Source organism: Fodinibius salicampi, from assembly GCF_039545095.1.
Lineage (GTDB): Bacteria > Bacteroidota > Rhodothermia > Balneolales > Balneolaceae > Fodinibius > Fodinibius salicampi.
On record NZ_BAABRS010000001.1, the window covers coordinates 1,730,146 to 1,787,816 of the forward strand.

At 45.6% G+C, this 57,671-nt stretch carries 42 protein-coding genes (2 of these 42 only partly in view); 10 read left to right on the forward strand and 32 right to left on the reverse strand.

The genetic code is table 11. The features are described 5' to 3' along the window. From ABEB05_RS07425 to ABEB05_RS07540, 24 genes are all read right to left on the reverse strand, one after another. On the reverse strand, positions 1 to 503 hold the beginning of the coding sequence (locus ABEB05_RS07425) for a sulfatase family protein (protein ID WP_265788896.1). It extends 871 nt beyond the left edge of the window; only the first 503 of its 1,374 coding nucleotides appear in the window; it begins with the start codon at positions 501 to 503; its stop codon lies beyond the left edge, outside the window. Between the two features lie 21 nt (positions 504 to 524). Further along, the gene (locus ABEB05_RS07430; protein ID WP_265788898.1) at positions 525 to 2,381 is read right to left on the reverse strand and encodes a sulfatase-like hydrolase/transferase; all 1,857 of its coding nucleotides are present in this window, start codon (positions 2,379 to 2,381) and stop codon (positions 525 to 527) included. A 244-nt stretch (positions 2,382 to 2,625) separates the two neighbouring features. Further along, complete coding sequence (locus ABEB05_RS07435; RefSeq protein ID WP_265788900.1) at positions 2,626 to 4,194, reverse strand: sulfatase family protein; 1,569 nt, start codon at positions 4,192 to 4,194, stop codon at positions 2,626 to 2,628. A gap of 80 nt (positions 4,195 to 4,274) precedes the next feature. Further along, positions 4,275 to 5,618, reverse strand: a complete 1,344-nt coding sequence (locus ABEB05_RS07440) for a sulfatase family protein (protein WP_265788902.1) — start codon at positions 5,616 to 5,618, stop codon at positions 4,275 to 4,277. A 21-nt stretch (positions 5,619 to 5,639) separates the two neighbouring features. Further along, positions 5,640 to 7,082 (reverse strand): arylsulfatase, encoded by a 1,443-nt coding sequence (locus ABEB05_RS07445; protein ID WP_265788904.1) that lies wholly within the window; start codon positions 7,080 to 7,082, stop codon positions 5,640 to 5,642. A gap of 262 nt (positions 7,083 to 7,344) precedes the next feature. Then, a complete protein-coding gene (locus ABEB05_RS07450; protein WP_265788906.1) occupies positions 7,345 to 9,978 on the reverse strand; it encodes an alkaline phosphatase D family protein in 2,634 nt (877 codons plus the stop codon). 14 nt (positions 9,979 to 9,992) lie between these two features. Continuing rightward, on the reverse strand, positions 9,993 to 11,990 hold the full coding sequence (locus tag ABEB05_RS07455; protein ID WP_265788908.1) for a sulfatase-like hydrolase/transferase: 1,998 nt from the start codon (positions 11,988 to 11,990) through the stop codon (positions 9,993 to 9,995). Positions 11,991 to 12,251: 261 nt separating this feature from the next. Next, positions 12,252 to 15,269, reverse strand: coding sequence for a PVC-type heme-binding CxxCH protein (locus ABEB05_RS07460; RefSeq protein ID WP_265788910.1), 3,018 nt, complete (start codon positions 15,267 to 15,269; stop codon positions 12,252 to 12,254). Positions 15,270 to 15,536: 267 nt separating this feature from the next. Beyond that, positions 15,537 to 16,577 carry a ThuA domain-containing protein gene (locus ABEB05_RS07465; RefSeq protein ID WP_265788912.1) on the reverse strand — a complete coding sequence of 347 codons (1,041 nt, stop codon included), beginning with the start codon at positions 16,575 to 16,577 and terminating at the stop codon, positions 15,537 to 15,539. An 81-nt stretch (positions 16,578 to 16,658) separates the two neighbouring features. Next, entirely contained in the window at positions 16,659 to 17,615 is a 957-nt protein-coding gene (locus tag ABEB05_RS07470; protein ID WP_265788914.1) for an NAD(P)-dependent oxidoreductase, read from the reverse strand. A 104-nt stretch (positions 17,616 to 17,719) separates the two neighbouring features. Next, on the reverse strand, positions 17,720 to 18,223 hold the full coding sequence (locus ABEB05_RS07475; RefSeq protein ID WP_265788915.1) for a VOC family protein: 504 nt from the start codon (positions 18,221 to 18,223) through the stop codon (positions 17,720 to 17,722). 128 nt (positions 18,224 to 18,351) lie between these two features. After that, positions 18,352 to 19,518, reverse strand: coding sequence for a mandelate racemase/muconate lactonizing enzyme family protein (locus ABEB05_RS07480; protein ID WP_265788916.1), 1,167 nt, complete (start codon positions 19,516 to 19,518; stop codon positions 18,352 to 18,354). A 236-nt stretch (positions 19,519 to 19,754) separates the two neighbouring features. Next, entirely contained in the window at positions 19,755 to 20,645 is an 891-nt protein-coding gene (locus ABEB05_RS07485; protein WP_265788918.1) for a sugar phosphate isomerase/epimerase family protein, read from the reverse strand. Positions 20,646 to 20,905: 260 nt separating this feature from the next. Then, a complete protein-coding gene (locus tag ABEB05_RS07490; RefSeq protein ID WP_265788920.1) occupies positions 20,906 to 22,234 on the reverse strand; it encodes a Gfo/Idh/MocA family protein in 1,329 nt (442 codons plus the stop codon). 405 nt (positions 22,235 to 22,639) lie between these two features. Next, complete coding sequence (locus ABEB05_RS07495; RefSeq protein WP_265788922.1) at positions 22,640 to 24,163, reverse strand: hypothetical protein; 1,524 nt, start codon at positions 24,161 to 24,163, stop codon at positions 22,640 to 22,642. After that, complete coding sequence (locus ABEB05_RS07500) at positions 24,156 to 25,034, reverse strand: hydroxypyruvate isomerase family protein (RefSeq protein ID WP_265788924.1); 879 nt, start codon at positions 25,032 to 25,034, stop codon at positions 24,156 to 24,158. The genes ABEB05_RS07495 and ABEB05_RS07500 overlap by 8 nt, the downstream gene beginning before the upstream one ends. Positions 25,035 to 25,062: 28 nt before the next feature. Continuing rightward, entirely contained in the window at positions 25,063 to 28,101 is a 3,039-nt protein-coding gene (locus ABEB05_RS07505) for a PVC-type heme-binding CxxCH protein (protein WP_265788926.1), read from the reverse strand. Positions 28,102 to 28,208: 107 nt separating this feature from the next. Further along, the gene (locus tag ABEB05_RS07510) at positions 28,209 to 28,697 is read right to left on the reverse strand and encodes a VOC family protein (protein WP_265788928.1); all 489 of its coding nucleotides are present in this window, start codon (positions 28,695 to 28,697) and stop codon (positions 28,209 to 28,211) included. A gap of 225 nt (positions 28,698 to 28,922) precedes the next feature. Then, positions 28,923 to 31,415 (reverse strand): acyl-CoA dehydrogenase, encoded by a 2,493-nt coding sequence (locus ABEB05_RS07515; RefSeq protein ID WP_265788930.1) that lies wholly within the window; start codon positions 31,413 to 31,415, stop codon positions 28,923 to 28,925. A gap of 15 nt (positions 31,416 to 31,430) precedes the next feature. Further along, on the reverse strand, positions 31,431 to 32,066 hold the full coding sequence (locus ABEB05_RS07520) for a TetR/AcrR family transcriptional regulator (protein WP_265788931.1): 636 nt from the start codon (positions 32,064 to 32,066) through the stop codon (positions 31,431 to 31,433). 162 nt (positions 32,067 to 32,228) lie between these two features. Beyond that, a complete protein-coding gene (trmB, locus tag ABEB05_RS07525; protein ID WP_265788933.1) occupies positions 32,229 to 32,906 on the reverse strand; it encodes a tRNA (guanosine(46)-N7)-methyltransferase TrmB in 678 nt (225 codons plus the stop codon). Positions 32,907 to 32,925: 19 nt separating this feature from the next. After that, the gene (pdxH, locus tag ABEB05_RS07530) at positions 32,926 to 33,585 is read right to left on the reverse strand and encodes a pyridoxamine 5'-phosphate oxidase (protein WP_265788935.1); all 660 of its coding nucleotides are present in this window, start codon (positions 33,583 to 33,585) and stop codon (positions 32,926 to 32,928) included. Then, positions 33,575 to 34,156, reverse strand: coding sequence for a thioredoxin family protein (locus ABEB05_RS07535; protein ID WP_265788937.1), 582 nt, complete (start codon positions 34,154 to 34,156; stop codon positions 33,575 to 33,577). Before ABEB05_RS07535 ends, pdxH begins: the two co-directional genes overlap by 11 nt. Positions 34,157 to 34,359: 203 nt before the next feature. Continuing rightward, positions 34,360 to 35,277: a 3-methyladenine DNA glycosylase gene (locus ABEB05_RS07540; RefSeq protein ID WP_265788939.1), complete on the reverse strand. Its 918-nt coding sequence runs from the start codon at positions 35,275 to 35,277 to the stop codon at positions 34,360 to 34,362. 83 nt (positions 35,278 to 35,360) lie between these two features. Here ABEB05_RS07540 and ABEB05_RS07545 point away from each other — a divergent pair, with 83 nt between their 5' ends. Together ABEB05_RS07545 and ABEB05_RS07550 are read left to right on the forward strand one after the other, a co-directional pair. Beyond that, on the forward strand, positions 35,361 to 36,302 hold the full coding sequence (locus tag ABEB05_RS07545; protein ID WP_265788941.1) for a UbiA family prenyltransferase: 942 nt from the start codon (positions 35,361 to 35,363) through the stop codon (positions 36,300 to 36,302). 56 nt (positions 36,303 to 36,358) lie between these two features. After that, a complete protein-coding gene (locus tag ABEB05_RS07550; RefSeq protein ID WP_265788943.1) occupies positions 36,359 to 36,976 on the forward strand; it encodes a thioredoxin family protein in 618 nt (205 codons plus the stop codon). 119 nt (positions 36,977 to 37,095) lie between these two features. Here ABEB05_RS07550 and ABEB05_RS07555 read toward each other — a convergent pair whose 3' ends face one another. From ABEB05_RS07555 to ABEB05_RS07565, 3 genes are all read right to left on the reverse strand, one after another. Beyond that, a complete protein-coding gene (locus ABEB05_RS07555; RefSeq protein WP_265788945.1) occupies positions 37,096 to 40,251 on the reverse strand; it encodes a T9SS type A sorting domain-containing protein in 3,156 nt (1,051 codons plus the stop codon). Between the two features lie 14 nt (positions 40,252 to 40,265). Beyond that, complete coding sequence (locus tag ABEB05_RS07560; protein ID WP_265788947.1) at positions 40,266 to 40,718, reverse strand: hypothetical protein; 453 nt, start codon at positions 40,716 to 40,718, stop codon at positions 40,266 to 40,268. A gap of 74 nt (positions 40,719 to 40,792) precedes the next feature. Continuing rightward, complete coding sequence (locus ABEB05_RS07565; RefSeq protein ID WP_265788949.1) at positions 40,793 to 41,593, reverse strand: 3-keto-disaccharide hydrolase; 801 nt, start codon at positions 41,591 to 41,593, stop codon at positions 40,793 to 40,795. 117 nt (positions 41,594 to 41,710) lie between these two features. On the opposite strand from ABEB05_RS07565, the gene ABEB05_RS07570 reads away from it, so the two are divergent. Then, positions 41,711 to 42,904 (forward strand): aspartate aminotransferase family protein, encoded by a 1,194-nt coding sequence (locus ABEB05_RS07570; RefSeq protein ID WP_265788951.1) that lies wholly within the window; start codon positions 41,711 to 41,713, stop codon positions 42,902 to 42,904. A gap of 67 nt (positions 42,905 to 42,971) precedes the next feature. Beyond that, positions 42,972 to 43,775 (forward strand): hypothetical protein, encoded by an 804-nt coding sequence (locus ABEB05_RS07575; protein WP_265788953.1) that lies wholly within the window; start codon positions 42,972 to 42,974, stop codon positions 43,773 to 43,775. A gap of 293 nt (positions 43,776 to 44,068) precedes the next feature. On the opposite strand, the gene ABEB05_RS07580 is transcribed toward ABEB05_RS07575, so the two are convergent. Continuing rightward, a complete protein-coding gene (locus ABEB05_RS07580) occupies positions 44,069 to 45,505 on the reverse strand; it encodes an MATE family efflux transporter (RefSeq protein ID WP_265788954.1) in 1,437 nt (478 codons plus the stop codon). 528 nt (positions 45,506 to 46,033) lie between these two features. Between ABEB05_RS07580 and ABEB05_RS07585 the strand changes: the two genes are divergently transcribed. The 4 genes from ABEB05_RS07585 to ABEB05_RS07600 all read left to right on the forward strand — a co-directional run bounded on the left by ABEB05_RS07585 (position 46,034) and on the right by ABEB05_RS07600 (position 50,875). After that, entirely contained in the window at positions 46,034 to 47,149 is a 1,116-nt protein-coding gene (locus ABEB05_RS07585; RefSeq protein ID WP_265788955.1) for a PQQ-dependent sugar dehydrogenase, read from the forward strand. Positions 47,150 to 47,301: 152 nt separating this feature from the next. Next, positions 47,302 to 48,663, forward strand: coding sequence for an NAD-dependent succinate-semialdehyde dehydrogenase (locus tag ABEB05_RS07590; protein ID WP_265788956.1), 1,362 nt, complete (start codon positions 47,302 to 47,304; stop codon positions 48,661 to 48,663). A gap of 132 nt (positions 48,664 to 48,795) precedes the next feature. After that, positions 48,796 to 49,611, forward strand: coding sequence for a hypothetical protein (locus tag ABEB05_RS07595; RefSeq protein WP_265788957.1), 816 nt, complete (start codon positions 48,796 to 48,798; stop codon positions 49,609 to 49,611). A 202-nt stretch (positions 49,612 to 49,813) separates the two neighbouring features. Next, positions 49,814 to 50,875, forward strand: a complete 1,062-nt coding sequence (locus tag ABEB05_RS07600; protein ID WP_265788958.1) for a PA0069 family radical SAM protein — start codon at positions 49,814 to 49,816, stop codon at positions 50,873 to 50,875. A gap of 7 nt (positions 50,876 to 50,882) precedes the next feature. Here ABEB05_RS07600 and ABEB05_RS07605 read toward each other — a convergent pair whose 3' ends face one another. Then, the gene (locus tag ABEB05_RS07605; RefSeq protein WP_265788959.1) at positions 50,883 to 52,088 is read right to left on the reverse strand and encodes an anhydro-N-acetylmuramic acid kinase; all 1,206 of its coding nucleotides are present in this window, start codon (positions 52,086 to 52,088) and stop codon (positions 50,883 to 50,885) included. Positions 52,089 to 52,184: 96 nt separating this feature from the next. Between ABEB05_RS07605 and ABEB05_RS07610 the strand changes: the two genes are divergently transcribed. Continuing rightward, positions 52,185 to 52,436: a hypothetical protein gene (locus ABEB05_RS07610; protein WP_265788960.1), complete on the forward strand. Its 252-nt coding sequence runs from the start codon at positions 52,185 to 52,187 to the stop codon at positions 52,434 to 52,436. An 84-nt stretch (positions 52,437 to 52,520) separates the two neighbouring features. Next, a complete protein-coding gene (gene thrC / locus ABEB05_RS07615; protein ID WP_265788961.1) occupies positions 52,521 to 54,215 on the forward strand; it encodes a threonine synthase in 1,695 nt (564 codons plus the stop codon). 14 nt (positions 54,216 to 54,229) lie between these two features. On the opposite strand, the gene thrC (ABEB05_RS07620) is transcribed toward thrC (ABEB05_RS07615), so the two are convergent. The 3 genes in view from thrC (ABEB05_RS07620) to thrA are tightly spaced (at most 2 nt apart) and all read right to left on the reverse strand, a layout consistent with a single transcriptional unit that may run on beyond the window. Then, positions 54,230 to 55,543, reverse strand: coding sequence for a threonine synthase (gene thrC / locus ABEB05_RS07620; protein ID WP_265788962.1), 1,314 nt, complete (start codon positions 55,541 to 55,543; stop codon positions 54,230 to 54,232). Then, positions 55,530 to 56,486, reverse strand: coding sequence for a homoserine kinase (locus ABEB05_RS07625; protein ID WP_265788963.1), 957 nt, complete (start codon positions 56,484 to 56,486; stop codon positions 55,530 to 55,532). The genes thrC (ABEB05_RS07620) and ABEB05_RS07625 overlap by 14 nt, the downstream gene beginning before the upstream one ends. Positions 56,487 to 56,488: 2 nt before the next feature. Then, a protein-coding gene (gene thrA, locus ABEB05_RS07630) for a bifunctional aspartate kinase/homoserine dehydrogenase I (RefSeq protein WP_265788964.1) crosses the window boundary here: on the reverse strand, positions 56,489 to 57,671 show its end. Its footprint extends 1,289 nt past the window's final position; only the last 1,183 of its 2,472 coding nucleotides appear in the window; its start codon lies off the right edge, out of view; it ends in the stop codon at positions 56,489 to 56,491.

A 57,671-nucleotide genomic window follows, 5' to 3' on the forward strand; every position in this document is an offset into this window, starting at 1 on the left:
TCGTTGGAATAAGGCAGCCCAAACCAAGAACCAAATCCTTGGTTAGTTGGCAAAAAATCCTCTTTCATATAGCCTAAATGCCATTTCCCCGCCATACCCGTTGCATATCCAGCCTGCTGAAGACCCTCAGCCAGAGTCAGTTCTTCATCCGGCAGCCCTCCTTCTCCATCCGAACCAGTTCTACCTCCAAGATCCACCCGGGGCATATGACGTCCTGTTAATAATTCTGTACGTGAAGGAACACACCAAGAGGCCGTCACAAAAGAAGTAAAGCGTACGCCCTGTTCACCTAATCTATCGATGTTAGGCGTTTTGATAGTGGGGTTTCCATAGCTGCGCAGATCTCCATATCCCATATCATCGGGAAAGAGGATTACTATATTCGGAGGCTGTACCTCCTCCCTTTGTTCGCCACAACTGCTAAAAAGTAATGCCCCGAGAACCAGCAGAATTATACAGCAAAGTTGAGAACTTAGAAATCTTATTAAACACGCGGGATACATTCGCTTGATTTTTTTGTTAATCTAATTTTCCAATAACTTTTCTGATGCTCTGAATATATAATTACCGGTCCCCTGAGTACCTTCATACTCGTCAAAAAGCGACCGAACTCGACTTGACAATTTAGCCGGCATAGAATCCAGTTCGATTGCTTCCAACAAGTTCAATGCTCGCAGCTTTACGTGCTCATCAGGATCCCGCAAAGATTCTTCAATAATTTTAAATGCTTCGGGTTGCTGATCAAGTGAATTCAGCGCTTCGGCAACAGCTACACGAACGACACCAGAAGGATCGTCGGTCCGTTGCAATAATTGATCCACATAACCTGAAGCATGAGCATTGCTAATAGCCAGTCCCATGGCCGCCCAGAATCTTATCGAGGGGTCGTCGTGATCCAGCCGTTCCGCCAATACTTCTACATTCTCCCGCTCATTCAGAGAAGCCATTTCGGCGGTTTCTATAATTTCTTCAAGAGGGACGTTATCCTCACGGACTGCTTCATATAAGGTACCTTCTCCACGAAGACTGTCAATAATTCCCTCCGGTATAAAGCCCAAATCTCTTTGATCTCGAATCCATCTTTTATTAACATGCCGCAAGCGTTTCAATTCATCCTGATACTCTGGTTCATCCGCCAGGTTATGGACTGTATGAGGATCATCTGCTAAATTGTAGAGTTCTTCGGCCGGTTTAGATTCAAAAAAAACCCGCTGAGTTTCATTAAGATTGCCCTCTTGATATTCCTCTTCCCAGCTCTGCATGGTAGGAGCCATCCATAAATACCACAGATATTGACCATAAATACGCTGAGGCATGTAATTGCGGACATACAACCATTCTTTGTCATGAACAGCCCGTACCAGGTCGTACCGCTCGTCCATGCGTCCCCGGTATGTATGCACATATTCCCGAGCCTCAGCTTCATACTTTCCCAAAAACGGTTTGCCGTCCATAAATTCCGGCGGCTCAATACCTGCCAGACTCAAAACTGTGGCGGAAAAGTCTACAAAGGAAACCAGTCGGTCGGTACGTTCCTTGTCAGGTGCCAAATGTTCGTATTTAGGAGGTACATAAACAATCAGTGGAATCTGTAGTCCCCGCTGATTCATAAACCGTTTAGAACCGGGCAAAGCTCCCCCATGATCGCCATAGTAGAATATGATGGTATTTTCGGCCTCACCCGATTCTTCCAGATCTCTAAGTATTTCTCCAACCTGCTCATCCATCCGGCTAACTTCATCATAATAATGAGCCCAGTCCCTTTTAATCGTTTCTGTTTGCGGATGATAGGGCGGAACCGGTGCCTCTTCGGGATCATGGATTAGCGTATCAATCGGATCGTGCAGGCTACTCTCGTGGCTAATGGTTATATTTCGAACGTGGAAAAAGGGTTGTCCCTCTTCTCGGTCACGATAATGAGCCTCACCACTGGATTCATCCCAAACTTCCGGCTGATCAACTGTATTATAATCTTTCTTTCGATTGTTAGTGGTATAGTAACCAGCCTCCTGCAGGTACTTTGGGAAAAATTGAGTTTCTTCCGGTATTGGATAGATACTCCGCATATTTTCAGTACCCATCCGGTTCGCATAGGTACCGGTAATCAATGTAAACCGGGAAGGCGCACACACAGGCGTGGTGGCGTATGCATTCTCATAGATGGTTCCCTGATCTGCTAATTGATCAATATTGGGTGTATCCGCATAATCATCCCCATAAGCCCCAATAAAAGGGCTATTGTCCTCGCTGGTTATCCACAGAATATTGGGCAGAGGAGGATCTTCAGATGTTTCTGCACAGCCACAAAGTGTAGCAACCAGCAGCATAATTAATCCTGATTTAGTAACACACCCCCAAATCCCCTTTTCAGTCCAATCCATTTTTTAAAAATATTATTAACACTTTTAGGATTAGGATGTAGCCAGTGAGTCAAACTCCCATTCCACCCTTTATAATACAAGTAAATGAATTCTTGTATCTATTTTCTCACTACTTGTAAGTTCAAAGTCGCTTTTCTCCGGGAACATCAGCTAATAAAACCCCTTTATCCCTTAAACACATTTTGTTAGTACTCATATCTTCCCCCTAACTAATTAAAGAAATCTAACTCGAAAATAACAATCCTTAATCTTCGCTCAACGGCAGTGCCCACTCGGGAGGTGGAAAATCCCTCATTGGTCCCCTGAGACGCGGATAGTTTTCCCACACATCGCCGTCACCAACCACGCGGGGATCCTCTGTGTCTCTAAGAACTCCCGTCAACTGTTTCCGGAAACTGCGGGTAAGCTTTTCGTAATCTGGATCCAGCGCCAGATTATTAATACATCCGGGATCTTTCTTAATATTGTATAGCTCTTCTGAGGGCCGTCGCCCAACGGCGAGATGCAAGTATCGGTTGAAATAGGGATCATCGGCCTGTTCCGTCATCACCTGCAACGTTGGAGCGGAGTCGATATCATGATAGCCGCTATGCATGGAGGTCAGTTTTCCACCTTCAATCCGTCTTGGACTCCCGGCTGGCCATCGATGGGGGGCGAAGTTCCGGATGTAAAGATACTGATGCGTGCGAAGAGACCTCTGGGGATATCCCAGATTATTCCAACGGGAGCTTGAGTGACGCTCCCGTCCCGAATAGACGGCGTCTCGAGTGGGATCCACGATGCCTTCTTCCGAGGATGTCAGAATATCCATAAGACTATGTCCTGTCATGGAATATTCACCCCGATGCTCGACTCCGGCCGCCTCGAGTATCGTTGGCATAAAATCAATTAAACTGACGAGATCATCAACCACACGTCCTCCTTCCACCCGCTCCCCCCATCGCACCGCCAGCGGAACATGAATCCCGTCTTCATAGAGGTTTGCCTTGGCCCGCGGGAACGGCATACCGTTATCAGATGTCACAATAATCAGTGTATTTTCCAACTCACCCCGCTCCTTCAACAGGGTAACAGCGTTCCCCAGGTGCCGGTCAAACCATTCGATTTCAATGGCATAATCAAGCAGATCGCTTCGCACTTCAGGCGTATCCGGCAGGTAATCCGGAACCTCCACATCCTCAATATTTTTGCCCGCCGCCCGGCCTATACCTTTTTCATAGGGACGGTGCGGTTCTGAAGTACCAAGCCAAAAATAAAAGGGAGATTCCACCGGACGCTGCTCCAAAAAGGCCCGGAAGTTACCGGCATAATCGATATCCCGGATATAATCATGTGGTGGATCAAGCACCTCATCCTGGAAGGCTGGTCCCGCCGGATTTCGGTCCCTGCCTCCTACTTCCCAGTCACCCGGCCCCCATCCCTTTCCGGTGTAGCCTACCTCGTAGCCCGCTTCTTCAAGTAGGTTGGGCAGGACGGTATATTTTTCAGAAAATGAACTAGCGTGCGTCCCCGCGGCCTCATTTTGCCAGGGGTATCTCCCAGTCAGTATCGTAGCACGAGAGGGACTGCAACCGGGGGATGCCACAAACCCATTCATGAATAAAATACCTTCCTCTGCCACCCTGTCAAAAACCGGAGTTTCCACAAAATCTGAACCATAGGCTGAGGCGTGGGGAAAGGACTGATCATCACTGATGACAAACAGGATATTGGGACGCTGATCCTGGGCATAACCCGAAACTCCCCACGCTACGATCAAACCCAAAAACAGTATTTTTTTAGCAACTGAACTAAACAAGTGAAAAGTGTCCATGATCTGTGTTCTTTAAGAGTACGTATTCACATCCCTCATGTCCCAAGGTTTTTGACATTTAGGATAGACAAAATATTTATTTATTCCTCTTCTCTTGCCAGCCGTTCCAGTTCCCGCCTTCCTTTTTCCAGACGCTCTACCATTTTTGCAACTACGCCGGGCTCCTCCCGGGTATAACTGAACTGTTCGGAGGGATTACGCTCCAAGTTAAACAGCAAGCCTGGATCGTAGTAGTGAGACTCCCCTCTACGCTCTCCCTCAAAGCGGGTCAGCCCCCGCCGGTAGTAGGAGCGGATTACAAATTTCCAGCGCTGTGATCGTACCGCTGTAATTTCCTGATTATTGAAAAAATAGAGATACTCATGAGGTGATTGCTCCCCGCCCTGCAACACCGTCCAGATATTTTTTCCGTCGATGGTCCGGTCCCCGGGCAATTCTGCCCCGGCCAGTGAAAGCAGCGTGGGGAACAGATCGAAATTCATCGTTATTGCATTCGAGCTAACGCCGGGTGGAATCTGTCCGGGCCATCGAGAAATAAACGGAACGCCCTGCCCCCCTTCCCAGCTTGCTGCCCCCTTGCGGTCCCGCAGCCGACCGGAGCTGCCCTCAAACCAGGGACCATTGTCACTCGTAAAAATAACCAGGGTGTTCTCGTCAATATCGTGCCGCTCCAGGGCCTTCAGAACTTGTCCTACACTCCAGTCAATCTCCTCGATCACATCTCCATACAGACCCGCTTTGGATCGCCTTTGAAACGCTTCGGAAGCATACAACGGCACGTGCGGCATGGAATGGGCGAGATAAAGAAAAAATGGCTGATCCGGTTGTTCCTCAATAAACTGAACAGCCTCCCGAGTATACCGCTTGGTCAGGGTTGTCTGATCAACAGGCTCTTCAAGGACTTCCTTGTTGCGATAAAGCGGCAGCGGATGCATATCATTGCTGTAGGGCAATCCATAAAAATAATCAAAGCCGTTGCCGGTGGGCCAGGAGACGTCAACCGTTCCCAAATGCCACTTGCCCACCATACCGGTCCGGTATCCCTCAGCTTTTAGAGCCTCAGCAAGTGTGATCTCCTCCTCTGGCAAGCCGTGATTATCATCCGGAAACAACACGCTGTGGGCCAACCCCGTCCGTATAGGATAGCGACCGGTTAAAAGCCCCGCCCGCGCAGGTGTACATACGTTGGCACTCGAATAATGGTGAACCAGTTTTACTCCTTCGGCTTCCATCCGGTCAATATGGGGTGTCTCGATTAGCGGTGAACCGGAACGCCCAACATCCCCATAACCGAGATCATCATTAAAGATGACGATAAAATTCGGATGATCTATCCCGGTACTCTCCTGTGCAATGACAGGGAAGCTACTCATTATATAAAAAGGTATAATAAAACTGATCGTTAATGCTGTTCTTACAGACATAATATGATGTTATTTTTACTGTTAATCTTCTGCCTCCATCGCCTTAGCCCACTCCTGCCACTGTGACTCCAACTGATCAACTACATTCGGGTATTGTCTGGCTAAGTTCTTTGTTTCTGTACGGTCGGTATGCCGGTCATACAATTCCCACTCATCTTCCCAACTTACCATCTTCCACTTTTCAGTTTGAATAGCACGTCCGCTGTTCCACTCATAAAACAATGGGTGTTCTCGCTCGATAGAATCTCCTTTAAACAGTGGAAGCAGGCTGACTCCTTCCATTGGATGTATAGACTCGCCTCGGTACTCCTTGGGATAGTCCGCTCCGCTTACCTCAACCAGCGTGGGCATGATGTCTATAAAATGAAGTAGGCTATGGTCTACCCGTCCCCCTTCTGGAATGACTTCCGGCCAGTGAACAATAAAGGGCGTAGCCGTTCCACCTTCATGGGAATAGTTCTTATAGAAACGAAATGGAGTATTTGCTACATTGGCCCAGTCTTCTTTCAGCGATGCCCAACGGGTTATGGAGCCTATGGGTCCCTCCCCGATTTGCACAACTTCAGCTGAGGCGCCGTTATCTGAGGCAAACATTATAAGCGTGTTGTTCAGCTCATCTCTTTCCTCGAGGTAATCAATCAGCCGCCCGATATTCTGATCCATCCGGTCTACCATGGCGGCATAGACCTGCATCCGCCTTGCTTGGTCGACCTTCGTCGAGTCGTCAAGATCGGGCCAGCTGCGATAAGTCGGCTCCGATCGCGGATAGCGCTCATCCAGCAGTCCCATTTGACGCTGACGCTCGTAGCGGCCTTCGGCTATTGCCTCATAACCAACCTCATAGACTCCATCATACTTTTCGATAACCTCTTCAGGAGCTTGCAGAGGATCGTGAGGAGCCTGATAGGAAAGATATAACAGAAACGGATTCTGTTCATCCTCATAACGCCCCAGCAACTCCAGCGCCCAATCGGTCCAGCTGTCGGTGCCATAGTAATTCTCCAGGGGCGTATAGGGAGCAGCCAATGAGTCATCAAACATAAATTTCCGTGGATATGCCCACTCTTTCTGAGCTGGTGCACCCGGATCGCCGGAACGCTGCTCGCCGGGGTTGAAGTAGTTGGCCGCCCCGTCGCGCAGTCCCCAATAATGATCAAAACCCCATTCATAAGGATTGTCCGTACTGTGGTGCTTTCCTACAAAAATCGTAGTATATTCCGACCTGCTTAGCACTTCCCCGAACATTACTGCCTGCTCGAAGCCCCCTGGCGATTCTCCCATTCCCACTTGCTGGGCATACTGTCCGGTTAACAGCACGGCTCTTGAAGGAAAACATTTACTGGTATTGTGCATCTGGGTAAACCGTATACCGTTTCCCGCCAGTCGGTCCAGGTTCGGCGTTTCTATCTCAGATCCATACGCCCCAATATCCGAATAGCCCAGGTCATCGGCCAAGATAAACACAATATTGGGTCTAGGGGATTCATTAGGGTTGTCGGAATCCTGACCGCATCCACTGAGTAGTAATACTACAAGTAAAAAACATATAGAAATTGGAGATATACAGTATTTTAATATGGGTCTGATAGTCATTTGATTAACAAATCATAGTGATTTTTTTACTGCTTTTTGAAAGAAAACACCTAAATACTGCTATCTCCGGAGTACCTTTTCATCATAACGAAGCATAGACTGCACAGGTAGTATAGCTCCATTTAAAAACCATTTATTCAAATTTATAAACAATAGGCTCCGAATCTTCCCCCGGGGTTACCCCTTCAACTTCCTGCCATCGATCCTGATCAGGTTCTCCTACTCTAATGGTATATGTGGAATGGAGATCAAAGACCTTGGGTGTGAATCGATCTCCCTGTAAACGCAAAGCATATTCCAGCTGATCGCTCTCTTCTTGATAGAGCTGCAGGACAGGATTTTGCAGCCCTTGGACCCTAACTTCTGGCAGGTACCCTACGGCCTTGCGACCATAATTGGCTTGCTGGCTCACGACAATCGGCCAGCCATCGTACTGCCCCTCGGGATTAGCGAGTGGGTCCACGTATCGGGGCCAGCATTCGATCCGCATGCTGCGGTCCGTTTTATCGAAGGTGACTATTCCATAGCCGGTCACCCGGTCGTAGATCAGGCCCGGATCCCGGTTGGTCTGGACCGGGTTGGCTACCGCCAGGACCGTCATTTGGTTACCAAAAGCATCCTTAAAATTGCCTGTATATTTCGGGCGACCAACCAGCGGCTGATGATCCTCTTCCACGGTTGGCCACCACCGGCGGGGCCAGATATTATTCAGAGCCGGACCGGTAAATACAAAACCTGCATCACGGTATTCATCCACCCCGTATTGGATGACACTCCCCAGATGTTGATCGCCGGCAATATGTAAAGCAAAACCCCGACGGATAAGATCCAGTGCCTCGTCGCGCCCTTTTTGTGGCCATCCGTTAGTATCCATATCCCGTGCAGGATAATCCCCTGATGGGTATTCTCCCCGGGGCGGAATCGGTTGTTGTGGTACATTCCGGTCATGTGTCGCTCCTTTTGACATGGTATGTGCCCCAGAAAACGGAGATTGGGAAAGCACTGCTTTCATCTTTGCTCCATGACTCCAGTCGGCGACCCACTGCTCCAAAAAGGCCTGTTGGCGGCCTCCCAAAAGATCAGCATCAATATCATAGTATTGGCTCAAATCGATATCCGGATCCTGCGGGAAACCGTTGACCACCTCAAACGGGAGCACGTTACCCGGGGCGGACTTGAACTTACGGTCCTCAAGGATCGCAAGACTCACACCCCCGTAGGTCCAGTCGGTATAATAGACACCAATATCCTGTTTTATCGGTGTGGGATCCCATGGGTCCGGCAGGTGGCTGGTGAGCGTCCGCTCCACCATTCGCACCCATTCAGGGGGATATTTATACCCACCTTTGTCCTGAGCCTCATACCCCCACCCCTTATCGGTGGGAGCTTCCTTTCCTCCCTCCCCCCAAATATTGCCGTGAAATACGTCGTGGTCGTCGGGGATGAATCCACCCGGTATGTGCCGGAAAATATCCCGATAGGACCATCCGAACATGTACCACTTTCGTAGGTAGTCCAGCGTAGCTCGTTCCACATCGTCGGTTCGCTCCGCGCCAAAGCCACCGTGCGACTCATATATTTGATCGCCCAGAAACATGGCTATATCGGGGTGGTGCTTTTTCACATTCTCAACCACTTCTGCGTTCGGAAAGCCGTGATGACTGTTACAGCTGAATACCGCCATCTTCACCCGGTCAGCCGACACCGGCTCCCCGGTAATGGTCCCTTCATAAAAATATTCTTTGTCGCCCGACTTCAACGGCAATTCCAGACGAATCCGGAAGGGAATATCCTCATCGTGCTGCCAATCTTCGATACGGAAATGGGCGGTACGCGCGAGCTGATGGATATTGGTATCCTCCACGGTTTCCCACTGGCCGCCTGACCGAAGCTGCAGCTCTACTTTGTGACCATTTATCATTTCCACCGGCGCAAGCTGGGCGGTTATCTTGAGCACTCCCCGATCCAGGGTATATTGGGCAAAACAAATAGGCCCAAAAGTCTGACCCGGATTAGAACGCACTTTGCTGCCAGATATTCGCCAGTCGGAAAACCGTACCGAGGGAGCCATGGGCTCTTTTTCTTGTGAGGATAAATGGGACAACAATGCTACATTTCCCTTTAATTGCCCGGCCTCTATTCCTTCTGCCGTTAGGCTCCCCAGCAGTTTTCCGCTTGAAACGTCAATTGCCTTTAAACTCAAGGTGTACGGACCGCCGGCTTCGGTCGCATCCAACTCCAGACGAACTGGCCCCTGCAGGGAAATCGATTCATCCCCGCGCTCCCCACCGATAAACAACCGACCGTTTGCATCCATACCGATTTGCAGTCCCTCCCCGTATATCGCGTTACGCCGGTAGTCTTCAAATTGAACACGGACGGGCTGATCCCCTGCCCGGGCACCGATGCGAAATCCAACCCGATCCTGCCCGGAACCGGTGTTATTGAGCAGTTCCAGTTCAACTGCTATTCTAAAATCACCGGCGCCCTCTCCCAGCTGGTGAGTCAGGCAATGCAGGGTTCGGTTGGAAGCGCTGATCAAGCATTCAACCTGTCCGTCTGCTATACACCAGTCCTGCAGCCGGTTGCCCCAGAATTCAGGACCGACCCAGCGCATATCCGGCCATTCCGTCCACCGGCTGCGCATCGGGGTGGATGCTTCTTTTAGTGTATTCGGATTTTCTTTTGCCCCGCTTTTGCCCGGTTTGAGAAACGTCCACGAAGCCGTACCTAACAAAAGGGTTTTGATACTTTCCTTGCGATCCATAACTGTAAAAAAACTTAAATGTTATCAGGTTGGTGACTCAGCTCTTTCGATTCAATATCCTGCATGGATAGCCCAGGCCCACTCCACTGTAGCTGAAGAGAGGGAGTACCATCTTCTTCCGCCCGGGCATAAATAAGCTGAACGGGATGGTATCCTTCTTCCAACCTTATTTCAGAGGTGATAGCCGACCCCGAATCATATTCTTTGTCGGCATCAATGACCATTGCATCGTGGATGCGGAGCACAGCACCGCGGTCGGCCTGGAGGCTAAACGTATATACTCCTGTTTCGGGTACCTCCAACAAGCCGGCGTATTCCAATACAATATGCCTATCCCGGGTTCGCACCTCGAGATCAAATCTCTCTGTGATTCCGCTTTGCTCAGGGGCTTGTTCCAGCGTATGCACATCGGGGACCCAGGGAGTAATTACTTCATAGACCCAGTATCGAAGACCTGGCTGTATATTCCCCGGATCAACCAATGCAGGCACCGGCATCTCATCGTAAGGCCGTTCTGCGGACAAATCAGGGCGGCGAATTTGCAGCACCCGGTTCTTCATCTGCTGTTGCAGGGTATCAAAATTATTGCTGCTGGCGGCAAGATCATTCGTCTCTCCCGGATCTTGCCGGGTGTCATAGATCCGAAATTCATCATCTGCAGACTGAATGTTATAACGGATTCCTTTATATCCGCCCAGGTAGAGTACCTGCATCTGTCCACGCTGTTGTTCACGGTGGGATTCGTGAAATTCCTCGTATCCAGGTGTTTCTCCGCCCTGATTGTATTCAACATAGACTTCTCCGGAATGCTGATTGTTTTCACCGGTAAGTACAGGCAGCAGGGAAACACCGTCGGTCCGGGCGGGTGCCGGCAGTCCGGCCATTTCTACGAACGTGGGCAGCCAATCGTGGAATCCACTGGGTGAATCATTCATACTGCCTTCGGATACCCTGCCGGGCCACCATGCAATAGTGGGAACCCGAATACCTCCTTCCCAGGTATCACGTTTAATCCCATCCAAGGGCCCAAAACTGTCAAAAAAGGTGGGATCATATTCACCGTATCCATAAGATTCCCTGTGTGGACCATTATCCGAAGTAAATACTATCATGGTATTCTCATCAATATCCAGGTCCTTAAGCAACTGGATAATATCACCAACGCCGTTATCGATACGACGCACCATACTGGCAAAGCGTTGCTGCGGCTCCGGCCAACCCTGATCGATATAATCTGGGTGGATATAGGTATCTATACTATCCCCGACCGTATTGATGTAGTTGTCTACTTCACCAATCAACTGCACGCCTCCGTCAAGCCCTCCTCCTTCCGGATAGCGGGTGGAAGCCACTTCCAGCCCCGCATGCGGGGTATCATAGGCCAGATACAGAAAAAAAGGCTGATCCTCCTGTTCTTGATCGATAATCCATTTTTTGGCGGCGCCTGTAAACAGGTCGGTGGTATACGCGCCCCTGAGCTGATCGGAGATCTCCTCATTGCCCGCGTACAGTTCTACCTTGGGTCGCTCTCTGACTTTATGGGCCGGGTAGTGATTATGACCATCCCGATGGCGAACATAGCCAAAAAAATGATCGAAGCCCCGTTTCGTCGGATAAGCCTGCCAGGTTTCCGGACTGTTCCCCTCTCTTCCCTGCAAACCATATTTCCCTACGAGACCGGTGGTGTATCCAGCTTCTTTTAGCACCGAAGCCAATGTATGATTATCCGAGAGTGCTTTATCAAACTGATTGTCACGTATATTGGCATGTCCCTGGTGCACGCCCTGCAGCAAAGACGCCCGCGAGGGAGCACATACGGGCGCTCCCACATAATGGCGGGTCAACCGCATTCCTTCACTGGCCATCCGGTCCAGATTAGGCGTTTTATGATGAGGCTTTCCTTCTTCCCTTCGCTGGTTCTGGTAAAAGGCTCCTATATCCCCATATCCAAGATCATCGGTGAGAATAAAGATGATGTTGGGTGGCTTCTGGTTAATTTCTGGTTGTTGCATATCCGATTGGCATGCAGAGAGGATAATAAAGGATATAAAGAAGCTGAATAAATATGAATTTCTATGCATTAATTACCGTTTAGGCTACTGTATTAACTGATCCACTCTTAACTCTTAATACTTTTATTAAGGATTTGATAAGAAATAAACAAGCTGGAAATCTTCAGCCAGAGCTTTCAATCGGAATTACTGGCAACTTTTATCAAACAGCGATTCATTCATATGAAATTCTCTTTGTAATTCAGAAAACCGGTACAAACTTCACTCCTCAAAAGGATGTTGTTCCAGCAACTCATCTGGCGAATAAAACCCATTTTTATCACGAGTAGCAGCCCGTATTTCTTCCACTTTCTCAGGAGTAATTGCCGATGCTTCATTTCCAAATGCATTTCTTACATAAGTCAGTACAGCGGCGACCTCTTCGTCATCGAGCATTCCTCTGAAGGGAGTCATGGGAGTATTCCCCGGATATGCCATCCCAAGTACTTCTATGGGACCAGACAAACCATTTAATGTTAATTTAATCAGTCGTTCTTCATTTCCGGTCACCCACTGGGTTCCCCTCAAAGGAGGAAAACCCGAAGCAGTTAATCCTTTGCCATCGGGCTGATGACAGGTACCACAATAGCCGTCCCTTGAATAGATCTCCCTGCCTTTCATGAAGAGGTTTCGTTCAGTTCCGGTAAGGCTAGTTTCTATTTCCTCAGCTGTTTCGTCCTGAACTGTTTCTCCAAGCAGGCGCGCAAGAGCTGTATCGTAGGATGGCCTCATCCAGTCATCGATGGGGTAGTTGGCGGCTTCGTTTAGAATGGATAAACCGTCGTCTTGGCTCAACCATGAGGCTGCTACAATTGCCTCCAGGCGAACCCGTCCATGATCATCCGCGGCTGCCTGAACGAACAGATCTACCTGATCCTCCACCTGGTGGCCTGTATATCGAAGCACTCGTACCGCAGCAGCCCTGACCCGGTGATCCTCCGCCTCAAGCAACCGGCGAAGCAGTTCATTGTGAACCTGATTCAATCCCCAGCTTACCCATAAAGCTTCTAACAAGTGGTGTTCGTATCTTTCATTGTCTTCATCAAGGTTGGCAATCCAAGTATCTAAGTATGCCAAAACATCTGATGCATTGCGGCTCCGTAATTCCAGCCGGGTTCGTTCACGAGTTCTTAATTCGGGAAACTTCAGGTTTTCGAACAACTCTTCGATTGTTGCGCCTGCTACATTTGCGGGTTCAACCAGTGGCCGTTCAGGATAGGTAATTCGATAAATACGGCCGTGTACGTGATCCCTGAGTGGATCTCGTGCATTATGCTGCATATGGCCGATCAACACATTATGCCAGTCAACCAGGTAGAGTGAACCATCCGGTGCAAATTCCATATCCACAGGACGAAAATTTCTATCTTCTGACTGCACCAAATCCATTCTGTGCCTGCTTTTATAACCCGTACCGTCATCCTCCAGTGTGTGCTGTTTGGTACCTAAAAACCCTATCGTATTATTTATCAAAAAATCTCCCTGAACTTCATCCGGAAAATGACGGCTCGACACAAATTCCAACCCTGAGGTTGGGCGAACCCGGTGGTCATCCTCTATCAGGTTTCTCGATTTGGGGGTGGCTGTGCCGTACCGGGGTTTAACCGTACCCGGCATCATCCAGAGAACATCCGGGCCGGAGGTTTCGGCAAAGAAATTCTGTCCCCACTCGTCAAATGCAATACCCCATGGATTAGGAATGGATAACTGAGCCGTTCTTTCCAGGCGCCGCCGCTGCGGATTGTATCGGTAAAACCCACCATTGGTTGCCCGAACCGGGCCATAAGAAGTCTCAACATTAGTATGCAAAAAAACCCCCTCCCCCATGTAGATAGCGCCGGATGGATCCGCCGTATAAGCACTGTGTGCATGGTGAGTATCATGATCATCAAAGCCGCTTAACACGATTTCGCTGGTATCTACCCTGTCGTCACCATCAGTATCCCTATATAGCATCAAATTTGTACCCTGCGATACATAAACGCCTTCCGGTGCAAACTCAAAACCTACAGGAAGGTGTAATCCGTCAACAAATGTTGTTTGTTTATCAGCCCTACCGTCACCATCTGTATCTTCAAGAATAATAATCTTATCATCAGGTTTTTCATCGCCCGGCTTGTAGTGTGGATAGCTCGGCATGGTAGCCACCCAGAGGCGTCCTTTGGTATCAAATGAGAGTTGAACGGGATTTGCCAGATCGGAAAAATCCTCTTCAGATGCAAAAAGTTCAATTTCATAACCGGGAGCCATCTCAAATGTCTCGAGTGCTTCCTCGCCATACAAGTATTCGGGATTCCCGTGCTGATCGGGATCGAAATTAGTTTCCACTTCCGGTAGTTGCCTGGTATTTTGATCCGCTGCTGCCACGTCCATCTGTTCACCATTTGCCGCACGCCAAATCGCTGTATCCCTGATAGCGGTCATTTGCCTGATTTTCTCAATCTCAGCCGGATAGTTGTCCGGCCCAAACGGATTGTATCTACGGCCATAGGCATGCACCCCATTTGGTATTTTGAAATCATTGTGCCACATCCAGTTTTTTTCAAGTACAGCCTCGTGAACCGATTCACGATATTCTTCAGCCTCCCTTCCCATCTCACCAAAAACCTGGTCAGCCAGTAGTTTTGCGAACTTCGAGTACCCTTCATCATTGAGCTGTGAACCATCAATGGTAAACGGACCTTCACCCGATTTAAACCACTCTTTGGATGGCGAAAAAGCATCAATGAAAATTACCTCATGCTCTTCGACAACTTCCTCCATTGCATCCGTATAGAGGCTCAGATTTTCATTTTCCTTACTCCCGTCAGGCAGGTCATGCTCATCAGAAAGGTTCTCAAAAGCTATGGGAGAAACAATAGCAAGCTGCGGGGGTGTTTCTCCATTATATTTCTGAGCTAACGTATGCCGAATGAAAGCATCCAGTTCTGCTTTGTAATTTTCAAGCCCGCCTTCTCCTTCAAACGATTCATTATAGCCAAAAAATGCAATGATGATATCTGTTTCAAGCCGGGTAAGCCACTCGTCCGGCGTTTCAAAGTGGCCTTCACTTTCTGACTCTGCAGCTAATTCTGTTTCTGTGTAAAACTGTTCAGCGCCGGGGAATGCCCATGGCGAGTTACGGGATGCATGTGGACGAAATCCGGGCGTATTTCCGGGATCGCTCATATTTCGGACAAAAAGTGAACTATCAGGATAGCGAACATGCATCTGGGTTTCAAAATGGCCGAAATTCATCATTCTTGACCCCAGATTATTCCCAATTAACGTAATATGAGCATCCTTGCTGATGTGTAGAGTATTATCTGTTCGGGAGCATTGAACAGTACTTAAAAAAATTGCAGCAATGGCTAAAAACGTCGGCAACTTTCTAAAATTCACTTTTGAGTTAATCACTATCTATTGTTTTAAGATGTTGAATGTCCGACTTACCCTAAAAAGTTCTGCTTTTTTATTCCCTCATTCGAAGGGGGACAATCCTCAACCAGCATTTATTTCAAATTCGCGTTATTTATAATCAATCGGTTTAAGCCCCTTGATAAATTCCCCAAAGCCAAATTTTGTTGGCGTATATTCTCCAATAATATCGACATTGGCTTTTTCGGGAATCTCTTCTTCCATTTCAAGTGCCCAGTAACAAGCATTGACCAAAAGCCTCCGGAAACCTTCACTTTCCAGGTCTTGTGATGAACCCATGGTTGTGGTGAAAACCTTTCCGGTATTTCCCTGTTCCGAAGTATACGTTTTTGTCCAGGCCACAGGCATTATTGATTTTTTCCAATTGAGAGGAGCCTCAGGGGTCATCCCGTTTGTTGATTGTCCCCATACAAGCACTTCCACATCACCTTCAAGTTCTCTGGTTCCATATACATCCGTAGGCCCCCAAATATCGGATACACCCCTTATAACCGGATGATCATTTCGCTCCTTAATCCCATCAATTAAGCCCCTGGTTCCCTCACTTCCATGCTCTCCGTGGTGATCTATCCAGGTTTCTCCGAGAATCTGTCTTCCAAATCCACCTTCCCAGCCGGGAATGTCACTATTATAGGAATACTTTGCATATTCACTTTCCGAGTCTTCTGAGTAGGCAAACGCATGCGTTGCCGTTCGCAACCCTATGATGGGTTTACCGGATTGCAGATACTCATCAATATATTTCATCTGTTCGTCCGGCAATTCACGGAAGCGGGTAAAAATCACCATAAGATCAGCAGATTCAAGATTTTCCAAACCCGGAATATTGTTTTGATAATCTGGTTTGATTTCACCGCTTTCAGGCTCAATTGCAAAAAGAACGGTAGTTTTAAACCTTTGATGATCCGATAAAATTTTGGCCAGCATGGGCAGGGCTTCTTCGGATCGATACTCATCATCCCCGCTTACCAGTACAATATGTTGACCGTTACTCTGGCCTGCGCTCGGTTCAAACGTAATCCACTGTTCGTTTTCCTGACCATACATATTCTGGATACCGAATAAAGCGGCAACAATCAGAATCACCATAGCCCTGAATATTTTTATACTACCGTTTAGAAAAATTTCCATTCTTATTTTTTTAAATCAAGTTCAAATTTTAACTCGGGACAATTACATAGATCCATGAAATTTTAAACACTCCATGGATCCCTATTTACTATTCAATTCATTTCTGTTAAAAACTGATTCCGGATCGGGTGTTGATCCATTGAGAACTGCAATCACATTTTGAACCGTGGAGACACACATATTCCGGTATGTGGTAGATGTAAGGCTCCCTGTATGCGGTGTAATCAGAGTTTTTGGATGATTCACAAGGGAGTGATTGCTATCCGGGGGCTCTACAGAAAGAACATCAGCAGCAAAACCTGAGATTTTTCCGCTGTCCAATGCCTTTAAAAGAGCCGTTTCATCGATAATGGGCCCCCTTGCCGTATTGATAAGCCAAGCATCCGGTTTCATCAGGTTGAGCTGTTTTTCCCCTACCATTTTTTTGGTCTCATCAAGAAGCGGTACATGAACGGTCACTACATCTGCCTGTTTGAAAACACTTTCCATTGTGCAACTTTCATATTCCGATTGAACAGGAAATTTATCCCAGTACACCACTTTCATTCCAAAAGCATCTCCCAGTTTTGCCACCCGCCGGCCTATATTTCCCATTCCCAAAATACCGAGTGTTTTGTCCCTCAGTTCATCCCCGCTGTATTGATTCCGCCAGCTCCAGTCACCGTTTTTGACGCGCTCAACAGAATTCCATACATCCCGGATTCCCATCAACATAAGGGTTAAGGCATGTTCGGCTATAGTTGATGAGTTGGAGCCAGGTGCGTTAATAACTTTGATTCCCCGTCTTGTAGCTTCACCAACATCCACATTATCAAGACCAACACCACAGCGTGCCACAACCTCAAGTTCGGGGCAGGCATCCATTAACTCCCGGTTTACCTGGCCTTTACCCCTTGTAACAACCGAATGAATGGTTGCATTTTTGGCAATTTCAACCGGATTCATACTCTGAAAAGCCTCATGTACAGTTGTGTTTTCGCGCAACAGCGTATCCGCCTCTGAGGCAATGGTTTCAAGTAGAAGCACGTTTTTTTTCATGGACTAAAATTTAAATTCAGTTAAGTATTACACAGTCGATAAGTATCATTTCGCTTTGCCTCGTTATTGAACGCCTATAAAGATGAAACGGCAGATCAAATTGGCTATTTTTTCTTTTTTTTGCTGCCGTGATAAAGCGATGCATCATCACTTTTATACCCCCGGTAATCCTCACGGTTGGATTTATAAAGTCCTTCTTCATAGAGTTCATCTTTTAAAATAGACTCATCAATCTCAGCATCCGGATGGGAGGATAACTCTACGAGATTCCCTGCGGGATCACGTACAAACATCTGCATAGCACCATCGGGTAACTTTCTCACTTTGCCCCAAGGCTCGATATCAATCGCCTCTAACTCTTTCATACGTTTAAACAAGGAATTAAAATCATTTACCTGCATGCATACGTGCCCCCGGAAAGAGGGAGTATCTTCCCACTCGGAAAGATGAAGCTGTTGTTCATCGTTGATATCAAAAAACAAAACCGGGTAATCAAAATTGAAAGCAGGCAGCGGATCGAGGCCCAGCTCATTTTCATAAAATTCACCTGCTTCTTCCAGGTTATCTACAATAAGTGTTACATGGTTGATTTTAACGGCGCGTGCCATAATGGTCAGTTTTTCAGGGTTCAAGTTTCAAAGTATAGGTTGTCATAGTGAATAACCACTTTAACAGTGTTTCCCCTTCAAAAAGGAGAGAGTTCTTTTTGTTATTTTAAATTCAAACTCACTTTAATTTAAACTTTTTGTTTATAATCCTTAACAAAATCCCAGTTTGGTGTGACGCCCAAACCGGGTGCATCAGGAGCTTTTATCCATCCATTTTCAACTGGTATATTTTCGTTAATCAACTCATACATCATGGGATTGCCTCCCAGGGAAAATTCAATAACCGTAGCGGAAGGGCTTGCAAATGCAACCGTAGCACCCGCCATAAACGAAAAAGCAGAGCCCCAGCAGTGGGGTGCGAGTTCCAGCTGCCACGCCTGTGCAAGGTGTCCCACCCGCATCGCTTCAGAGATTCCACCGATGATCGCCGCATCCGGCTGAACAACATCAATCGCACGATGATTAATCAGTCCGCGGACATCAAAGCAGGTGTACTCGCTTTCGCCGGCAGCAATGGGAATCGATGTTGATGAACGAACCTCAGCGGTACCCACGGGGTTATCCGGGCTTACCGGTTCTTCAAACCAGTATAAATCAGAATCTTCAACTCCCCGGCAAAACTGTTTGGCTTCGGGCACACTGTAGGTACCGTGTGCATCCGCCATAATCTTAGTATCAGGTCCCAGGGCCTCGCGTGCAGCTTTCACCCTGGCAATACTCTTTGCAACTGTATCATCCATCACTCCAACCCGCATTTTCACCCCGTCAAACCCCTTGGAAACGTACCCGGAAAGTTGTTCGCCAATTCCATCAATATCCTCCCAGCCACCGCTTGCATATGCGGGCATTCGTTCCCGGCAGGATCCCCCGAGCAGCTCAACAACCGGCACATTCAGTTCCTTCCCCTTTAAATCCCAGAGGGCCATATCCACACCGCTGATCGCTGATATTGTGAGCCCCCTTCTCCCCAGTATTGGAAATTTCCGACCTCTCGCCAAAGCGTAGTGATCGCGCGTTCCGCTGTAAAGCTGTTCCCATATCCGCGTAATATTTCGCGCATCCTGTCCAACCAATGCAGGTTTCAGTTCATTTTCTATACAGCTCACAATGGAAGCGCACACCCCGGAGGAACCGACAGCCGCTTTAGCCTCACCAAAACCCTGCATACCCTCTTCAGTGGTTACAACAACCAGAGTCATATCAAAGTGCGTGAGCAATCCATAGTCGGACCGGTGTTGTTTTGCTTGCTGAATCGGGCATCGAAGCCAAAAAGCTTCTACATTTTCTATAATCATGAGTTATTTCGCGGTTGAATATTGAATATTTAGTTTTGTAGTTCCCCTCTTGAGAGGGGACAGATTACACAGCGTGTAGCGAATCTATCAAGTATGTTGAACTTGCCCTTTTTCGGCCAGTTGGTAAAAGGGGTTTTCCTTCACCTGACACTCCTTGCCTCACTATTCCCCTCCCCGAATAGTCGGGAAGCAAGCGCAAGGGGATGTTTTTTACCTTCTTAGTAAAGTTCACACAACTATTCATTAATGAACGGCAAAAGCTTTTCAGCCGACCTGCGGGTCAGCTCCGTATAGAACTCTTCAGAAACAGATGTACTGCCATGATCTTCAATAAACTTTTTCTGTTCGGCACTCAGTCCATCAGGCTTCTCATCAATAGAGTTTATATACTGATTTGCGGGAGTGCGGTCAACCGGGGCGCAAAACTCAACGGAAATAGCCCCGTTAAATCCGGCTTCTTTTACCGTATCCATAATCTTGGGCCAGTTTAATTTACCCATTCCCGGTGCCATACGGTTATTATCCGCAACATGAATACCATTGATTCTTCCCTTTGCCCGGAGAATCGCGTCATAGATATTGTCTTCTTCAATATTCATGTGAAAAACATCCAGGCAAACACCGCAGTTGGGTCCCACCTCTTTTGCAAGAGCAAGGGCTTGATCGCCCCTGTTGATAAAGTAGGTTTCAAACCGGTTAATGGGTTCAATGCCAATAAGAATTTCCTGTGTTTCTGCATAATCATAAATTTCTTTCATGGATGTAACAGCCCATTCCCATTCCTCATCCGGGCGGCCATCCGGAACCAGCTTGCCAACCGTACCGGGTACAACAGATACCATGGTACCGTTCAGCTCTTTTACCATTTTAACAACATCCTTTACATACTGAATGGACATTGCACGCTGCTCTTCATCAGCAGCAAGCAAATTTCTCTCCTCCATCATCAGGGTGACCGATCCCCAGCAGCCTAAGCCGTGGTCTTTTATCAACTTGCTGATTTTTTGAGTGTCATACTTTTCCGGTTCACCGGAAATTTCCAGTTTCTGATAGCCGAGACAGGCAATTCGTTCGATTGTGGTTTCAATCGGTTCGGCACGCATCCAGTTATGTATCGCAAGTTCCATAAGTAAAGAATTCTTTAAATATTTTGTATTCGGTTGGAGCTCCAAATCAGTAGCGAAACTGCTTTGATGAACAGTTCGCAGAAAAAGTGCAGAAATGCTACTGGTTTGTCAAAGTTTTTTTTCTATAAGCATCTATCATAACATGACTTCGATATTTTAATGTAATATTGAACGACTGTTTCGACCACTTTTGATCGTAATGGAGTCGAAACTTATACTTCGACAGTAGATTAATCTACTCTTTGCTACCCCTGAAGTTATCAAACTTCAGGCAGTTTCCAGGGTTTCCTGTATTCCGGTATGATATATTCATTGGCTTTTTCACTGTTTGTGAAGCGCATGTTTTCATCATCCCACTCCAACAGATGCTCACCCACTCTCCCAGAAATATTCGCAATATGAGCATGTACGGCAGCCGCATAGCCCATTTCGGGGGTACAACGGGGGGGTTCTCTGCTTTGTATACAGTCCAGAAAATTTCTGACATGATGGTCATGGGCGTCACTAATATTACTCAGACTCCTGGCTGCCGTTTTGTGGGATTCCGTATTGTTATCATATTCGGGATACAATTTATAACCCGCTCTGTCTGCAACCATTGTCCCCTTGTCACCTATAAAAGCCACTCCGTAAGGTTTCCCCCAAGGACCTTCCTGCACTCCGCCATTCATATCAAAATTAATGACATAATTCTTTTTCGGATATGTAACATTCATCGTGTCGAACGTATCACGCATGCCGGTTTGATTCGAATTATTGCCAGCATAGGTTATTACTCTCTCCGGTCCTCCCAACAGATCATCAGACCATAACCCCATATCAATCAAATGCACGCCCCAGTCTGAAAAGAGTCCGCCGCCGTAATCCCAAAAGTGTCTCCACGAACCGTGAAAGCGTGCCCTGTTAAATGGTCGTTTGGGGGCGGGGCCCAACCAGAAATCATAATCCACACCTTCAGGGACTGAGCTGTCTTCGACAGGTGTGGCACCTATTCCATAATTGAAATTGGCCCATATATTTACTTTACGGAGTCGACCGATATCTCCGGATTTTATTATTTCCATGGTTTCATTGAACCCTTCGTTGCTTCGCTGCTGTTGACCAACCTGTACCACCCGACTATAATGGTTGGCAGCCCGTACCATGATATCACACTCGCCGATCGTGTTGGCCAGTGGTTTTTCAACATAGATATCTTTACCGGCCTGACATGCATAGACAAATATCAGGCAATGCCAGTGGTCGGGAGTGCCAATTATTACAGCATCGATATCCTGCTGCTCGAGCAATTTTCTGAAATCGCGGTACAATTTGGGATTTTGTCCGTAAGCCTCTTTAACATCTTTGGCACGTTCATGGAGCACGTTCTCATCCACATCACACAAAGCGACACAGTTTACCCCCTCATTGTTGAGATGATGCCTCAAAATATTAAACCCGTGATTCCGGCATCCAATCAGTGCAACATTTATTTGATCACTCGGTGCAATATTCGCTCCCCAAACGGAAGATGGTAGTATGGAAAACATGCCAATTCCGCCGGCTGAAATAGCAGCATTCTTTATAAACTTTCTGCGATTCTGACTCATTTTTTCCTGTTTTTAATGTTATGGCAATGGTGTTTAACCTGTTGCTATTACTCCATTAGTAAAAAAGCTGTAAGGGTAGATATCAATGCTATTCCTATAGACATGTAAATATTTTTTTGGCCTTAAATCTCATTCATAACCCGTCATGCTGCTGGCTGTTGCCAGGGAACCAAGCCATAACAAACCCCATGATTATCTAAATTATCTGTAATTATCAGCAATATAATACGTTAGGCTGGAGTAATTCCTTTCGCTATAAATCCGAACAAGCTTTATCCTGATATAAATACTCATTGAAAAAAATCCCTTATCAAAATCCAGGCATTACCATATTTAATAAATAATATGCGCGATTATTAAATCCAATAATTCTTTATCAGGTATACTTCGTAACTACAGCCGTCATTACCATCCACCGTAGGGCCACCAGGGATTTTTGTAATAGGGTGATTCAACAATCACCTTCCGCTGTCCATTTTTATAGGTAATCCGGGCCCGGACCCAATGCTCTCCAGCCGGCAGTTCATAGCCAAATTCATCCAAACTGAAATCAAAGGGAGCTTCCACCGTGGTGATAACTTTATTATTAATAATAAGCTCAACTTTATCTATTGAGATATCAGAATATTTCTCCTCCTCAATATCTATATTTCCCTTCCCTACTTTTTGATCAAAGTTGATATGCACACGTGGGGTTCCCGGACTGTCTGTAATTCTAGCAAGCAGGTCGAAGAAATTACGTTTTCGTTCGGATGATATCTGCCAGTTCACCGGCACACTTTGATACCCTTCATTGAATTCATCCCTTTCCTGAGGACGGCGAAAATCGAAATATCCCCAGGAAGCGTAATTTTTTACACTAGCAACAAAATTATTTCCCTCCTCACCCCAGCCTTGTTCATCAACCCGCCAGGGCTGATCATCTTCATTAAAAACTATAGGCATAGGGGAATATACTCCCATCTCCCGCACTTCCCGAATCATTTCAACGATACGCTCAGGATTCTCTACTCCGTTGCCGTGTAATAAGACATAGTCGGAAGCACCAACGATGTTGGGAGGCGGTACCGAACCTCCCCCCAGGGAAGTACTGACATACAATGAGTGACCATTATGTTCGATATTCTTCGCTTGCTCAATGAGTTCATGTACCCGGTCGCACTGGAGAATGGGATGGTCATAACGTATATTACATTCATTATTGATTTCTACAATCACATTTCTATACCCTTTCTTAAGTATCCATTCAGTTGCATTTTCAACGGCATGTATAACGGCCTGCTCATCCTGCAGGTTTTCATCCTGACCAAAGTAAAAATAGCCGAGTATGGCGACCATCCCCAGCTCATCAGCCCGGTCGAGAATACGCTCAAGACGGTTCATATAGTCTTCTCTTAGGGATCCGTCGGGAACAAAAGCGGAATTATCCCACCGCTGCTCTCCACAGTATCCATACGGACAGCCTCCCTGGAGATTAACAGCAATTCCAAGTAACCCGTGTTTTTGCCAAGAAGCCATTGCATCGACAAATTCCTGTGTATTTCGGTCCGGATCCCACTCTCTTGTATCAGGGTAAGCCCACTGGCCTCGCGTTTTTGAATTCACATCATCAAATGTTCCCTGAATTAGTCGGGCATTCATTAACAGTCCCTCGATGGGATACTCCTCTCCGTCGGAAGTAATCCATTTTTGCCCTTCATATGTTGGATTCCCGTTTATATGGAATTGTTCGCTTTTAATGGTTACTTCGGTCTGGCGCTCCTGTCCCAGAGCTTGGTCAAAAGCGAAAAAAAGAAATAATACGGTAGTATAAATTAATCCCTTAGTTATATCCCTGAATCTGTGATTGGAAACATTCATTATTATTAAACCAGCCTCTTTTTCAAGATTAAAACTATAATATTGTCCCGATTTTTTTGGTTTATACATCACATATTTCTACTCCCTTCTTTAAAGCATCAAGCTTGTCATCCCAAGTAGGTATAAATTCCTGTCCAATAAATCCAGTATAGCCGGTATCCACGATGGCCTTTATGATAGCCGGATAATTTAATTCCTGGGTCTCGTCGATTTCATTTCGGCCGGGGACCCCTCCAGTATGATAATGCGCTATATATTGATGATTATCCCGGATGGTACGGATCACATCCCCCTCCATAATCTGCATGTGATAGATATCGTAGAGCAGCTTGAAACGATCAGATCCTACTTTTTTGCACAACTCACCCCCCCACTCCGTATGGTCACACATGTAATCGGGATGGTCGACTTTACTGTTCAGCAGCTCCATGCATACGGTTACATTATGCTTTTCTGCCGTGCTCATCAGTTGCTTTAATCCGTTAGCACAATTCTCTAGTCCCGTTTCCTCATCCATGCCGTTCCGATTGCCGGAAAAGCAGATAATTTTATCAAAGCCCGCCTCAGCGACCATGGGAATGACGCGCTCATAATCCTCGATCAATTCATCGTGCAGCTGTGGATTATTAAATCCTTCTTCTATGCCCTTGCCAGCTCCCCAGGGCATCGCACACGTCAGTCCATGCTTTTTCAACGTTGGCCATTCGTCGGGGCCGAGCAGCTCCACCGATTGAAGTCCTATTTCTTTAGCCGCCTGACAAAATTCATCCAAGGGGATATCACCGAAGGTCCATTTGCACACCGAATGATTGACGTTCCCGTTGAGTTCGCTTCCGAGAAGAGCCTCTAGGTTCTCCATGCTGCCCAACCATCCTGCCATTGTACCAGATCCGACAATGGCTCCAATCTTTTTTAAGGCATTACGTCTTGAAATATCCATAATATATCATCCCATTTATTATAAATTATTATTTAAGGGTCGACAGATACTCCACCAAGTCCACCAATTCCTGCTGACTCATCCCAACATGCAGGTTCTCCGGCATAAGCGACTGACCCATCTGCTCTCTTGAACTGATCTCCGATTTAGCGTAAGTCGTCGTATATCCGCCCGGCGTAAGTAAAACAATCTCTGTTTCAGTCTCGCTTTGAATAATTCCGGCTACTTCGGTGCCGTCCTCCAGTGATAATATATATCCCTCATATCCAAAACTTATACCGTTATTAGGTTTGAGTATGGCGTCATACAACCCTTCCTTTGGCAACTTATCGCCAATTTCGGACAGTGCCGGCCCGAACTCCGTGCCCTGCCCGTTGACCTGGTGACAGATCTGACAGGATTGTTCGAAAATCTCTTTTCCTCTTTCCTGATTACCTTCTCTGGATACAAGATCTGATACTGGCGGAAGATCGATCTCTTCTCCTTGACCTTCGCCCCTCAATTTTTTCGCCAGCTGGCGGATATCTCCCCGCCATGAATCTGCCAAGCCTTCTGCGGCGGCTTCATGGAGCGATTCCGGAATGATCCCACCATTAACCAGTTCCACCAAGCGCTGCTCTCCACCCCATGAGGCTCCAACAGCTTTTACCGCCTCCCGGCGCATTTCCAACTCATTGTTTTCATCCAGGAAATAGAACTCGAGCATTTCGATCGATTGCGGGGTTGAGGTATTTCCGAGTACCGTGATCACTTTCTTTTTCTCCTCCTCTTCATTACCATCTAAAACACGTTGGATGAATTCTCGTCCTCCAACATCCAGCGACAGTTGTGATGCGCGGATGCCCAGGCTGCTGTCCGGATAGGACTGCATCAGACTAAGGAGTTCATCGTTTTGGTTTTGCAGCTCAAATTTTTCTACCAGATCAAGATATTCGTGAGTGCCTTTGGCTGATGCCAATGCTTCATTCAAGGCTCTTTGAACAACTGATGAGCGTTCCAAAGCCGACGGGTCCAACTCCTTCAGCGCCATAAGATTCAGCTGCTCCTGCTCCGGAAGATATCCTTCCAGAACACCAATCAACTCTTCTTCTTTGTCAGAAGAATCGTGGAAATGGAACGCTCGGAAATACCTTGATTTTTCCTCCACATCAATGGAGGAGTCTTGGATTATTTGTGCCAGTTTGGGCACTGCGGCATCGGCCCTGGACCGCCAAACGATATCCCGACCGGCCGGGGTGTTCCATTCCGAACCGACCTCCTCCAACCACGCCTCAAAGAAACGATCCCACTGTCCATAAGCCCCGATACCGAGAGCCTCAAGATACCAACGGTCGCTGCCATTATGTTGCAATGCCAACTGAGCCCACAGCTCTGCTGCTTGCGGAGAAGAATTGCGATGTAAGGCGATGGCCGCTTCCCTGCGGACTTCCGGGGCGGGGTCCTCAACCAGTTTCTCGATATACGGAATAATATCGATATCCAGCTGACGGGCCGCGCGTAGGCCTGTAATACGAATATCTGGATTAGTATCTGCCAGTGCCTGTTCTATATAATCGACTCCATTCCCTTCCAGTTTGCTCAGCAGCCAGAGCGCCCGCGCCCGATATCGGTCATTTTCTGACTCCCAGAGGTCCACAAGTGCCGGTTCCGCCTTTTTCCCCAATTCATGTAACTGTAGCCAGGCCCGTGCCCGCAAATTCATGTTCGGATTTTTAAGCGCTTCCACAGCTCCTTGGGGGGTACTCAGATCAAAGTCGGGTACCTCGTAATTACTGCCTTCCGGGGCAATGCGGAAAATACGTCCCCGCTGCTGGTCGCCCATTTGATGCCCGCCTACCCCCGGATCATACCAGTCGGCTACAAAGATGGACCCATCCGGGGCAACGGTTACATCCGAGGGACGAAACCACTGGTCGTTATTTCCTTTCAAAATATTTTCAATAGATGCCGAGTAGCCTGCCCCCTCCTTTTCAACCGGATACGAACGAATAACATTGGGGCCGGCATCGGCGTGTATCATTTCATTATGAAAGACTTCCGGCAGTAATCCCCCCTCATAAACTACTATTCCCGTTGGGGATCCTGCACCGGTCTGCAGTAAATTCGGAATCGATCCGGGGTCGTTTTGATACCAGTGGCGAGTTGGTATATCTTCGGCCATGCCCGTACGGCGCGTGCGCCATCCGGCCCCCGTCAACTCATCCGTGTAGCCGTAATTACCGTATTCCATGACATAATTGATGCGGACGCCCTTATTGCCGTCATCGTCGTTATCGGACTGCCACAGGGTACCATAAGAATCGACTGCGACCTCGTAGTTATTGCGAAAATTATGGGCCAACACCTCGACATTGCTCCCATCCCGGTCGCTGCGGAAAACCATCCCCTGCCAATACGGATTTCCATCCGCCCTCACCTGATTGCCGAACTCGTCTGTAATTACGTCGCCCTCTGGATCCTTGAGCACCTTCCCTTCATTGCCAAAATTAAAATAGAGCTTGCCGTCCGGGCCAAAAACAAAGGCATGCATCCCATGGTCGTGCTGTTCGCCCTCAATACCGCTGAACATAATCTCCTTTTTGTCAGCCCGATCATCCCCATCGGTATCATAGAAAACAAACACATGAGGACTCCGGGAAACAATGACCCGGTCATCGAGCACCATGATACCCAGTGCGGCATTGATATCGTTCCCCTGGTAAAACACTTTACTGGTATCGGCCCGGCTATCTCCGTTAGTGTCCTCCAAAATGACAATCCGATCTCCTTCTGGTCTTGTTGGATTATCCGGATTTAAACTGGAGCGATAGTTGTACCCTTCGGTCACCCACACCCGGCCCCGGCCGTCAATATCCATATTTGTGGGATTAACCAACATATCTTCAGCAGCAAACAAGGTCGTTTCCAATCCCTCCCTGGTTTCAAGCCCTGCCAGGGCGTGCTCGGCACTTCGTTTTTCCTGATCGCTGAGCTGTTCATATTCTTGCTGCCCTGAACAACTCCCGACAACCAATAGAACTGTAATTAAAAATATCCACGATCTTAATCCCCGATTCCAAAAGTTCATATGTCCTTTATTTCAGCTAAAATTTTAAATAGGTACTTATCTTGCAAGGAGTTGTAAACCCTTCCTGAGAGTTTAATTTTGTCAATTATTTTTTACACACTCATACATTAAAGACTCTCTGCTCTGCTATTGACTTCTATTGAATATCCGTCGGGATCCATAATGTAGACCTGTTTAATTCCATCAGGACGCGTAGTAACCTTACCCTTTTCGCCCGGCCAATCCGTAAATGTAATATTCCGTGCCCGTAGGTTATTAACAAATTTATCAAAATTCGAAACGGTGATGGCCATGTGAATAGATTTATTCACTTTAACACCTTCCATTTCATCAGCCAGCAGATGGAGCTCGTGATTCCCGCCCAATGAAAACCAGCGCCGTGTAGGCTTTCCGGTTTGATTTTCAATTTCTTTTAGTCCCACTACTTCCTTATAGAAGGTCGCGGAAGAATCCAGATCGCTCACCACAATAGCCTGGTGGTCAAAGGCAGGATTGAAATCCTGTGCAAAACTATTAGATATAGACAGAATAAAAATGATAAAAAAGACTAAAGAAAGTGAACCGTAAAAAGTCAGTGTATGCGAATAAGATTTCATTGAAAAATTGATTTACAGGTGAATAAAAATAATAAGTTTTAGTAAGGAAAATTTTATGATATATACTATTAAAGCCTTACGGACGCAAGGAAATTGCAACTTTTATATCAGAAATATCACTCAAACATAAAATAAAAATTAATTTTCTATCCCAATTCTACATAAAAAACCCCGACGATTTATTTCAATCGCCGGGGTCTGGCTGATAATAATTAAGCAGTAATGCTACTTAGTTATTTCTTCTGGATGTGCGCTTTCTTCTATTTTAGGTGAAGAGGGCGTTTGATTCTGGTACTCCTCGAGAGTAAACTCATCGACCTGTACCATATCAACGCGAGCGTCTTCGGCTTTGCGTAGCAATTCCGCCTCTTCCTCGTTGATGATATTCTTCTCTAATGCCTGATCAATTACAAAACGTGCTTGTGTTTTTGGCAGTTCCTTTTTCTTAGTGGCTTTATAAATTTTCTTGTACATTGGTGTTGCTTCCTCCGAAAGTCTAAACGCATATTCGTATCGACCCAATGCTTCCTCTTTATCTTCCGGCGTAAAGATACCGGAAGTCAGGCGGTTTCTCTGCTCGCCTCGTTTCTGCATGGCTTGGGCCACCTTGTGTCCAAGCATATCTGAGGGCATACTACCAATACGATTCATGCGCGACCAAAGAGCAATGGGGCCACGGAACAGCCAGCTAAGCCCCGGCACTTTAATTTCACGGTAGATAGCATCAAAGGCTTCCTGGATTTGGGCAAAGGCGTAGTCCATAGACCACTCAAAAAATATTTGATCATCCTCTCTTTGACCTTCGGCATCATAGCGCCGCAAGGTGGCTGTAGCCAGATACATCCAGCTCAGAATATCGGCGAACCGACCGCTAATTTTTTCTTTAATTTTAAGTCCTCCCCCATAAGAGCCAAGAGCAATATCTGCCAGAAAGGCAAAAGAAGCTGAAGCCCAAGCAAGCTTTTTATAATACTTGGCTGCAGGACCACCAACCGGCGAGGAAGCAATCTTTCCGCGGGTAAGCGACATTAAAAATGCTCGTGCTTTATTGCGACCCACATGTCCAATATGCTTCCAGAATACATCATCAAATGCTTTCACATCTCCCCGGGTTAGTGCATCTATTTCATCATAAGCATAGGGATGGCATCGAATAGCTCCCTGACCGAAGATCATGAGGCTGCGGGTCAAAATATTCGCCCCTTCTACGGTAATAGCAATAGGAGTGGCTGTATACGTATGAGCAAAAATATTGCGCGGGCCTCGCGAGATAGCTGCTCCACCCTGTATATCCATAGCGTCATTAATTATTTGACGTCCCAGCTCGGTAAAGTTGTACTTGGCTATAGCCGTAACAACGGAAGGTTTCTCTCCTATATCGAGCCCGGCACAGGTATAACGTCGGGCGGCATCCATCAGATAAGTAAACCCTCCAATACGTGCCATTGGTTCTTCAATTCCTTCGAATTTACCAATATTGATGCCAAACTGTTTACGAACAGACGTGTAGGCTCCCAACGCCCTGGTGGCTACTTTGGCGCCACCCATACTTTGCGCCGGCAATGAGATACCACGTCCCACACCAAGCGATTCCATGAGCATGCGCCAACCGTTGCCGGCTTGTTCTGGTCCACCAATAATTTGATCAACAGAGACCACCGCATCTTCTCCATCAATAGGACAGTTATAAAACGGCACGCCCAACGGATCATGGCGACGCCCTAGTTTGATCCCCTCGGTATCACTGGGAATTAGAGCACAAGTAATACCCAGGTACTCGCCCTTCCCAAGGTGATTCTCAGGATCCCGGAGCTTGAACGCCAATCCGATCAGTGTTGAAATAGCCGCAAGGGTGATATATCGCTTGGTGAAGTTAAGACGAATATAAAGCTCGCCGTCTTCCCCCTTAAATACTACTCCTTCGGCGGTCATTGCTCCTGCATCGGAACCAGCAGTAGGTTCAGTGAGCGCAAAGCAGGGCATTTCTTGCCCCGTTGCCAGTTTAGGTAAATACCTGTCTTTCTGCTCTTTGGTCCCATAATGCATCAATAATTCTGCTGGCCCTAGTGAATTAGGAACCATAACCGTTGTTGCCAGAGGACCGCACCGAGATGTAAGCTTCGTAATAATAGCACTGTGAGCGGAAGCGGAAAACTCAAGTCCACCATATTCTTTGGGAATAATAAGCCCGAAAAATTTATTCTCGCGCATGTACTTCCAAACCTCATCCGTAAATCCTTTACGAACAAACACATCCCAATCGGAGACCATTGAACACAATTCTTCAACAGGCCCATCAAGAAATGCCTGCTCCTCTTCACTTAATTCAGGATACGATTCGTTTGCAAGTCGTTTCAAATTTGGTTTACCAGAAAAAAGCTCGGCATCGACCCACACATTGCCAGCCTCAATTGCAGTGCGTTCAGTATCAGAAATTTGAGGCAAAAAGTTCATGGCATCCAGCAACTTCATAAGAGGACCTGTAAGAAGCGTCCGTCGAATAGGTTTTATATTGAATACAACCACCAGCGCTGCAAAAACAACAAAAAGCCAGGTTGGAGCCGAAAATCCCCACAAGGCTAGAAATCCGGCTATGGCCCAAACCCAGAGCGGCGTACCCCAGAATGCAAAAAGCGTGGCGACAATCACCATGCTCACAATTACAGCCCAGAGTGGATACTGTAATAAAAAACCTAAACTCTCAGTTAGAAAATCCATATTTTTTTCTCCGGTTTAAATATTATTTTTCCTGCTAACTTCCTTCACATCAGATACGGTCTTTTGTTGATAAGCACTTATAATATGTTCAATGGCTTCTTCGATAAATTCGTTCTGATCAATACGTGTATCTAGCCGCCTTGACAAAACCACCGACATCACACCATGCAGCTGCGCCCAAAAAGTATAGGCTGCGATGCTCGGTTTTGGCTCTTCAATAGTCCCTGCTTCAACCCCCTCTTCCAGGACTTCAATTACAATTTGGTATCCTTGCCGGGCCTTTCGAAATTTTTCTCGGGGATATCGTGCCATCTGGTCTGAACTTACAAGATAAATGACTTGGTATTCGCGGGGATGATCAAGGGCAAATTGCACATAAGCCCAAGCCAAGTTTTCCAACATTTTTAAAGGAGACGACTCAGATTGCACACTCTCTTCTAGACGTTCGTTTAATCGTTCAATGGCCTCCTCAATAAGGGTATGAACAAGATGATCTTTATTTTCAAAGTGAAGGTAGATACTGGTAGCACTCACATCTATTTTTCGTGCTATTTTCCGTAGCGAAAGATTGCGGTATCCTTCTGATAATAGCACTTCACGTGCTGCATCAACTATTCTACGCTTAAGATCCACCCTTTTGATATCTTTCATATAATCATTGGTTAACGGTGTTAACTAACAGTAATTAAACATTTATTAGGGGATAAAGCAATATTTCAAAAGAATTATTTATATCCCTTTTCCTATCTCCATAACCGAATATTCATCCTGCCAATCTCAAAATCCAAATATTTTTTTACTCCCGACCAGGCTTCAAAGGGGGCTTTCAGGAAGTAAAAATTGCAGGTAGGATATTGCTCTGCCTTTCATCAGATGTTTTCTCTCAAAATAGGTTTTATGGGTAAGAAGTTCATCATCGGGGCACTCCTGATAAATATTCTCAACACTTTTGATAACCTCACAGTTGTTTCTTTCCAAAACCCGACAAGTATAGCTAAAAAGCTGGTTGTTATCCGTTTTCAGACGCACCGATCCACCAGGGCGAAGAAACTGTTGATATATCTTCAAAAATTTAGGAGAAGTTAGCCGTTTATTTCGGTCACTTCCCTTTAGATAAGGATCTGGAAATGTAATCCAGATATCATCGACTTCATCAGTACCAAAATATTCGTCCAAATGATCGATATATATTCGAAGAAAATGAACATTGGAACGTTGTTCCTGTAGTGCCTGCCGTGCTCCCTTCCAGATACGGGCACCCTTAATATCTACACCCACAACGTTTATTTCCGGGAACTGCTTACTTAAAAAGAGTGTATACTCCCCTTTCCCGCAGGCCAATTCCAAAGTAATAGGCTTCTCATTTTTAAATACCTCCTGCTTCCATCGGCCCTTCGGTTTTTCAGATGATGAGTCCTGATAATCCGTATATTCAAAAACATTTTTAAAGCGCTCGATATCACTAAAGCGTTCAAGTTTACTTCTACCCATATTCTTATTTCCTGCTTAGCTAGGGAGATAAACGGAAGACTTCCCAACCATCATTTTTTCTTTCATAACAAATACGATCGTGAAGTCGTCCCCGGCGTCCCTGCCAAAACTCTATACGATCAGGAATGAGTCGATATCCTCCCCAAAAATCGGGTAAAGGAACTTCTTCTCCTTCAAACTGCTTTTTTACTTCCTTAAACTGAGTCTCAAGCTTCTCCCGGGATTCCACTTTACTACTTTGCTGCGAAGCCCAAGCCCCCAACTGACTTAAACGCGGACGTTTATGAAAATAGATCTCTGACTGATCCCGATTCATCTTTTGAACCTTGCCTTCGATTCGCACCTGCCTTTCCAAAGGTGCCCAATAAAAACACAGCGCAGCATGGGGATTTTCAGCCAGTTCTGTCCCTTTCCGGCTTTTATAATTTGTATAAAAACGGAACCCTTGTTCGTCCACACCTTTAAGCAACACAATACGGGAAGATGGAATGCCCCTTTTACTGACAGTCGATAAAGTCATAGCATTGGCATCGAGCAGATCAGAAGAGAGAGCTTGGTCAAACCAAACAGAAAATTGCTGAATAGGGTTACCTTCGATAGTTGATTCGCTCAGCTCTTCTTTTGCAAAATCGCGCCGGATCTGCTCAATGTCCTGTCGCTCCGATGAGCTATCCACCATAATATTCGGGAGCGTTCCCCTTTTTCCACTTAATATTACAACCTAAACTTGGCTTTTGATCTTCTTTCACTTTTCCATCCAGTAGTAATTCAACAGCTTCCCGAAGATCTTTACCATTTACCGGCTTATCATTTCCAGGACGACTGTCATCAAACTGCCCCCGATAGACCAGTTCGTCATTTTCATCAAAGAGAAAGAAGTCGGGCGTACAGGCTGCTTTATAGGCTTTAGCTACTTCCTGTGTGCCATCATACAGATACGGAAAAGAGAATTGTTTTTCCCGAGCAAGAGCAGCCATTTTCACGGGACTATCATCGGGATAGTTAGCTACATCATTTGAACTGATAGTAACAACCCCTATTCCCTTCTGCTGCAAATCACGCGCAGCAACTACAAATTCATCTAAAATATGCTGTACAAATGGACAGTGATTGCACATAAATACAACTAAAAGTCCTTTTGCATTGGCAAAGTCCTGCAGAGATACCAACTGATTATTAACCGTATCAAATAATTTAAAGTCCGGAGCCTTGTTGCCCAGCTCCATCATAGTAGAAGGCGTGTCAGACATAAATAAAATCTTTTTTGAATTCAGATGTTAATTAATGCTACAAAAAAAATCGTACCGTTCCGTTCCCTGAATATATAAAACAAGGAACGAGATATGAATAAAAAATTAGGAAATCTCAAACGTGCACAAGGGGCCTTTTTAGAAGCGATAAATCTCAACCACTTCTGACCTTATTATAATTTCAGGAAATTTACGATGAGGATTTACTGAAGATCAGACTGTTCAGCTATATTTAGTAGCTGCTCATACTCTTTAATGAGTGTCTCGCGGATCGGCTTTGCCTTTTCAAAAATTTTCTTCTGTTCTTTTACATACTGTGCCCGCCCTTCCTCGGTCTCAATCTTAATAGGTTCAAGTCCCCGGTGGCGCAAGTCATATGGACTTGCTTTCATATCTATGACCCGTGTCTCTACAGCTAGTTTAAAAGCCCTGCGCAGAGTATCTCCTGAAATCCACGGATACATTTTAAAAGCCCACTTATATAAATCCATGTTTGTATGCAGGCATCCCGGCTGTTCCATCTCCGAGAACTTATCGCGATTAAGCTCAAACTTGTTTTGTGGTTTGGCATCCTCGGTAAAAAACCGGAAGGCATCAAAATGAGTACATACCAGTGGACGTGATTCTACAAATTCTGCCAGCTCATCCATCTCTATTCTCAATGAGAGATAGTCATGACGGATATTATTAGTTTTATACACCATGGCCCATTCATGCATCCCGAAACAACCAAAGGATGGTTTCCGATCCGATGACTTTTTTATAACATCAAGAATCCATTTTAATGAAGAAATACGATCAGCCGAAAAATGAGTGATATCTAAGAAACAATCTTCCCCAATAGAAGTCATCTCATTAAAAGACCAGTCTACCTGTTTCCCATTTATCAAAAGCATACCAACACCCGGGGACCACTTTCGCAGATGTGAAGGACGAAAAGCATAATATTCAAACAGAAAATCCATCACAGGATCTTTCTGCTGGCGACTACGCTTCTCCAGATAATCATCAATCAAACGGGAAACCACTTGCCGGTGCTCCAACCGTTTTTCCTTCCATTGATCCGGGGAAAGTCGGTATTGAATATAAGCTGGAACAGAATCTTTTTTCGTAGCGATCATAGTTTTAAAAGATAGCAATCTTTCAGTGGATTGATAAATTCAAAAATGGTATGCTGTATTAAAATATCAAATAACAGTTGTGGATGCCTGCATTAAAAGGAGATAAAACCAGCCGGAGGACTCAGATTTGGCACTTTTTGTTACATCTCCGACTCCATTATCAGCTGTTTATTCTATCAGGACCTTTTTTATTAGGTGCTCTTTTAAGTGAAAATTTTAATACCGGATGGTTTCTGGTCCAGTTTTTCAATATACACGTGCTTTTATTTGGAGGGGCCACAGCCTATAACTCGTTCTGGGATCGTGACAAGGGACCCATTGGTGGTTTGACCAATCCACCAGAAATGACTCAGTGGATGTGGTTTGCCTCTTTGCTGATCCAGATGATCGGGCTATTGATTGCGCTCCCGGTGGGAACCTTTTTTGTCGGAATTTATGTCTTAAGCATATTACTCTTTTGGCTCTATTCCTCTCCCTGGACCCGATGGAAAGGACACCCGCATAAAAGTCTTTTTGCTATTGGAATCAGTACAGGCTTTAATTCCGTACTGATGGGATATTATGCTACAGGTTTTGGTCCCCTGTATCCTTCTGTTTGGATTGCCGGCGTCGGTGCTACTCTCATTTTACTAAGCCTGTATCCCATATCCCAACTATACCAGCAGGAAGAGGATCGTGACCGTGGAGACCGAACATTTGCCATTTCCTATGGCAGGCATATCGTTATACGTTTTTTTGAATCTACATTTATACTGGGATTACTTTTAACCGCATTAGCTATCACCTTGCGCCATCTGAGGCTGGGCCTGGTATTCGGTGTCGCTGGAATTATTATCGGATTGTTGATCCATAGGGAGCTCAAAAAAGTATTAGTCCAAAACAAAGAAACGGATGAATATAAAAGTGTCATGCAGATAAAATATCGTACTTCTCTGGCATTTGTTTCTTTCCTAATATTGGCACTGCTGGCTAAGCATTATGACTTCTTGCATTCCCTCCCCCTTGTTGAATGGTTTATGCAGTAAAACCGTTGTTCCTGTCTCAAAACAAAAAAATCAAAAAAATAGTACAAAATAGATTTATGAGTGAAACAGCAGAACAGCTAATTACCCCAACCATTATAGAACAGGCGATGAGTTATGAAGAATATCGAACCATGATCGACAACCTCCTGAACGAGAATAAAACCACCGGTTCAAATCATTCGGAGGGAATGGTGAAATATACTAAAATGAATGTCCACCGTATGAACCGCCTCGACAAACAGACCTTACTGAAAGCTGAACTTGGGGAAGCGTTAGAGTCGGTGGAGCAGCAATGGATCTGGCTGGTTCTTACCGAAGCTTGGTGCGGCGATGCGGCCCAAAACATTCCGGTAATTGCGAAAATGGCCGATCAAACCGACAATATTGAACTCAAGCTAATTCTCCGGGATGAACACCTGGATATTATGGATCAATACCTTACGAACGGTGGGCGCTCTATTCCAAAGCTAATCTGTCTCGATGCGGAAACACTGGAAGAAATCGGCAGCTGGGGACCTCGACCCAAGGAAGCCCAGGAAAAAGCGATGAAATGGAAAAATGATTCGGAAATCAGCAACAAAGAATGGGGTGAAAAACTGCACAAATGGTATGCCGATAACAGGACCGAAGATATTCAGGAAGAGTTCGTCCAGCTTATTAAAGAATGGATATAATTCAGGAAAACCTGACAGCATCCGCGGCCAGCGGATCTGTCAGCGTTGTTTCTTGCTATAGCTTCCAACCAAACGCTGTCAGGTCTCGTAAAGCCGAGACGCTGACAGGTTTTAATTTCTTATTTGATCAAGGTCATTTTCATTGACTTCATCTGTGTTTGGTTTCCAGATTGGGCGACCAATCGATAGATATAAATACCACTTGCCAGCCCGGACAGATCGATCTGCTCGTCATACGAACCCGCATTAAAGCTTTCCTGCCAAATGGGCTCCTTGACCTTCCGGCCGTTGATCGAGTAAACCTCAAGCGTCACCTCGCTATCACCGGATACATCAAAAGGAATATGAGTTGATCCCCGGAAAGGATTCGGATAGTTCTGATATAAGGCAAAGCTGCCTGGTGGTATAATAGTAAAAGTAACGGCAGCCGGCTCTGTATCACCGGATGTTACCTTAAGCTGGACCTCCTGATCTTCAGCATCAGGCAAGGTTGCATCCCTTGGAACTTCAATAGTAAGGGACGAATTATTTTCTGATACGCTGATGACTTCAGCTTGGGTCTCTTTAGTTTCATCGTTATGAATATCCCTTAAGGTCACTTCATTCTCGGATAATGTAGAACTGAACTCAAAGTTAACCGCATTGATAACCAGTTCTTCCCCAACCTGTTTTTCGGCCACATCCAGATTGATAGAAGGGAAATCGCCGGCTATCGTGCCTCCAAAATCTCCAAAAAGCATCCCTCGTCCGTGCGTGCCGGCAGCCACATCCCCATCAGAAATTCGAGCGGCGATATGTTCCGTAACCACATGCCCAATGACACTTTCGGCTTCCTGACCCCATTCAGTATTCGAGCCGTTTAGATTTTGGGTTGAATAAAGTCCCGTACTGGTACCCAAGAGGTAAACGGTTCCGCCTTCCGCCGGAATAATGGAAGCAGAGCGAAGCGAGGGACCCAGATTGTTATTATTACCCGTAAGATTCCCTTCAACCGCCGTCCAATTCTGTCCCCCATCGGTACTGTGATACAGACCGGTAATGTTGTAATTGGAAAGTACCGCCATTACCTCATTGGCATTGGCAGGATTAATGGCAATGTCTTTGATGTATGCTCCATTTAGCTCAGAATTACTGGGCAAGGATACATCCGTTGCTCCATCTGTAGCAGTATGGGCATTCTCAAAACGCTGAATGACTGGCTGCCCACTAGAAGAATAACCTCCCAAATATAGCACATTGGCCGGAATTGTTGAGACTTCCAAAGCAGAAATAGAATAGACTCCTCCAACAGAAACATCTGTTAGCTCTTCCCATCCTTCGGTTGTCCCATCACTGGAGTTAGCATTGGGAATATCATCCACACTTGTATTGCGCCAGATATGATTTCCTTCCGGGTAATACATGATATTCTCATCATTCGGATCAATCTCATACGGATGAATAAATAATTGGTCCGTTGCCGAAGAAGGGTAAACATAGGCGAAACCACTAAAATCTCTTTCCCACCGAATAACCGCTCCATTTTGCTGGGAAACATAGAGATAGTTTTCCGTAAAGTAAGAATACCCTCCATCACCGGAAGAAATATCCTGAGTAGATTGACTAACCGTTCCCGCCATGGGGAAATAAGGCGTTCCGTTATCCTGGGTGCCCCCTGCAAGCACTTCATCATCAGATGATTTAGGTAAAGTAGAAGAATAAAACTGTGTTGTGACATACCCCTCATTGCGTTCTTCCCAGCTTACCGATGAAGCTGTTACATCACTGGTATAGCTTAAACCCCCGTCGTGTCCCGCCCACATTAAGTTGGGATTAGTCTCAGGCTGTGGAAAAATAAACCGATGCTGATCCGGGTGCTGACCCGGATAGGAAGCAAAACCATTGTTTTTATTATATCCCCCAATCCAATATTCGTCCTTTTGGTCTTCATTATCTTCATCGTATCCTCCAGAGGGAGAGGTCGCAAAACCATCGGTCGATCGAAAAAGATTAGTTGCTCCTACAAACACATAATCTTCATCATCCGGCTTAACGGCCAGTTCCATATTGTATCCTCCCTGCAGTTCTACATAGCCCGATCCCTCTCCGCTGTTATCACGAAAATCCGGAAGATTTCCTGCCCGGTCTTCCGGCTGATCACCGGTCGCCAGATTTATCTTAAAAAAACTAACTCCCTGGTTATCAGTATTATTTGCCCCTTTAAGGGTAAACACATACAGAACATCGGGATTATTTGGGGCAAAGGTTAGTACGCTCCGGCGATAGGTATCAGGAAAAGCATCTGGCGTTACACTTGTCCAGCTATTGCCGTCATCCGTAGAAATAAATATGCCAGGATTGTGGCTATGAGAAGGGTCCGTTGACTGCTGATCATCGAAATCAGCTTCAGAAATAACAGCCGCCAGTGTTCCGTCTGATGCGACCGTAATATCGGTATAAAGCTGCTCCCCGGATTCACCCAGCACAGGGCCTGAAAACGTTTCTCCATCTGTAGAGCGATAGATACCGAATCCCGTGCTGGCGATGAATACCGAACTGGTAGCCGGATTTACCACAACACGGCTCACCGTATTAAAAGGATCGACCAATCCCTTTGTATTAGAGCTGGCTTGGGGCAGAAGACTCCATGAATTTCCATTATCTGTCGATTTGTAAACGCCTTCACCATAATAGGCAGCTCCAGTAGCATTTGCCGAATTACCAATTACTTCACCCGAAGTATAGTACCAGGTATCCGGATTATTAGGATCCTGGGCTACCGAGGTTACACTTAAATTGGCTAGGTCCGGCGTCATCAGGTTCCAGCTGTTTCCTCCATCCGTAGATTTCCACATGCCTCCGGAAACGCCGCCGGCCAATACTATATTTGGATCGCGCTGATCAACGGCCAGGGCCCGGGTACGTCCCCCCACATCAAAGGGGCCCGCCTGCTCCCAACTATAGTCCACGGCCTGGAATGTAGGATCTTTAGCCTTCATCCGACTTTGAACCTGTTCTATGCTGGGGAGGGTACGCGCAAAGTCGAGCTCTCGGTTTCGAATATTAGGAGGAATAGAATTGGTTGCCGGATCGCGCATCAATTTAAAAAAGTATTCGGAACGGGCGACTTTCTTCTCGGCCCGATCCATTTTACCCAGCTGTTCTTCAATCTGGTCAGCCAGCTCCGTTTCTTTATCCGACGGGACAGAAGCAGAATAATAATAGAGTGTTCCTGCCAGAAGCAACAACATCACTCCTGAAATATAAATTATGCGTCTGGTAACGGTATTCCTCATGTGATTCTAGTTTATTAATTTTTAACCTTTACTAACGACCAGGCAGATATAGGTTTGCTTTCTGCAGACATAATATTCTGCTGAAGTATGATGGTAATTTGTTGACCGGTCTTTAAATTATATTCTTCCTTCCGGAACGGAACAGTGAGGGTATCATTTGCTGCTATCTGCGATGTAGATCGACCGTATTCAAGAATCTCTTGTATTTGTAACCGGATCAGTTTTTTATCGTTCTCTCTCTCCTCTATAATCTCCAGGATCTCTCCTTTTACCTCAGCCTGTCCCGGTGGCAGTCCGGGTCCGGGCGGTTCCGGAGTTGGGATGGTATCGGCTTTGGCATCGGACATATTTTCTGTTTTTTCAATGGAATCAGCAGTACTGCGGTGTTGATTCTTTTTACTCTCTTCCGAACTACCACAGCTGCTGATTAATAATACAGATGTTATGACAATAGCTATATAACTCATCAAGACCTATAAATTCATCTTCTCTGCTTTAGCTCAAATTTAAGATTCAGTATTTTTGCAATACTTATGGCAACCTATCCATCCAGCGGCAATACTTCAATTTTACGGAACTGGGTTGGGTGACTTTCAGCCTGTATGGATATGGTTCCGCTGTCGATTAATAGGTTATCTCCCTCAATCAGCGGCTGGGCCGTGCCATCTCGCTCGTCATATTGGGGCTCTGTATAATCCATTACCTGCTCCCCGTTCACAAAATGCTTTACAACCTCACTTCCCCGGACTTCCACTTCTACAGTTACCCACTGATCGCCATGATAGGTTTCAGAATCGGAAGATGTACAGTGCGGAGTAAAAAGCTCGCCATCCATAACCACATTGGTGCCCGGAGTACAGAGGTTGGCCGTGGTACGCGGATCTTCACCATTGCCGCCCAGCAACTGGACTTCAATAGAAACCGGGAACTCCTGGTCTTTTGCCATCGTTGCGGGATCCTGACCGTGCAGCATCAATCCATTATTGCGGATAGCCCATCCTTCGCCTCCTTTAACCTGCTCACCAACAAACCGGTATTCTGCACGAATTTTATAATTAGAAAAAGAATCTTTGTAAAACAGATGTCCGAACTCTCCCTGGAACTCATCCCAGTCCTCATAAGATACGGTCAGGAGTCCATCTTCTACCCGGAAAGTATTATTATAATTGACCCCCAGATCGTAGCCGGTAAACTTTGGAGTCCAGCCTTCCAGGTTTTCTCCATTAAAAAGCGTAATCCACTCTTCCTCTGATTGTGAGGAAGATTCTTCATTATTAAATACAAATGCAGTTGCGGAAAGACCAAAAAGAACGGCTAGTACGCCAATAAATATATTTTTCAAAGTCGAATATCTGAGTTTATCTTTCATCATTAGGAGGCTCAACGCATTTAAAAATTAAGGTTTTAACAAACCGTATTATACCCATTACCATTAATCATTAAAAACATTTCTCTGCTTGTGGATCAAAAATCTGCTTTTTATCAACACGTAGCTCAAACCAGCGACGCCCCGATGGGATTGGAAGTAGAACGCGCTGAAGGATGTTATATTACTACGACCGATGGACGTCAATATGTCGATTTTATCTCCGGCATAGCGGTAAGCAGCCTGGGGCACCGCCATCCCGCAGTCGTCCAGGCAGTAAAGCAACAGGTTGATCGTCACCTGCACGTGATGGTCTATGGGGAATATATCCAGAAACCGCAGTCTGACTATGCCCATCTGCTGACCTCCCAGCTGCCCGATAGTCTGGATCGCGTCTATTTTGTCAACAGCGGTACCGAAGCCAATGAAGGTGCCCTCAAACTCGCTAAAAAGTATACCGGCCGCCACAAGCTAATCGGCTTCCATCACGGATATCACGGAGATACACACGGATCGCTAAGCGTTACCGGACGTGACGTTTACCGGGATCCCTACCTACCCTTGCTACCCAACGTTCATTTTTTAGAATTCAACTCCCACACCAACCTGGATACCATTGATGAAGACACTGCTGCAGTCATTATGGAACCCATTCAGGGTGAAGGCGGTATTATCCCCGCTGATAAAAAGTGGCTAAAATCCGTACGACGGCGATGTAATGAAACGGGTACGCTGCTTATTTTTGATGAAATCCAAACGGGTTTCTACCGCACGGGATCTCTTTTTTCATTTCAACAGTACGAGGTCGTTCCCGATATCCTTTGCCTGGCAAAAGCGATGGCCGGGGGTATGCCTATGGGAGCTTTTGTATCCTCTTCGGATATTTTCAAATCCTTTATGTACAACCCTCCGCTGAATCACGTAACCACCTTCGGCGGACATCCGGTTTCTTCAGCCGCCGCCCATGCTACCCTTCGGGAACTGTTAGACGGCAACTACGGGGATAAGGCTCGTCAGATAGAACGAATAACCCGGGAAACACTCACGGCCAATGCTATTACTGAAGTCCGGGGACAGGGAGCTATGCTGGGTATGGAACTACAGGATCGGGATTTGACCAAAAAAGTGGTGGAAACGTGCTTTGAAAAAGGCATCATCTTAGGGTGGACCCTCCATTCTGATACGCTGGTACGGTTGGCCCCTCCACTCATTATTGAACACGAGCTTCTGCTATCTTGCCTGCAAACCATCAATAATACCGTTGACCATTTCAGCAGTCAGATATAGCTGGGTAGAGAACATTTTTCCGTAAAGTTGGTATACAACAATAAAAAGGAACCCAACTGATATACCGATGATTAAACGACTACTATTACTTTCGACCATTAGCTGCCTCCTGTTGATCTCCTGCTCTGATGATCCTTCTTCTTTTACCGATGAACCCCCGGAACTTCCGCCGGCGGCTTCAATAGATATCGACATGTCTACCCTTACAGAAAGCCCACAGTCTAAGAGCAGCATAACAACCGATGATACCGATTATTTTGTACAGGCGGTATTTCGGGCTGGTTTTATGAAAAAAATTATAGAAGCACATCTTCTCATTCCCAAAAACCTGCTGGAAGCAGCTGAAGATACCGTTGCCCAGCTTAATGAAGAGCAGCAGTGGGAATGGAGTTATCAATATTCTTCAAATACCAATGGTTTTGATGTACGCCTTATAGCGGAACGCATTTCCTCTTCCGCTGTTAACTGGTCCTTCCTTGTAACCGCAGACCACTTGAACCTTGAAGAACACCTGGTGTTTGGCGGTACAACCCAGAATATGGGAGCACAGGGCGTATGGACCTATTATGGGTTGAAGGATTCCGAAGATGATCAGAAACTCTCCGAAATCGACTGGGATATTCAGGGTGATAGTACCCAGATAAGATTAGAAGTCCTTTCTGACCTGTCGGTAGCATCTGGCAGTTACATCGATTATGACTTTGACGGTGTATTCAAGACAATAGAATTTTACAATGCAGAAGCTGATGAAACCACCATCATACAGTGGAATGTAGATACCAAGGCCGGATATATTATTGCTCCGGATGTCAACAACGGGGAAAAAGCCTGCTGGGATGAAGATCAGGAAAATGTCCCCTGCAGTGAATAATCGTAGTATTCCCGAAACAAAATAATACAATCATATCTACTTGTATCCGCCTACTCACCGGAGCAGCCCCTGAGTTACCTTAATAAGACAGTAAGAGTCATTATAATGACCTTCATAAAGTCATTACAATAACATTTTTATGTAGCAGTCAGATGTCAGGGGTAGGAGAAATAAATGCATAAGGTCTAGTTATTAAGGCAACGCTGGAACCATTTCATTTTATCCAATCACATTTCTGGTTATAGGATATTATTTAAAGGAGTCTGTTTTCTGCTTTTATTTTTTACGGTGTCTCAGACTTCTTTATTTTTCCATCTGCCCCTGGAGAAAACCCACATCCCGAGTACTCCGAATATGGATTCGGCAACTACGATGGACCAAAACACACCGTCTTCCTGCATATCAAGACTCATTGCCAAGAACCATCCCAATGGAATTTCGATCATCCAGAAACAAATGAAGTTAAGCCATGTAGGAGTTACCGTATCACCGGCCCCATTAAATGCCTGAGCCATAACCATACCCATCCCATAAAAAAGGTATCCAACAGCAATAATTTTCAGACACCGCGCTCCAATATCAATCACATGAATATCCGGGGTAAATAACCGGATCAGGTTTTCGGAAAACAGGAAAAAGGAGATTCCGATCAAGACCAAAAAGGCTGTATTTACAAATCCACAGATCCAAGCCGATCGTTCTGCCCGTGCCGGTTTTCCCGCACCAAGATTCTGTCCCACCAGCGTAGCGGCTGCATTACTCATCCCCCAGGAAGGCAATAAAGAGAACATCACAATACGTATGGCGATCGTATAACCTGCCAAGGCCGTACTTCCGAACTCCGCTATAATTCGTACCATACCTATCCAGCTTGCCGTGGATATTAAAAACTGGCCAATACCTCCTAAAGATACTTTTACCAGTCGATTCATTACGTCCAAATTTAGCTTCCAGTCGCGACGTCTAATCCTAATTCGACTACTTCTTCCCGCCAACATCCAAAACTGGTAAACGACCGCAAGTCCTCGTGCGAATGTAGTTGCTATAGCCGCTCCGGTGATACCCATCGCAGGAATAGGTCCCCATCCAAAAATTAAAATCGGATCTAGAACAATATTGAGAAGGTTTGCGAACCAGAGCACCCGCATAGAAATGGCCGCATCACCCGCACCTCGAAATACCGCATTTACAATAAAGAGAAGCATAATAACCATATTTCCTCCCAGCATAATCATTGTATAGGGATACATCTCGCCGATAATCGTTTCAGATGCTCCCATCAGACCGAGCAGCTCATGCGAAAGAAAAAGGCCGGCCGCCGAGACCGGTAACGACACGGCTAAACCAATCAAGACTGACTGAACAGCCGCAACAGAGGCACTCTTCTTATTTTGCTCTCCGATCCGTCTGGAGATGATGGCCGTGGTGCCCATACTCAATCCCATCGCAATGGCGTATAAAACCGTCATAAGCGATTCGGTAATACCGACTGTTGCAACCGCCTCGGGACCCAATTTTGAGACGAAAAATATATCTGCTACAGCAAATACTGATTCCATCATCATCTCTAATACCATAGGAATGGAAAGCAGTAATATGGCCCGCCCTGTGCTGCCAGAGGTAAAGTCATACTCCATTCCCTTTACAGAGCCTACAATATCCTTCCAAAGACTTTGCTGGTTAGGGGGGCTAAGATTTTCAGAAAATGATTCATCCAATTTATTGTTCATACCATTACTCAAACTTTTAATAGGTAATAACAGCAGGAGAGAAAAGATGTCTTGGAACAAGCACAGGGCGGCCTTAAAAGAAAGGCTAAAATCTATAAATATTGACTCCTTTATAGTTTCGGATCAATACTGATAGAAGATATGAGGCTGAGGGTGGTTTTCATGTTCTCAATAATTTATTCAGAAAATAATATGCGACTATTTTTATTTTGAGTCAATCTGTTTATAAGAAGGATTTCTTCTTTATAAACAAATAATTTCGTGATGTATATATAATTAAAACTATCAAAGTAGATTAACAACTTGTTAAATATAGTTTTGAAGAAGAAGGGATATTAGGAAATTGAGGGAATTATTTTCATTTTCTGTTTATGCTGATTTTGCAAAATAACGCAAATCCCCGAATTCAGGACTAAAAAATAGTACCTATTTTTGCTAATTATCATTTAGTCATAACATTGACCTATGAAATCCTCCGTAGATATGTATTCGATATTTCTTGCCCTGCTTTTATTCACAACTGGTTGTATGGATAATTCCCCCAATGATGAAGAACCCCCGGCTGATACTTCCTATACCATCGAAGCAGCTTTTCCGGAACTGGAATTTACCCGTCCGGTAGACCTTCAGCATCCCGGAGATGGCAGCGATCGGCTTTTTGTAGTTGAGCAGCGGGGTATCATATCCGTTTTTCCTAATGACCCTTCTATCCAAAATGCAACAACCTTTTTGGATATTGAAGACCAGGTAGACGATTCCGGAAATGAGGAAGGATTGCTCGGTTTGGCCTTCCACCCCAATTACGAGAATAACGGTTATTTCTATGTCAATTATACCACGCCGGATTCTACGACCCATATTTCACGGTTCCAGGTATCTTCCGGCGATGCAAACCAGGCGGAAGTATCGAGCGAAGAGGTGCTGCTCTCTTTCGATCAGCCGTTTGGTAATCATAATGGCGGACAGGTTTCTTTCGGACCTGATGGCTACCTGTACATTGCGGTTGGAGATGGTGGCTCTGGGGGAGATCCAGAGGGGAATGGCCAAGACCGGACGACGCTGCTTGGTACCATCCTTCGCATAGATGTAGACAGCCAGGAAAACGGCCAAAACTATGGCATCCCTGATGATAATCCTTTCGCTGGTAACGAAGAGGGATACCGGGAAGAGATCTATGCCTATGGTCTGCGTAATGTATGGCGATTTAGTTTTGATCCGGCGACCGATCAGTTGTGGGCGGGCGATGTAGGACAGGTTAGTTATGAAGAGATTGATATTGTAGAGAACGGTGGTAATTACGGCTGGAATATCATGGAAGGCATGCACTGTTTTAGTCCCGAAACTGGTTGCGATCAATCGGGTTTAGAACTTCCCATCTGGGAATATGGTCGGAATCAGGGTGTATCGGTAACCGGCGGCTTTGTTTACCGCGGACCTTCTCTGCCTGGCCTGGAGGGGACATATATTTATGCAGATTATGCCTCTGGCCTTATCTGGTCGCTCGATTTTTCTGACATGGAAAATCCTGAGAATACTGAACTTATTGATACAGATGTTAATATCTCTTCTTTTGGTGTAGATGCCGATAATGAACTGTACATCTGCGCTTTTGATGGCAAAATCTATCGGATTGCAGCGGAATAGGAAGAATGCTTGAGAGATATCAAGTTATCTATAGCGCGAAACATAATTCCCGCGCTAGTTAATATTACTCTCATCAAACTTATCAAAAGGAATGTGGCTCTCCTTTTTTAGGTTATGATACCTCAAGTAAATTCGGAGAAAAGAGATATATTATGAAATCTATAAATCCTGCCACAGGCGAGATTATTGCCTCATATGCTAATATGAATAGTCCGGAAATTGCAACTATTGCACAACAAGCCAATGAGGCGCAACAAAAGTGGCGCAAGCGTAGTTTTGATGAACGTGCTACCCTTTTGCGAAAAGTAGCCGACCTTTTGGAATCCAATAAAGAAGAGTATGCCGAGCTCATGGCGTATGAAATGGGTAAGCCCCTGTCCCAAGGGATATCCGAAAGTGAAAAGTGTGCCTGGGTGTGTAACTATTACGCCAATCATGCTGCAACATTTCTCGAAAATGAACTCATTGAATCCGATGCCGATAAAAGCTATATCACATACAATCCATTGGGTACAGTTTTAGCTATTATGCCCTGGAACTTCCCGTTTTGGCAGCTGTTTCGCTTCGCTGCTCCGGCACTGATGGCGGGGAATGCGGCTATTTTAAAACACGCTTCGAATGTTAGCGGCTGCGCCCTTGCCATTGAAGAACTTCTGCATGATGCGGGCATTCCGGAATCGCTTTTCCGGACGATTCTTGCGGATCGGGACCAGGTAAAGTCGCTCATCCAAACTGAACACATTTCGGCCGTTACGCTTACGGGAAGTACAAGAGCCGGTATGTCGGTAGCATCCACTGCCGGAAACAAAATCAAAAAAACGGTATTGGAGCTGGGCGGCAGTGATCCCTACCTGGTTTTGGCCGATGCCGATATCGAAAAAACTGCTGAAACCTGTGTTACTTCCCGGCTAATCAACAGTGGACAGAGTTGCATTGCCGCCAAACGGTTTATTGTCGTTGAGGATAACTATGATCCTTTTTTAGAGAAGATCACCGAACTGATGAAAGAGAAGCGCATCGGCGATCCATTTGAAGAAGGTACGGATGTCGGTCCCATGGCCCGCGAAGACCTCAGGGATGAACTCCATGATCAGGTTAAGAAAAGCATAGAAGCCGGGGCAAAGTGTGTTTTAGGGGGAGAAATACCCGCTCGCAAGGGTTCCTATTATCCACCAACAATACTGACAGAAGTAACAGAGGACATGCCGGCCTACGAGGAAGAGCTTTTTGGTCCGGTAGCTTCCGTCATCAAGGTAAAAGATGAGGAAGAAGCCATCCGGATAGCCAACGATTCCGACTTTGGACTTGGAGCCGCCGTTTTTTCCCGGGATGCAGATCGAGCTGAACGAATAGCTGCAGAAGAACTCGAGGCGGGTTGCTGTTTCGTCAATGCATTCGTAAAGTCTGATCCCCGCCTGCCCTTTGGGGGTATCAAACAATCCGGATATGGCAGAGAGCTTTCGCACCTGGGCATCAAAGAGTTCGTAAATATCAAAACGGTTTACCGGGCATGAAAATAATTTGTAAGGATCTCCTCTTAAAAGGTACTTACTATTAGTTAAATATTTTTTGAGCTGATTTATCAGGCGAGTACGTATTACCTAATAGAACAACCTTTTAAATAAATCCTAAATTGAGGAGATGTTATGAAAAAAATAAGCTATGCATTATTAATTGCCGTCCTGTTTGTCGGATTAACGGGATGTGGAGACGACAGTACCGGTCCGGATGTGAATGAAGATCCACCACAAATGCCCAATATAGAAAAGGGTCAACCTGATGTTTCCTTTTTCCAGGAAAATAATCCTCAAAAAGCAGCCACAGATGAACTGAACGAGACAAATAACTATAATCAAGCCCAAATGACCGTCCTTTGGAATACTGTATTCTTTAGTTTTGGTCAGAGTTATGGGACACTTTTTTCTCAGGCGAATCAGGAAGAGGCTGACTTTAACAACGGAGTTTGGGAATGGTCTTATACCTATAACTTCGAAGGAATGAGCGCAAGTTACCGCACAACCGCTGAAGAACTCGGAAACTCTATTAAATGGGCAACATACTGGAGCTACGATGACGGCCAGGGTGATAGTATTGATAATTATAAAATTTTTGAAGGAACGGTCGCCAATGATGAGTCAACGGGTGACTGGACTTTTAATGCTATGGATTCCGACCTTCAGCAGGAAGTCCCTTTCATTACCTCTACCTGGAATTTCACCAGCGATACCGAAAAAGAAATCAATCTGACCATGTATGGCGATGCTATCGATGATGAAAGTGCTAATGAAACTGCCACCATTGATTTTGAACAAAATGGTACCGATTTCAGCATGGACTTAAACTTCGCTGATGGTGAGACCCATTTAGTCACCTGGAATACCGATACCAATGTTGGTTCTATCACTTCCAATGGAGAAACAGTATGCTGGGATGAAAATTTCCAGGATGTTCCTTGTGAGTAATTTATAATTCATTGAGTTAGTTACAATTGAGAGAGGGTTGGCCCCGGATTTGTAGTCCGGGGCTTTTTTATTGGACCTTTTTAAAGTCAATACAGCTCCTAACTAATTTTTGATTAAAAATACCAGTTTGGATGACACTATGCTGTCAGTATCCTTGTTATATTAATTAGGTAACCAAACAAGGATAAAAGCAATGATTATCATGGAGGAGAAAAATAAAAAACCCATTCGCGGTCGGGGAGCTTCCGACAACCCGGCCAATAGATTTGAGGATAAGTATCTCGACTATGATTTAGATGGAGAAACAGGAGAAAAGCCATCACAAAAAACCAAACTTATACGCGACGATACAAAAGAGATTCTTTCTAAAAATGACAGTCCGGATATTCCCTTTACGTATGGCCTGAATCCCTACCGGGGATGTGAACATGGCTGTATTTATTGCTATGCACGCCCTACTCACGAATACCTTGGCTTTTCTGCGGGACTCGATTTTGAATCCCGCATTATGGTGAAATACGATGCTGCCAAAAAATTACGAAAGAAGTTCACTTCAAAAAACTGGAAGCCGGAGCCGGTGATTATGAGTGGTGTTACTGATCCTTTCCAGCCGATTGAACGCGAATTAGAAATCACCCGGAGTTGTCTGAAAGTTTTTGCTGAGGCCAGAAATCCGGTTAGTATTATTACAAAGAACTACTTAGTAACGCGCGATATTAATTTCCTGAGTACGCTGGCAGAATATAATGCAGCCCATGTTACTCTTTCTATTACGACCCTGGATCGAGATCTGGCCCGTGTTATGGAGCCCAGAACCTCCCAACCCTACAGGCGCCTGCAGGCGATCGAGAAGTTATCTGCCGCCGGAATATCGGTTGGTGTTAATGTGGCTCCTATCATTCCGGGACTTACCGATCACGAATGTCCCAAGATACTAGAGGCAGCAAAGGAGGCCGGAGCCACCCAGGCTGGCTTTACGATTGTTCGCCTTCCTTATGGCGTTAAGGATCTGTTTGAGGAATGGCTGGAACATCACTTCCCCGATAGAAAAGATAAGGTACTCAATAGAATTAGAGATATGAGAGACGGACAACTGAACAAAAGTGAATTTGGAGACAGGTTCCGGGGCCAAGGAGCCTTTTCCGATCAGATTGAGGAAATGTTTAAGATTAACACTAAAAAAATGGGACTGAACAAAGGCATCCGCCCCCTCTCTACAGCTCATTTCAGGCGGCCCGAAGCCGGACAGCTTCACCTGTTTTAATGCTCCTTTATCCGGGAAGTGATATTTTACCAAAATTGATTTTACCTTTACTTTTTGTGTGATCTATGGCTGATATTGGGAACCCTTCTCCAGCCAGCAACTCATTAGCCAATACCGCAAAACAGACGGCTTCCTTGGCATCAGCATTAAAAAAATATTCTTCGAATGATTTAAAAGCCGTATTGCCTAACTCATTCTGGAGACTTTCCATGAGGAACGTATTATGCACTCCTCCTCCACTCACTAGTACTTCCAGAGTTTTCGATTCCGGATGAATCTTTTTAACGGCATCTGTGATCGTCTGGATGGTAAACTGTGTTAGGGTAGCCAATAAGTCGGGAGCAGATAAATCTTCTGCATTGGAAACCATTCTTGCCCGTTTTGCATAGGACCAATTAAAATGTTCCAATCCCGTTGTCTTGGGTGGATCTAATTCGAAATATGGATCGTCTTTCAAGGCTTCAAGCAGATCTTGGTTTATCTCCCCCTTACGCGCCGTTCTCCCTCCTTTGTCAAATGGCTGGTCAAGCATTCGTTGCGAAGCGGCATCCAGCAGCGTATTGCCTGGACCGGAATCCGCAGTTGTAAATGATCTTGATGACCCAGCAGCCGGGAGGTAACTGAAATTCGCAATACCTCCGATATTTAGCAGTAATCGATTTTTATCCGGATCATCAAATAGCATCCGATCAATTAAGGATGCCATCGGGGCTCCTTCCCCTCCTGCAGCCGTATGTTTTTGTCGAAAATCGCTGATTGTAATAATTCTTGTCTGTCGGGCTATATGATCTCCATCTCCCATCTGCAGGGTTGCATTTGGCAATCCACTTCGCTTATGCCTGGATTTTGGAGCATGATAAATCGTCTGTCCGTGGCTGGCAATACAATCAATAGATGAAGGTTCCACTTCCCATTTATCCAATGCTTCCAAAATCAGGTCGGCAGTAAACTCTCCTAAATAGGTATTAAAAATACACAACTCTTCCAGACTGCATTTCGGCACCGAAACAACTTCTTTCAGGATCTGTTGGATCTCATCCGGATAGGATAAAGTCGTAAATTCCTCCAGCATTATTTCCGTTTGTGTTCCGCTGCCACTCATCTTACAAAGGGCCAGATCCAGCCCATCCATCGAAGTCCCCGACATAAGTCCAATAATCATTCGTTCTTCCTTGGCTGAAATATGCGCGAGGTGTTGGATAGCATTGTTCATAAATATATTACCCGGATCTTATTGCGTATTAGGCACGTCATTTCTATGTTCAGACTTAAAATGATGATGTAACATGCAATCCGCAATAGATAATTTATGTCTGACCTAACTGATACCGATTACGATGCATACGAGCAGGATATAGAACTGCTCGTAGATACTCTTCGAAAATGTTTTAATGCCGAAAAGGCCCGTTATAATGTAGTGGGGCATCAAAATACGCTCTTTATTGAAATTCAGGGACTCGATGATTTAACCCCTGAAGAAATATCCGAAGTAGCAGAACCGGTTCTCGACGAACTTGATATGGATTTTGATGAAATTTCACTACTCCCTCTCAAAAAATAGTATCATTCATCTGCTGAATGAACTATCTTTTATTCTTATAAGAAAGAAATAACAGCCAATATAAAAGAACGGATTAATTCAGCTATGCCTAATGCTACCACTGACTACCAGCTAAAGTGTGTCGCAAACGGCCATTTAAACTCTGAAGAGAAGACGACTACCTATTGCTCTGAATGCGATAGCGTACTGAGAGTGGTGTACAATAGCCCATCCGGGGATCTGAAATATCCACTACAACAGCTTGTTCCCGACCCGTTAAAAACACATCCAACGGCCCTAAAAAAACTTGATAGACTTTCAGATACATACAATGCAGATTTAAGTGCAAAACTGGAGTTTCAGCATCCTACCGGCTGTTTTAAGGACCGCGGCAGTTATATTGAAGTTCAAAAAGCACTGGAACTAAATGCGGATGCCATCTGCCTGGCCTCGACCGGCAATATGGCGGCTTCAGTGGCGGCCTATGCCTGTTACTTTAATATTCCGTGTTTTGTGTTTGTACCCGAAAAAACAACAGAAGCCAAGCTCGCACAGGCTACCATCTTTGACGCAAATATAATTCGCATCAAAGGCTCGTTCAGTACCTGTGAGCAGCTATGCCGGCAATTTGCAAAGTCAGGGAACTACTATCTGGCCGGGGATTTCGTGTTTCGTGAGGAAGGCCAAAAATCTTTCTCCTACGAACTCTTTGAGCAAGGAGGTACCGACGTAGAATATATTCTGATTCCTATCGGATGCGGGACGAATTTTAGCGCTATCTTCAAGGGATTCCAGGAGATGAAGGAAGGCGGACTTATTGACCAAATTCCAAAATTTGTAGCCATACAACCGGATCAAAGTTCTCCGGTGGTAGAGGGGATTTTCAAAAAAGAGAAAATCGTGAAAGATCAGGTACAGACGATGGCAAGTTCTGTGGCCGTTCCCGATCCCGTGGATTTCTATAAAGTATTGGAAGCCATTGATCAAACAGACGGGATGGCTGTTACTGTAACTGAAGATGAAATACTTGATGCCCTGAAGGAGCTGGCCGTTGTGGAAGGACATTTTGTGGAACCGGCTGGTGCTCTTCCGTTAGCCGCTTTGAAGAAACATAAAGATACTTTTAAAAATAAAAAATGTTTATTGGTAACGACTGGATCGGGTTTCAAAGATACCAAGGTCGTAACCAAACATTCCTTAACCTCTCCGGTTCTCTCTCCGGATCTTAACAAAGTTATCAAATACATCAATTCCGGTTTCATTGGAATGCAGAAGGAATCGTGGGGTAAATCACGCGATACCTTCATGGCCAATCTTAAAATGGATGAAGAACACGAGAAGCTGTACAACCAATATATGTCCAAAATAAATAAGAAGGGTAAAACACTCAGCAATAATGAAATTGAAGCGCTGCAATCTCTTATTTTTGATGAAGATGCTGATCTCGATTATCCGGTAGAGGTATTGGATTATAAACTGACAATGCGTAAACATGGATTAGTACATGCAGAGGTCAAGCTTGACCAACAAGGCCAAGAAATAATCTCCGAGGCCAAAGGAGTCGGCCCCATAGATGCAATCCTATCAGCCATTCGTTCCCATACAGATAATGTGTTTCCTCTTGAAGTGGATAACCACGAAGTCGATATACTCAGTCCCGATACCGATTCGCTGGTAATGGTAACACTGACGCTATCCAACAGCGAACAGCAGTGGATATCTAAAGCGGCATCCCCTGATACCCTGGAAGCCGTAATTCAAGCATTTACCAAGGGACTTGCCATAGCAATGAAATCGTAGATCTGTTTTAGCTGTTAGGAATACTGTTCCCGCAAGAATGATTTAAATTTTGGATAAGAAGCATACATCCGCACGCTTTTCTTCTCCTTTTCCATACTTTCTTTTAAGGCACCAGGAAGCGGTATTTCCGTGTCAATCAGGGGTTCTACAATATCGGAAAATTTAGCGGGATGTGCCGTTCCCAGGATGATAACCGGTTGATCACTCTCCTGCTCTTTCCTGTAACTGTTTGCCGCCAAATATCCTACGGCAGTGTGAGGATCTAGAATGTAATCATACGATTGATAAACTTCTTCAATGACTGTCCGACAAGCGTCATCATTGAAAGAAGCGGCCCATAGATGCTGTCGAAGTTCAACTACATCGGGATAGAAGGATCTGATTCTTTCCAAATTACTGGGATTACCCACATCCATGGCACTGGAAATGGTTTTCTGGGAGGCACGGGGACTAAAGTTCCCGCTTTCCAAAAATTCTGGTACCACATCATTGACGTTGGTCCCGGCAATAAACTGTCCGACGGACATGCCCGTTTGCGCCGCCATCATTCCGGCCGTAAGGTTTCCGAAGTTCCCGCTTGGCACACAAAAATGAACAGAATCTGATTCTTCCAGCTGTGCAAGCCCCCTTCCATAATAGAACATCTGTGGCAGCAACCGGGCAATATTGATTGAATTTGCCGAACTCAAAATAAGCTCATCTCGTAATTTTGAATCTGAAAAAGCATCTTTCACTAATTTCTGGCAGTCATCAAAAGTCCCCTCTACTTCAAGGGCTGTTACATTCCCACCGATCGTAGTCAGCTGCTGCTCCTGCAAAGGACTTACTTTTCCGCTGGGATATAGTAAACAGACATCGACATTATCAACTCCTTCAAAAGCACGTCCAACGGCACTCCCGGTATCCCCGGAAGTGGCCACTAAAATGACCATTCGCTGGGACGCCTGCTCTGCCCTGTAGCTCATCATTCGGGCCATAAATCGGGCTCCATAATCTTTGAAAGCAAGGGTTGGTCCGTGAAAAAGCTCCAGCACATAGAGATCATCGTGCAAATGTACCAGGGGCGCATCAAAAGAAATAGCATCCTCTACCAACGATTCCAGTCGATCGGCAGGAATTTCCGGAACAAAGGTCTGTGCAAGGGCAGAACCTATGTCGGTTATTGACATACTCTCAATATGATTCCACAATTTATCTGAAAGATCTGGCCACCGATCGGGAATAAAAAGGCCACCATCCCGGGCCAATCCCTGTTCCATTGCCCCACTGAAATTCTTAGACTCATTCCCATTTCGAGTACTGATATAGCTAATCTCATTCTTTGACATCAATAACCTCTGCGCCTTTAGTATTAATAGCCGAAAGATACTCATCGGAAGGAAGCCCAACATTATCCAATGCCGACTTCATCGCCTTCAAAACGGCTTCGGCTGTATCTCTGTCCGCCGTCAATGCAAATATAGAAGGTCCTGATCCGGCGATACCCGCTCCGACAGCGCCTGCATTGAGGGCCGCTTCCTTTACGGAATCATAGCCCGGAATCAGCACCGATCGCACCGGCTCAATAATGACATCCTTCATTGAACGGGAAATCAAATCCAAATCTTTGTTCATAAATCCTGCGACCAGTCCCCCAACGTTTCCCCATTGGATGACAGCCTGCTCCAGTGAGATATCTTTTCTTAAAATCTTGCGGGTATCTTCGGTCTTAATCTCAATTTGAGGATGTACTACAGCAGCATGGAGTTTTTCAGGAAAAGGAAGATTAAAAATATCCGCGGGATCAGAACTCCGGATAAAAACGAACCCTCCCAATAAAGAGGGACCAACATTATCATAGTGGGCCGTACCACATGCTACGCGCTCCCCTTCAGCTGCAAATGGGAGCAGCTCGTTTCGACTTAAGGGACTGCCTAACATATGATTTGCTGCTAAAACAGCGCCGGCCGAACTGGCAGCACTCGATCCCAATCCACTTCCCAAGGGCATTTGCTTATGCACTTCAATTTCAATTCCGGCATCAATATTCAAATGATCCAGCAGAGCCCGGACTGCAACGCTTGCAGTATTCTTCTCAGCTTTGGCAGGCAATACGCCTTCATCACCGGTAATGGCTGCAATAGTTACATCCTTAGAGTCAGTAGAACGTACCACAATCTCATCTCCAGGAGCACCCAAGGCAAAGCCCATTACATCAAATCCACAGCTAACATTTGCAACAGAGGCAGGAGCAAATACTCGAACTTCACTATACTTAAAAGAAGAGTCCATAACTATACAACCTCGTTGCTAAATGCAGGAACATTACTGATCCTTAAAATATCAGCTAATATACCTCCTGCGGTAACCTCAGCTCCTGCCCCCGGCCCTTTGACGACTAGCGGAGTATCCCGGTAATGTTGTGTATGAAATGCTATAATATTATCACTTCCGGATAATCCACTGAACGGATGCTCATCATCAATTTCTTCCAGACTCACGGTTGCTTCGCCATCTTCATAACTCGCGATATAGCATAGGCGATGACCATTTGAAGCAGCTTTATCGTATCGCTTTTTAAATTCGTCATCAAAATCAGATAACTTTTCAAAAAAATCTTCAACGCTATCCGCTTCGCGGGCCGATTCCGGTACTAAGTTTTCAACCGTCAGGTCGCTCATTTCGACTTCTATGCCAGCTTCACGACACAAAATAAGCAGTTTCCGTGCCACATCCCTTCCATTGAGGTCTTCTCGGGGATCAGGTTCAGTGAATCCTTTTTCCAGAGCAGTCCGCACTACTTCACTAAAGGGAGTCTCGCCATCATACGTATTAAATATATAGCTAAGGGTTCCTGAGAGTACTCCCTCAATTTTAGTAATTTTATCGCCTGCAAGCACCTGTTCCTTAAGAGTTTTAACGACCGGCAGACCGGCCCCAACATTGGTTTCGTACAGGTACATTACATTGTGTTTCAAGGCCAACTCCTGCAGGGCCTGGTAGTGATGCAATGTCCCCGAATTGGCTTTCTTATTAGCCGTAACCACCGAAAAATTAGCCCTCATTACCTCCGGATAAAAATCGGCTACCTCACTGCTTGCCGTGCAGTCAATAAACAGACTATTTGGCAAGTTTAGCTCTCCGGCCTCATCCAAAAAGGTTTGTAGATCCATTGGCTTCCCGTCTTCCTCTAATCGCTCCGGCCAGCCAGTAAAAGGCATGCCTTTTTGCTCAATTTTGTAATAGCGGGAATTAGCTATCCCACATAAATTAAAGGCAATGTTATGTTCTTTGAATAGTAATTCCGCTTGTTTCTCAAACAGTTCGAGCACTTTATTCCCAATCAGTCCCACTCCAACCAAAAAGAGATTCACAGATTTAATCTTACTAAGGAAAAAGGCGTCGTGAATGGTGTTAAGCGTTTTAGACAAATCCTTCTTCTTAACTACCACCGAAATGTTCCGCTCGGAAGATCCC

What these genes read in the sequence shown, in the direction of transcription:
- ABEB05_RS07430 (WP_265788898.1), bottom strand. Translation starts at nt 2,381, where the DNA reads ATGGATTGGACTGAAAAGGGGATTTGGGGGTGTGTTACTAAATCAGGA.
- ABEB05_RS07435 (WP_265788900.1), bottom strand. Translation starts at nt 4,194, where the DNA reads ATGGACACTTTTCACTTGTTTAGTTCAGTTGCTAAAAAAATACTGTTT.
- ABEB05_RS07440 (WP_265788902.1), bottom strand. Translation starts at nt 5,618, where the DNA reads ATGTCTGTAAGAACAGCATTAACGATCAGTTTTATTATACCTTTTTAT.
- ABEB05_RS07450 (WP_265788906.1), bottom strand. Translation starts at nt 9,978, where the DNA reads ATGGATCGCAAGGAAAGTATCAAAACCCTTTTGTTAGGTACGGCTTCG.
- ABEB05_RS07455 (WP_265788908.1), bottom strand. Translation starts at nt 11,990, where the DNA reads ATGCAACAACCAGAAATTAACCAGAAGCCACCCAACATCATCTTTATT.
- ABEB05_RS07460 (WP_265788910.1), bottom strand. Translation starts at nt 15,269, where the DNA reads ATGATGAATTTCGGCCATTTTGAAACCCAGATGCATGTTCGCTATCCT.
- ABEB05_RS07465 (WP_265788912.1), bottom strand. Translation starts at nt 16,577, where the DNA reads ATGGAAATTTTTCTAAACGGTAGTATAAAAATATTCAGGGCTATGGTG.
- ABEB05_RS07470 (WP_265788914.1), bottom strand. Translation starts at nt 17,615, where the DNA reads ATGAAAAAAAACGTGCTTCTACTTGAAACCATTGCCTCAGAGGCGGAT.
- ABEB05_RS07475 (WP_265788915.1), bottom strand. Translation starts at nt 18,223, where the DNA reads ATGGCACGCGCCGTTAAAATCAACCATGTAACACTTATTGTAGATAAC.
- ABEB05_RS07480 (WP_265788916.1), bottom strand. Translation starts at nt 19,518, where the DNA reads ATGATTATAGAAAATGTAGAAGCTTTTTGGCTTCGATGCCCGATTCAG.
- ABEB05_RS07485 (WP_265788918.1), bottom strand. Translation starts at nt 20,645, where the DNA reads ATGGAACTTGCGATACATAACTGGATGCGTGCCGAACCGATTGAAACC.
- ABEB05_RS07490 (WP_265788920.1), bottom strand. Translation starts at nt 22,234, where the DNA reads ATGAGTCAGAATCGCAGAAAGTTTATAAAGAATGCTGCTATTTCAGCC.
- ABEB05_RS07495 (WP_265788922.1), bottom strand. Translation starts at nt 24,163, where the DNA reads ATGTATAAACCAAAAAAATCGGGACAATATTATAGTTTTAATCTTGAA.
- ABEB05_RS07500 (WP_265788924.1), bottom strand. Translation starts at nt 25,034, where the DNA reads ATGGATATTTCAAGACGTAATGCCTTAAAAAAGATTGGAGCCATTGTC.
- ABEB05_RS07505 (WP_265788926.1), bottom strand. Translation starts at nt 28,101, where the DNA reads ATGAACTTTTGGAATCGGGGATTAAGATCGTGGATATTTTTAATTACA.
- ABEB05_RS07510 (WP_265788928.1), bottom strand. Translation starts at nt 28,697, where the DNA reads ATGAAATCTTATTCGCATACACTGACTTTTTACGGTTCACTTTCTTTA.
- ABEB05_RS07515 (WP_265788930.1), bottom strand. Translation starts at nt 31,415, where the DNA reads ATGGATTTTCTAACTGAGAGTTTAGGTTTTTTATTACAGTATCCACTC.
- ABEB05_RS07520 (WP_265788931.1), bottom strand. Translation starts at nt 32,066, where the DNA reads ATGAAAGATATCAAAAGGGTGGATCTTAAGCGTAGAATAGTTGATGCA.
- trmB (WP_265788933.1), bottom strand. Translation starts at nt 32,906, where the DNA reads ATGGGTAGAAGTAAACTTGAACGCTTTAGTGATATCGAGCGCTTTAAA.
- pdxH (WP_265788935.1), bottom strand. Translation starts at nt 33,585, where the DNA reads ATGGTGGATAGCTCATCGGAGCGACAGGACATTGAGCAGATCCGGCGC.
- ABEB05_RS07535 (WP_265788937.1), bottom strand. Translation starts at nt 34,156, where the DNA reads ATGTCTGACACGCCTTCTACTATGATGGAGCTGGGCAACAAGGCTCCG.
- ABEB05_RS07540 (WP_265788939.1), bottom strand. Translation starts at nt 35,277, where the DNA reads ATGATCGCTACGAAAAAAGATTCTGTTCCAGCTTATATTCAATACCGA.
- ABEB05_RS07545 (WP_265788941.1), top strand. Translation starts at nt 35,361, where the DNA reads ATGCCTGCATTAAAAGGAGATAAAACCAGCCGGAGGACTCAGATTTGG.
- ABEB05_RS07550 (WP_265788943.1), top strand. Translation starts at nt 36,359, where the DNA reads ATGAGTGAAACAGCAGAACAGCTAATTACCCCAACCATTATAGAACAG.
- ABEB05_RS07555 (WP_265788945.1), bottom strand. Translation starts at nt 40,251, where the DNA reads ATGAGGAATACCGTTACCAGACGCATAATTTATATTTCAGGAGTGATG.
- ABEB05_RS07560 (WP_265788947.1), bottom strand. Translation starts at nt 40,718, where the DNA reads ATGAGTTATATAGCTATTGTCATAACATCTGTATTATTAATCAGCAGC.
- ABEB05_RS07575 (WP_265788953.1), top strand. Translation starts at nt 42,972, where the DNA reads ATGATTAAACGACTACTATTACTTTCGACCATTAGCTGCCTCCTGTTG.
- ABEB05_RS07580 (WP_265788954.1), bottom strand. Translation starts at nt 45,505, where the DNA reads ATGAACAATAAATTGGATGAATCATTTTCTGAAAATCTTAGCCCCCCT.
- ABEB05_RS07585 (WP_265788955.1), top strand. Translation starts at nt 46,034, where the DNA reads ATGGATAATTCCCCCAATGATGAAGAACCCCCGGCTGATACTTCCTAT.
- ABEB05_RS07590 (WP_265788956.1), top strand. Translation starts at nt 47,302, where the DNA reads ATGAAATCTATAAATCCTGCCACAGGCGAGATTATTGCCTCATATGCT.
- ABEB05_RS07595 (WP_265788957.1), top strand. Translation starts at nt 48,796, where the DNA reads ATGAAAAAAATAAGCTATGCATTATTAATTGCCGTCCTGTTTGTCGGA.
- ABEB05_RS07600 (WP_265788958.1), top strand. Translation starts at nt 49,814, where the DNA reads ATGGAGGAGAAAAATAAAAAACCCATTCGCGGTCGGGGAGCTTCCGAC.
- ABEB05_RS07605 (WP_265788959.1), bottom strand. Translation starts at nt 52,088, where the DNA reads ATGAACAATGCTATCCAACACCTCGCGCATATTTCAGCCAAGGAAGAA.
- ABEB05_RS07610 (WP_265788960.1), top strand. Translation starts at nt 52,185, where the DNA reads ATGTCTGACCTAACTGATACCGATTACGATGCATACGAGCAGGATATA.
- thrC (WP_265788961.1), top strand. Translation starts at nt 52,521, where the DNA reads ATGCCTAATGCTACCACTGACTACCAGCTAAAGTGTGTCGCAAACGGC.
- thrC (WP_265788962.1), bottom strand. Translation starts at nt 55,543, where the DNA reads ATGTCAAAGAATGAGATTAGCTATATCAGTACTCGAAATGGGAATGAG.
- ABEB05_RS07625 (WP_265788963.1), bottom strand. Translation starts at nt 56,486, where the DNA reads ATGGACTCTTCTTTTAAGTATAGTGAAGTTCGAGTATTTGCTCCTGCC.